The organism is Streptomyces sp. NPDC029014 (genome assembly GCF_055564695.1).
In genome coordinates, this window is sequence record NZ_JBVHVT010000056.1 from 1 (window position 1) to 57,304 (window position 57,304).

51 protein-coding genes and 6 pseudogenes (1 of these 57 cut by a window edge) are annotated in these 57,304 nt (G+C 70.7%); 26 read left to right on the forward strand and 31 right to left on the reverse strand.

Features of this window, described 5'->3' with window-relative positions:
- The 6 genes and pseudogenes from ACZ4VL_RS27110 to ACZ4VL_RS27135 form a co-directional block, all read right to left on the reverse strand.
- Positions 1–282 (reverse strand): annotated as a pseudogene (locus ACZ4VL_RS27110) (glyoxalase); the annotation flags it as partial.
- Positions 282–797, reverse strand: a complete 516-nt coding sequence (locus tag ACZ4VL_RS27115) for a helix-turn-helix transcriptional regulator (RefSeq protein ID WP_468204819.1) — start codon at positions 795–797, stop codon at positions 282–284. The pseudogene ACZ4VL_RS27110 and the gene ACZ4VL_RS27115, both read right to left, overlap by 1 nt.
- Before the next feature lie 295 nt (positions 798–1,092).
- A complete protein-coding gene (locus tag ACZ4VL_RS27120) occupies positions 1,093–1,503 on the reverse strand; it encodes a VOC family protein (protein ID WP_361101081.1) in 411 nt (136 codons plus the stop codon).
- A gap of 288 nt (positions 1,504–1,791) precedes the next feature.
- On the reverse strand, positions 1,792–2,142 hold the full coding sequence (locus ACZ4VL_RS27125) for a hypothetical protein (RefSeq protein ID WP_468204821.1): 351 nt from the start codon (positions 2,140–2,142) through the stop codon (positions 1,792–1,794).
- A 298-nt stretch (positions 2,143–2,440) separates the two neighbouring features.
- Entirely contained in the window at positions 2,441–3,520 is a 1,080-nt protein-coding gene (locus tag ACZ4VL_RS27130) for a peptidoglycan-binding protein (protein ID WP_468204823.1), read from the reverse strand.
- Positions 3,521–4,138: 618 nt separating this feature from the next.
- Positions 4,139–6,340 carry an MMPL family transporter gene (locus ACZ4VL_RS27135; protein ID WP_468204825.1) on the reverse strand — a complete coding sequence of 734 codons (2,202 nt, stop codon included), beginning with the start codon at positions 6,338–6,340 and terminating at the stop codon, positions 4,139–4,141.
- Between the two features lie 271 nt (positions 6,341–6,611).
- Between ACZ4VL_RS27135 and ACZ4VL_RS27140 the strand changes: the two genes are divergently transcribed.
- Both ACZ4VL_RS27140 and ACZ4VL_RS27145 read left to right on the forward strand, forming a co-directional pair.
- Positions 6,612–7,763 carry a sensor histidine kinase gene (locus tag ACZ4VL_RS27140; protein WP_468204827.1) on the forward strand — a complete coding sequence of 384 codons (1,152 nt, stop codon included), beginning with the start codon at positions 6,612–6,614 and terminating at the stop codon, positions 7,761–7,763.
- 17 nt (positions 7,764–7,780) lie between these two features.
- Positions 7,781–8,449, forward strand: a complete 669-nt coding sequence (locus ACZ4VL_RS27145) for a response regulator (RefSeq protein WP_468204829.1) — start codon at positions 7,781–7,783, stop codon at positions 8,447–8,449.
- 547 nt (positions 8,450–8,996) lie between these two features.
- Here the strand turns inward: ACZ4VL_RS27145 and ACZ4VL_RS27150 are convergent.
- Positions 8,997–9,152: a hypothetical protein gene (locus ACZ4VL_RS27150; RefSeq protein WP_468204831.1), complete on the reverse strand. Its 156-nt coding sequence runs from the start codon at positions 9,150–9,152 to the stop codon at positions 8,997–8,999.
- A 353-nt stretch (positions 9,153–9,505) separates the two neighbouring features.
- Between ACZ4VL_RS27150 and ACZ4VL_RS27155 the strand changes: the two genes are divergently transcribed.
- Positions 9,506–10,993 (forward strand): alpha/beta hydrolase, encoded by a 1,488-nt coding sequence (locus ACZ4VL_RS27155; RefSeq protein WP_468204914.1) that lies wholly within the window; start codon positions 9,506–9,508, stop codon positions 10,991–10,993.
- A gap of 253 nt (positions 10,994–11,246) precedes the next feature.
- Here the strand turns inward: ACZ4VL_RS27155 and ACZ4VL_RS27160 are convergent, their stop codons facing one another.
- Positions 11,247–12,014 carry a DUF6233 domain-containing protein gene (locus tag ACZ4VL_RS27160; protein ID WP_468204833.1) on the reverse strand — a complete coding sequence of 256 codons (768 nt, stop codon included), beginning with the start codon at positions 12,012–12,014 and terminating at the stop codon, positions 11,247–11,249.
- Positions 12,015–12,132: 118 nt separating this feature from the next.
- Here ACZ4VL_RS27160 and ACZ4VL_RS27165 point away from each other — a divergent pair, with 118 nt between their 5' ends.
- Complete coding sequence (locus ACZ4VL_RS27165; RefSeq protein WP_468204835.1) at positions 12,133–12,543, forward strand: RidA family protein; 411 nt, start codon at positions 12,133–12,135, stop codon at positions 12,541–12,543.
- A gap of 124 nt (positions 12,544–12,667) precedes the next feature.
- On the opposite strand, the pseudogene ACZ4VL_RS27170 reads toward ACZ4VL_RS27165, so the two are convergent.
- The 4 genes and pseudogenes from ACZ4VL_RS27170 to ACZ4VL_RS27185 all read right to left on the reverse strand — a co-directional run.
- A pseudogene (locus ACZ4VL_RS27170) lies at positions 12,668–12,773 on the reverse strand (IS21-like element helper ATPase IstB); the annotation flags it as partial.
- A 618-nt stretch (positions 12,774–13,391) separates the two neighbouring features.
- Positions 13,392–15,275 (reverse strand): serine/threonine-protein kinase, encoded by a 1,884-nt coding sequence (locus ACZ4VL_RS27175; RefSeq protein WP_468204837.1) that lies wholly within the window; start codon positions 15,273–15,275, stop codon positions 13,392–13,394.
- A gap of 283 nt (positions 15,276–15,558) precedes the next feature.
- Positions 15,559–15,719, reverse strand: a pseudogene (locus ACZ4VL_RS27180) (enoyl-CoA hydratase/isomerase family protein); the annotation flags it as partial.
- Between the two features lie 522 nt (positions 15,720–16,241).
- Positions 16,242–16,994 carry a DUF4913 domain-containing protein gene (locus ACZ4VL_RS27185; protein ID WP_468204839.1) on the reverse strand — a complete coding sequence of 251 codons (753 nt, stop codon included), beginning with the start codon at positions 16,992–16,994 and terminating at the stop codon, positions 16,242–16,244.
- 1,172 nt (positions 16,995–18,166) lie between these two features.
- Between ACZ4VL_RS27185 and ACZ4VL_RS27190 the strand changes: the two genes are divergently transcribed.
- The 8 genes from ACZ4VL_RS27190 (at position 18,167) to ACZ4VL_RS27225 (ending at position 28,094) form a co-directional block, all read left to right on the forward strand.
- Entirely contained in the window at positions 18,167–18,322 is a 156-nt protein-coding gene (locus ACZ4VL_RS27190; protein ID WP_468204841.1) for a hypothetical protein, read from the forward strand.
- A 255-nt stretch (positions 18,323–18,577) separates the two neighbouring features.
- Entirely contained in the window at positions 18,578–18,715 is a 138-nt protein-coding gene (locus ACZ4VL_RS27195) for a hypothetical protein (protein WP_468204843.1), read from the forward strand.
- A 93-nt stretch (positions 18,716–18,808) separates the two neighbouring features.
- The gene (locus ACZ4VL_RS27200; RefSeq protein ID WP_468204845.1) at positions 18,809–20,284 is read left to right on the forward strand and encodes an aKG-HExxH-type peptide beta-hydroxylase; all 1,476 of its coding nucleotides are present in this window, start codon (positions 18,809–18,811) and stop codon (positions 20,282–20,284) included.
- 106 nt (positions 20,285–20,390) lie between these two features.
- Positions 20,391–20,588 (forward strand): FDLD family class I lanthipeptide, encoded by a 198-nt coding sequence (locus ACZ4VL_RS27205; RefSeq protein WP_468204847.1) that lies wholly within the window; start codon positions 20,391–20,393, stop codon positions 20,586–20,588.
- A 190-nt stretch (positions 20,589–20,778) separates the two neighbouring features.
- Positions 20,779–21,774 (forward strand): sulfotransferase domain-containing protein, encoded by a 996-nt coding sequence (locus ACZ4VL_RS27210; protein ID WP_468204848.1) that lies wholly within the window; start codon positions 20,779–20,781, stop codon positions 21,772–21,774.
- Entirely contained in the window at positions 21,771–23,081 is a 1,311-nt protein-coding gene (locus ACZ4VL_RS27215) for a lanthionine synthetase C family protein (protein WP_468204850.1), read from the forward strand. Before ACZ4VL_RS27210 ends, ACZ4VL_RS27215 begins: the two co-directional genes overlap by 4 nt.
- 25 nt (positions 23,082–23,106) lie before the next feature.
- Positions 23,107–26,322 (forward strand): lantibiotic dehydratase, encoded by a 3,216-nt coding sequence (locus ACZ4VL_RS27220; protein WP_468204852.1) that lies wholly within the window; start codon positions 23,107–23,109, stop codon positions 26,320–26,322.
- Complete coding sequence (locus ACZ4VL_RS27225; RefSeq protein ID WP_468204854.1) at positions 26,319–28,094, forward strand: ABC transporter ATP-binding protein; 1,776 nt, start codon at positions 26,319–26,321, stop codon at positions 28,092–28,094. Before ACZ4VL_RS27220 ends, ACZ4VL_RS27225 begins: the two co-directional genes overlap by 4 nt.
- 29 nt (positions 28,095–28,123) lie before the next feature.
- Here the strand turns inward: ACZ4VL_RS27225 and ACZ4VL_RS27230 are convergent, their stop codons facing one another.
- On the reverse strand, positions 28,124–28,804 hold the full coding sequence (locus ACZ4VL_RS27230) for a LuxR C-terminal-related transcriptional regulator (protein ID WP_468204856.1): 681 nt from the start codon (positions 28,802–28,804) through the stop codon (positions 28,124–28,126).
- Positions 28,805–28,954: 150 nt separating this feature from the next.
- Here ACZ4VL_RS27230 and ACZ4VL_RS27235 point away from each other — a divergent pair, with 150 nt between their 5' ends.
- The 4 genes and pseudogenes from ACZ4VL_RS27235 (at position 28,955) to ACZ4VL_RS27250 (ending at position 33,884) form a co-directional block, all read left to right on the forward strand.
- Positions 28,955–32,275, forward strand: a complete 3,321-nt coding sequence (locus tag ACZ4VL_RS27235; RefSeq protein WP_468204858.1) for an AfsR/SARP family transcriptional regulator — start codon at positions 28,955–28,957, stop codon at positions 32,273–32,275.
- A 414-nt stretch (positions 32,276–32,689) separates the two neighbouring features.
- On the forward strand, positions 32,690–32,977 hold the full coding sequence (locus tag ACZ4VL_RS27240; RefSeq protein ID WP_468204860.1) for an immunity 49 family protein: 288 nt from the start codon (positions 32,690–32,692) through the stop codon (positions 32,975–32,977).
- Between the two features lie 27 nt (positions 32,978–33,004).
- Positions 33,005–33,181 (forward strand): annotated as a pseudogene (locus ACZ4VL_RS27245) (helix-turn-helix domain-containing protein); the annotation flags it as partial.
- Between the two features lie 448 nt (positions 33,182–33,629).
- Positions 33,630–33,884 (forward strand): hypothetical protein, encoded by a 255-nt coding sequence (locus ACZ4VL_RS27250; RefSeq protein ID WP_468204916.1) that lies wholly within the window; start codon positions 33,630–33,632, stop codon positions 33,882–33,884.
- Positions 33,885–33,941: 57 nt separating this feature from the next.
- Here the strand turns inward: ACZ4VL_RS27250 and ACZ4VL_RS27255 are convergent, their stop codons facing one another.
- The 3 genes from ACZ4VL_RS27255 to ACZ4VL_RS27265 form a co-directional block, all read right to left on the reverse strand.
- Positions 33,942–34,277 carry a hypothetical protein gene (locus tag ACZ4VL_RS27255; protein ID WP_468204862.1) on the reverse strand — a complete coding sequence of 112 codons (336 nt, stop codon included), beginning with the start codon at positions 34,275–34,277 and terminating at the stop codon, positions 33,942–33,944.
- Positions 34,278–34,294: 17 nt separating this feature from the next.
- Entirely contained in the window at positions 34,295–34,468 is a 174-nt protein-coding gene (locus ACZ4VL_RS27260) for a hypothetical protein (RefSeq protein WP_468204864.1), read from the reverse strand.
- Positions 34,469–34,551: 83 nt separating this feature from the next.
- Positions 34,552–35,283, reverse strand: coding sequence for a hypothetical protein (locus ACZ4VL_RS27265; RefSeq protein ID WP_468204866.1), 732 nt, complete (start codon positions 35,281–35,283; stop codon positions 34,552–34,554).
- 414 nt (positions 35,284–35,697) lie between these two features.
- Here ACZ4VL_RS27265 and ACZ4VL_RS27270 point away from each other — a divergent pair, with 414 nt between their 5' ends.
- From ACZ4VL_RS27270 to ACZ4VL_RS27290, 5 genes are all read left to right on the forward strand, one after another.
- On the forward strand, positions 35,698–36,276 hold the full coding sequence (locus ACZ4VL_RS27270; RefSeq protein WP_468204868.1) for a hypothetical protein: 579 nt from the start codon (positions 35,698–35,700) through the stop codon (positions 36,274–36,276).
- A gap of 505 nt (positions 36,277–36,781) precedes the next feature.
- On the forward strand, positions 36,782–37,675 hold the full coding sequence (locus tag ACZ4VL_RS27275) for a hypothetical protein (RefSeq protein WP_468204870.1): 894 nt from the start codon (positions 36,782–36,784) through the stop codon (positions 37,673–37,675).
- Between the two features lie 909 nt (positions 37,676–38,584).
- Positions 38,585–39,334 carry a hypothetical protein gene (locus ACZ4VL_RS27280; protein ID WP_468204872.1) on the forward strand — a complete coding sequence of 250 codons (750 nt, stop codon included), beginning with the start codon at positions 38,585–38,587 and terminating at the stop codon, positions 39,332–39,334.
- 75 nt (positions 39,335–39,409) lie between these two features.
- Positions 39,410–40,531, forward strand: a complete 1,122-nt coding sequence (locus ACZ4VL_RS27285) for an IS630 family transposase (protein ID WP_468204874.1) — start codon at positions 39,410–39,412, stop codon at positions 40,529–40,531.
- Positions 40,532–40,581: 50 nt separating this feature from the next.
- Entirely contained in the window at positions 40,582–40,722 is a 141-nt protein-coding gene (locus ACZ4VL_RS27290; protein ID WP_468204876.1) for a hypothetical protein, read from the forward strand.
- A gap of 335 nt (positions 40,723–41,057) precedes the next feature.
- On the opposite strand, the gene ACZ4VL_RS27295 is transcribed toward ACZ4VL_RS27290, so the two are convergent.
- The 5 genes from ACZ4VL_RS27295 to ACZ4VL_RS27315 all read right to left on the reverse strand — a co-directional run bounded on the left by ACZ4VL_RS27295 (position 41,058) and on the right by ACZ4VL_RS27315 (position 45,256).
- Positions 41,058–41,897, reverse strand: coding sequence for a serine hydrolase domain-containing protein (locus tag ACZ4VL_RS27295; protein WP_468204877.1), 840 nt, complete (start codon positions 41,895–41,897; stop codon positions 41,058–41,060).
- A gap of 13 nt (positions 41,898–41,910) precedes the next feature.
- Positions 41,911–43,242 (reverse strand): DCC1-like thiol-disulfide oxidoreductase family protein, encoded by a 1,332-nt coding sequence (locus tag ACZ4VL_RS27300; RefSeq protein WP_468204879.1) that lies wholly within the window; start codon positions 43,240–43,242, stop codon positions 41,911–41,913.
- Positions 43,239–43,859, reverse strand: a complete 621-nt coding sequence (locus ACZ4VL_RS27305) for a DUF5819 family protein (protein ID WP_468204881.1) — start codon at positions 43,857–43,859, stop codon at positions 43,239–43,241. The genes ACZ4VL_RS27300 and ACZ4VL_RS27305 overlap by 4 nt, the downstream gene beginning before the upstream one ends.
- 23 nt (positions 43,860–43,882) lie before the next feature.
- Positions 43,883–44,182 carry a hypothetical protein gene (locus ACZ4VL_RS27310; RefSeq protein ID WP_468204883.1) on the reverse strand — a complete coding sequence of 100 codons (300 nt, stop codon included), beginning with the start codon at positions 44,180–44,182 and terminating at the stop codon, positions 43,883–43,885.
- A 321-nt stretch (positions 44,183–44,503) separates the two neighbouring features.
- Complete coding sequence (locus ACZ4VL_RS27315) at positions 44,504–45,256, reverse strand: hypothetical protein (RefSeq protein ID WP_468204885.1); 753 nt, start codon at positions 45,254–45,256, stop codon at positions 44,504–44,506.
- Between ACZ4VL_RS27315 and ACZ4VL_RS27320 the strand changes: the two genes are divergently transcribed.
- The 4 genes from ACZ4VL_RS27320 to ACZ4VL_RS27335 all read left to right on the forward strand — a co-directional run bounded on the left by ACZ4VL_RS27320 (position 45,242) and on the right by ACZ4VL_RS27335 (position 48,844).
- Positions 45,242–45,580, forward strand: coding sequence for a hypothetical protein (locus tag ACZ4VL_RS27320; protein ID WP_468204887.1), 339 nt, complete (start codon positions 45,242–45,244; stop codon positions 45,578–45,580). The genes ACZ4VL_RS27315 and ACZ4VL_RS27320 overlap by 15 nt on opposite strands.
- A gap of 223 nt (positions 45,581–45,803) precedes the next feature.
- The gene (locus ACZ4VL_RS27325) at positions 45,804–46,973 is read left to right on the forward strand and encodes a hypothetical protein (protein ID WP_468204889.1); all 1,170 of its coding nucleotides are present in this window, start codon (positions 45,804–45,806) and stop codon (positions 46,971–46,973) included.
- Between the two features lie 266 nt (positions 46,974–47,239).
- A complete protein-coding gene (locus tag ACZ4VL_RS27330; protein ID WP_468204891.1) occupies positions 47,240–47,590 on the forward strand; it encodes a hypothetical protein in 351 nt (116 codons plus the stop codon).
- A 357-nt stretch (positions 47,591–47,947) separates the two neighbouring features.
- Complete coding sequence (locus ACZ4VL_RS27335; RefSeq protein WP_468204893.1) at positions 47,948–48,844, forward strand: hypothetical protein; 897 nt, start codon at positions 47,948–47,950, stop codon at positions 48,842–48,844.
- A 28-nt stretch (positions 48,845–48,872) separates the two neighbouring features.
- Here the strand turns inward: ACZ4VL_RS27335 and ACZ4VL_RS27340 are convergent, their stop codons facing one another.
- Positions 48,873–50,528 (reverse strand): zinc finger domain-containing protein, encoded by a 1,656-nt coding sequence (locus ACZ4VL_RS27340; RefSeq protein ID WP_468204895.1) that lies wholly within the window; start codon positions 50,526–50,528, stop codon positions 48,873–48,875.
- 416 nt (positions 50,529–50,944) lie between these two features.
- Between ACZ4VL_RS27340 and ACZ4VL_RS27345 the strand changes: the two genes are divergently transcribed.
- The gene (locus tag ACZ4VL_RS27345; RefSeq protein WP_468204897.1) at positions 50,945–52,192 is read left to right on the forward strand and encodes a hypothetical protein; all 1,248 of its coding nucleotides are present in this window, start codon (positions 50,945–50,947) and stop codon (positions 52,190–52,192) included.
- 101 nt (positions 52,193–52,293) lie between these two features.
- Here the strand turns inward: ACZ4VL_RS27345 and dnaB are convergent, their stop codons facing one another.
- The 9 genes and pseudogenes from dnaB to ACZ4VL_RS27390 all read right to left on the reverse strand — a co-directional run.
- Positions 52,294–53,640 (reverse strand): replicative DNA helicase, encoded by a 1,347-nt coding sequence (gene dnaB / locus ACZ4VL_RS27350; RefSeq protein WP_468204899.1) that lies wholly within the window; start codon positions 53,638–53,640, stop codon positions 52,294–52,296.
- A gap of 96 nt (positions 53,641–53,736) precedes the next feature.
- On the reverse strand, positions 53,737–54,411 hold the full coding sequence (locus tag ACZ4VL_RS27355) for a DciA family protein (RefSeq protein ID WP_468204901.1): 675 nt from the start codon (positions 54,409–54,411) through the stop codon (positions 53,737–53,739).
- Positions 54,408–54,764: a hypothetical protein gene (locus tag ACZ4VL_RS27360; RefSeq protein ID WP_468204903.1), complete on the reverse strand. Its 357-nt coding sequence runs from the start codon at positions 54,762–54,764 to the stop codon at positions 54,408–54,410. The genes ACZ4VL_RS27355 and ACZ4VL_RS27360 overlap by 4 nt, the downstream gene beginning before the upstream one ends.
- Positions 54,761–55,036: a hypothetical protein gene (locus ACZ4VL_RS27365; RefSeq protein WP_468204905.1), complete on the reverse strand. Its 276-nt coding sequence runs from the start codon at positions 55,034–55,036 to the stop codon at positions 54,761–54,763. Before ACZ4VL_RS27365 ends, ACZ4VL_RS27360 begins: the two co-directional genes overlap by 4 nt.
- The gene (locus ACZ4VL_RS27370; RefSeq protein WP_468204907.1) at positions 55,033–55,203 is read right to left on the reverse strand and encodes a hypothetical protein; all 171 of its coding nucleotides are present in this window, start codon (positions 55,201–55,203) and stop codon (positions 55,033–55,035) included. The genes ACZ4VL_RS27365 and ACZ4VL_RS27370 overlap by 4 nt, the downstream gene beginning before the upstream one ends.
- A complete protein-coding gene (locus ACZ4VL_RS27375) occupies positions 55,200–55,565 on the reverse strand; it encodes a hypothetical protein (protein WP_468204909.1) in 366 nt (121 codons plus the stop codon). The genes ACZ4VL_RS27370 and ACZ4VL_RS27375 overlap by 4 nt, the downstream gene beginning before the upstream one ends.
- Before the next feature lie 261 nt (positions 55,566–55,826).
- Positions 55,827–55,934: pseudogene (locus tag ACZ4VL_RS27380) on the reverse strand (glycosyltransferase family 2 protein); the annotation flags it as partial.
- Between the two features lie 15 nt (positions 55,935–55,949).
- Positions 55,950–56,279: pseudogene (locus ACZ4VL_RS27385) on the reverse strand (zinc ribbon domain-containing protein); the annotation flags it as partial.
- Positions 56,280–56,333: 54 nt separating this feature from the next.
- Positions 56,334–57,304 carry the 3' portion of an RNA-guided endonuclease InsQ/TnpB family protein gene (locus ACZ4VL_RS27390; protein ID WP_468204911.1) on the reverse strand. It continues 139 nt past the right edge of the window, so 971 of the gene's 1,110 nt are visible here — the last part of the coding sequence; its start codon lies beyond the right edge, outside the window; the stop codon is at positions 56,334–56,336.

A 57,304-nucleotide genomic window follows, 5' to 3' on the forward strand; every position in this document is an offset into this window, starting at 1 on the left:
GCTGTAGCCCCACAGCGACTTCGCGGCGGGCTTGAGGACGGTGGCGCCGGCGTCCACGGCGGCGCGGAAGAAGCCGTCGACGGTGGCCGGGTTGGTCACCGTGAGCCCCAGGGTGAAGCCGCGGAACCCGGCGGAGTGCGCCTCGGACGCCCGCAGGCGGACGTACGTGTCCACGCCGAAGGCGGTGTAGAAGCGGCGGGCGTCCTCGGGATCGGCCACCTCGAGGGTGACGGACGCGAGGGACGTGTGGGCTGCGGTGGAAGCGTTGGTTGCCATGACCATCACGCTAGGGGTCGGGCTGCGGCCGGGGCTTCTCGATTCCTGACCGGTCTCGCGACCTGCTTCGCCACGCCCGCCGGCATCCCCTCCACCTTGACGGCCGCGCCCGGCTCGTAGGCCGTACCCCCGGCATCGACGGCCGCCGCAGCGGCCGCCTGGCGCCGGAAGGTGCCGGGCGGCATGCCGACCAGTTCGGTGAAGCGGGTGGTGAACGTGCCCAGCGACGCGCAGCCGACCGCGAAGCAGACCTCGGTGACGCTGAGGTCGCCCCGCCGCAGCAGTGCCGTCGCCCGCTCGATACGGCGCGTCATCAGGTACGCGTACGGCGACTCACCGTAGGCGGCCCGGAACTGCCGACTCAGGTGCCCGGCGGACATGTGCACATCGCGAGCGAGCGCCTCCACGTTCAGCGGCTGCGCGTACTCCCTGTCGATCCGGTCACGCACGCGGCGCAGCCGCGCGAGATCCTCCAGGCGCTGCGCCTGCACGCGGGCACGCCTCCATTCAGGCCTACACATCAGGACCCTCCCCGTTGTCGTTCGTCTTCCACTGCCCTCGACGTCGTCGGGCGTCTGGGGCGCCCACCTCGGCGGGCACCCCAGACGCCCGGCAGTTGCTCGACCGGCCCGCCGGACTCGACCTACCGCTTGAGTAACTGCCCGAAAACAGCGGGACGGAGCCCAGCTCACAGCCGGTTCAACGAGACGCTGGCGAGCAGCCGACAGGGCAGGCACGTCTGCTCTGCTGCGCCTCGGCCGGCCTTATGGGCGGTCGCCATGTCGTCCCGCAGAGCCGCACCGACACCCGCAGGGCTCAGCGCAGTTCCTGGATGCGGACCAGGTTGCCCGCGGGGTCGCGGAAGGCGCAGTCGCGGACGCCGTACGGCTGCTCGGTCGGTTCCTGGACGACCTCGGTGTCACCGGCCTGGACCTTCTCGAACGTGGCGTCGAGGTCCGGGGTGGCCAGCAGGATCCAGCCGTAGGTGCCCTTGGCCATCATCTCGGTGATCGTGCGCCGCTCGTCCTCGGTGATGCCGGGATCAGCGGCAGGCGGCGCCAGAAGGATCGACGTACCGGGCTGACCAGCCGGCCCGACCGTGATCCAGCGCATCCTGCCCTGCCCGACATCGCTGCGGACCTCGAAGCCGAGGACGTCGCGGTAGAAGGCGACCGACGCGTCCGGGTCGTCGTGCGGGAGAGCGGTCGTGTGAATGGTGATGTCCATGACGAGCAGGCTAGACGCGGCTCCGTGAGCCGCGCTTCTCGATTCCTGATCGATCCGCACACCTCCGGACCCGACTTCGACCGGGACGCGGCGCACGTCGGTGTTGGCCGCGTGGGGGGACACTCCGCCAGTACCGGCTATCCCCGATGGCCGTCCCCGTACTCAGCCGGCCCGCCGACGGGTTCGGCGCCGTGAGCGCGCCGAACCCGTCGCGGTCAGGTGCACACACCTGGACCACGCCGACTCACCGGCGGGGCGTTCGTGGCCGGCCCACCCCCTGGCGTGCGGTCAGGCGATGGCGAGGCGTACCTGCGCATCCTTCGTGCCCTTGAAGGTGAACGAGAACTGCTCCCGCACCCCCGAGCTGCACGCGGACTTCGTCGTGTACTCGCCGTTGCCGGCGTTGATCCGGACGATGGCGCACTTGCCGTCGACGCGGGTGTCCTGGAGCCAGCCGGACACCTTCACGGTGTTGCCGGAGCAGCTCAGGGTCCAGCTGGCCGACGCCCCGTCGATGACGGGGGACGCAGAGGACGGGCAGGTGGCCGCGCTCGCCGGACCGGCTGCGCCGAGGGCCAGACCCCCGGCGAGGACGGCGGCCGAGACAGCGGACGTGAGGGTTCTGCGGACAGCAGACATGGGTGCCCCCTTCGGGCGGCGTGGTGACTGGAAGCGGACCGGAGCCAGGGTCGGGACCTGTCACCCGTCGAAAGGGCGGGTTGTCCGGGACCGCCGGCCGCACAACCAGCATGGCCGGGACGGCCGAGCGGGGGGAAGAGGATCCCGGCGGCTTGCCGAGGTGCATCGATGCACCCCGCATGCAGGCCCGTGACCTGGCGCTATGGCGACCATGGCCCTGCCTGGTGCATGTGGTCCGGACGCTCCTCCAGCGAGCCGGGTGCGGCGCCGTGTCCGAGCGGTGCGCGCGCCGCCCGCCCTACCTGGAAGCGGAGGGCGTCGGGCTGGTGGCCCTCTGGTAGTCGGGCGCCTTGACGGGCGGGAGCTGTTTGACCAGCAGGGCCAGCCAGGTGTCCACGTCGACCTGGCCGGTCACGGGCAGACTGTGAGTGCGCTGGAAGAACCGCACGTCGTCGCCGGTGGCCGCGGTGAACTTGCCCGACACCGCCGTGCCGCCCTGGCCCACGTTGTTCAGGAGTTCCTGCACGGCCCGCACCTCGGACGCACCGGATTGCGGTCCCACCTCCTTCACCAGCTCGGGCCAGGTCCGCACGCCCACCTTGCCGTCGGCCGGCAGGTCGTGCCGCTGCTGGAAGTCCATGACGGCGTCCCGGGTGTCCTGCCGGAAGAACCCGTCGGCCAGCAGCTTGTAGCCGTGCGCGTTCAACAGGTGCTGCAGGGCGCGGCCACGGGTGAACTGGTCCTCCTCACCCATGCGTAGTAACGGCCACGCGTACGGTGTCCTGCCCGCGGGAGCGGCCGCGGCCGCACCGCCGGCCGCAGCGTTGTGGCCGCGGCCGGAGAGCTGCTCCTGCACGACCATTCCCAGGGCGAACGCCACAACCACGGCCGCCGCGACGAACATCGGCCGCAGCCGCCGGGAGCGGTGCCCGCCGCGAGCGGCGCGCACATCAGTGCCCTGCGGGGCAGCGTTACCGGGGCGGCCTGCATCGGGAGCGGGGGGCTCGCCGGATCCGTCGGGGGAACCCGCCGGTGCGGTGCGCTCCCCTCCACCGTCGAACACCTGTGCACGGCCGTTCCCCAGCAGTGCGGCCCGGCACAGCGTCCTCGCCGGTTCGAGGTCGGCCGTGGGGGCGTGCAACTGGGAGTGCAGGGCCTCCACCACCCTCATGGACGCGGTAGAGGGGTGTTGGGGGTTCAGGTAGCGCGAGAGGGTCGTCTGGTCGACGCCCAACTTCAGGGCCAGGGCCTGCTGCGTGGGCCGACCGCCGCCGGCCCGGCTTCCGGCCTTCTCCCACCAGCGGCGCAGCATCCGCGCCAGCTGCACCCCCGCGCTCCCACCCTGGTCCCGGCCGGCCGTCGCTCCTGCAGCACGCACGTGTCCCTCCCCGTCGTCGTGTGGAACAGCCGGGGCCTTCGCACCGCCCTGCATCGCGGCATAACCGCAGGTCAAGTCAGCGCATAAGCACAGGCGTGCATGCATCGGCCTCAGCGGCGCTGATCGTAACGACACGGTCGCGCTCTCCGGCACAGCCGTCCGCCGGCCGAGCACGCCCCCCGTCCGGCTCCAGCCGTTCCGCGGCCGTATGACGAAGCCAACTGCGGCCACGATGTGCGTTCACCCGGACGAGTGTTGTGGAGCAGCGCCCTACGAGGACGGACGCGCCCCTGCCGGGCACAGCTGGGCCTTGGACGGTCGGGTCGTGTTCCGAACGCCGTTTTCCTGGACGCCTCGGCGCTGCACGGCTCGCCTGATGCCGCCGGGGTACCACCCATCACCCGCGGTGCGGCTCGACATGGGCGTCGCTGTCGGGCCGGGGACCTCGTGGTTCGATCAGTGTCCAACCAGTTCCTGCCGTCGTTGTGGCGGGGTCAGATCGCCACGGCGACGGCGAGTGCCGGACGCCCGACCCAGCCGAACGTCCCCGGGCGCCGGTGCGCGCGGATCCCTTACGTAACCCCGCCCGCCCGGCGCCCCGCGCATGGCGCGCCGTGCTCAGGGAACCAGGACGCGTTCCGGCGCCTTCGCTCCCGGACTCGGCCGGGACGCCGCCGGCCGCGGCCTCACGGGCCACCAGACGGCCCGGCCCAGGAGCACCGCGCACGCTGGTACCAAGACGACCGACAGGACGAAGGCGGAGAGCAGGATCCCGAGCGCCGTCGCGAAACCGATCTGTTGCGTGGCCTCGATCGGGTTGACCGCGAGGCTGCCGAAGGAGGCGGCCAGCACCAGCCCGGCCGTCGCCACGGCCGGCGCGGTGTGCCGCACCGCCCTGGTCACCGCATCCCGGGCCGGACCGGGCCGTTCCATCTCCTCCCGGATCCGGTCGGTCACCAGGATGTTGTAGTCGGTGCCCAGCGCGACGACGAACAGGAACAGCACCAGTGGCAGCGTGAAGGCCACGCCCGGCCGGTCCAGCCCGTGCTGGAAGACGAGCGCCGCGGCACCCAGCGTGGCGGTGAACCCCAGGCCCACCGCGAGCATCAGGATCAGCGGGGCGAGCAGGCTGCGCAGCAGCAGGAAGAGGATGAGCGCGATCAGGGCTGCCGCGACCGGAAACACCAGGCGCAGGTCCTTCTCCACGGCCGTCGCGACGTCGGCGAGTACCGCCGCGGTGCCGCCCACGTGGACCTCGGTGCCGTTCGGCCGGTGAGCCGCGACCGCGTCGCGGACCGCGCCCGACGCCAGGTCGCGGGCCCCCTGGCCGTGCGGATCGGCGTGCGGGAACAGGTCGAGGCGCGCCGCCAGACGGTCTTGGCTCAGTACCGTCGGGGCGACCTGACCCACCCCTTCCAACCGGGCGAGCGTTCCGGCCAGCGCGTCGAGCCGGCCGGTGGTGAGCGGTGCGCCGTCCGAAGCGGTGACGTACACGCTGATCGGGTCGGAGACGCCGGCCGGCATGGCCCGGGAGATCTCGGCCGCGGTGGCAGCGGCGGCCGTCCGCTCGCCGCCTGCCCCGCCCGACCCGTAGTCCATCCGCATGCCGGCCAGGCCCGAGGCGAGGGCGCCCAGCAGCGCCACGGAGGCCAGGATCGCCGTGAGGGGCCGTTCGCCCAGCCAGGTGCCCAGCCGGGCGGCTGAGCCGCCGCGGGGCTCGCGCTGGTGGGCCCGTGACGGCCAGAACATCGTGCGGCCGGTGACGGCGAGCAGGGCCGGCATGAAGGTGAGGCTGCCGAGGAGCATCACCAGCACGGACACGGCGATGGCCGGGCCGAGCATCCGGAACTGTCCGAAGGAGGCCACCCCGAGCGTGGCGAACGCCGCGACGATGGTGAGCGCCGCCGACGTCACCGCCGTACCCACGCGCCTGGAGACCTCCGCCGCCGCGTCGCGTCCCGGCTGCTCGGGCCGCCGGCGCAACTGCTCGCGGAAGCGGAACAGCAGGAAGAGGAAGTAGTCGATGCCGATGCCCACCAGTACGACGTTGATGAGCTGCGGGGTGGACGGGTCGAGGGCGACGCCGGTCAGCATCGCGACGCCGACCACCGTGCCGGTAGCCGCGCCGCCGATGACGGACACGACCAGGAGCGGCAGCAGCGCGGCGAGCACGCTGCGGAACACCAGGACGTGCAGCAGCACGATCACGCCGAGCATCGCGACGGCGATGACCCGGGCCCGCGTCTCCTGGGCCTCGACGTCGTCGACGGTGGAGGCGAGGCCGCCCGTGTAACCGGTCCGGAATCCGGCCGCGGCGAACCCGGCCCGAGCCTGCTCGCGGAAGGCCCGGTAGGTGTCCTGGAGCCCGGGGTCCTGGGGGTTGCCCTTCATTTCCACGGACAGCAGCCCGAAGGCGCGGTCCGGGGCGGTCACGGCCGGGGCGACCTTCGGGGTCTGAGAATGGTCCTGGGCGAACGGCGTCTCCTCCTCGGGCTCGGGCATGGCCACCCGGTGGGTGCCCAACTTCGCGGCCTCCTCGGCGATGCGCCGTTCGTCGGCCTCGCTCAGCTGCCCGCCGTCCCTCCGGGCCACCAGCACGGTGAGCGTGTTCGCGTCCGGCTTCACCCCGAACCTCTCCTCGGCGACCTTCAGGGCTGCCGCCGAGTCGTAGGACGGGGGCAGGAACGCGCCGGTGTTGCTCTGGGTGGCGCGGAAGACGAGCGCCTGGCCGGCGATGGTCAGGGCGATGCCGAGCACGGCCCAGACGGCTATCACCTTCCACGGGTTCCTCGTCGAGAACCCGGTCAGGGCGCGGATCACGTGACTCCTCAGGTCTGCGGGGTGGACCGGGGGTTCCCGGCCGGTCTCCAGACCACCAGGTACGGGCCGTGCGATCGTCGGCGCACGGGAGGAACTCCACCCCGGGAGCAGGGTCCGGAGGCCGGCCCCGACCAGGACCCCGGTCCTGGTCTGCCACCGGCCTGCGGGAGGGCGGCACCAGCCGGCCCGCCTGCCAGAATGGATCGACAGGAACCGGCCCGAACCGCCCCGCACCGGTCGGAGGCCGGCCGGCGGGGAGGGACCGGCAACGATGAACAGAGGCGCCGACACGCTGCGCTGGACGCGCAACGACGCACTGGTGGCGATCGGGGCCGCCGCGGTCGACCTGTTGGGCTTCTCGCTCGGCACCCAGTCCGAAGGGATGCCCCTGCCGATCCCGGCCGCCTGCGCGCTCGTGGCGGCGGCCCTGTGCCTGCTCGCCCGCCGCCGCCACCCCGTCACCGTGCTCGCGACGGTGCTGCTCCTGGGGGTCGTGCCCAACCTGGCCATACCGGACGACTCACCGCGCTTCCCGCTCGGGCTCGCCGCCGCCCTCTATGCGGTGGTCCGGTTCGGCCGCCCCGCCGTCGCCGCGGCTTCCGTCGTCCTGACCGTGCCGCTGGCCTCGCTGGGGCAGGGCGGGACGCTGGTCCCGGCAGGCTGGTCCGTCGTCGCCAACGCGGCTGCCGCGACCCTGGTCGCCGCCGCGGCCGTGGTCGTCAACCGCTGGCAGCGGGAGGTCGAGGCCAACCACGCCTTCCGGGCCGAGCGCGCGGTCGCCGAGGAACGACGCCGGATCGCCCGGGAACTCCACGACATCGTCGCCCACCACATCACCGCCATGCAGCTGATGGCGGGTGGCGCGCGCGCCAACCTGGCGCACGACACCGAGGCGGCTCGCGAGGCCCTCGTCGCCCTGGAGGACTCGGGCCGCGTCGCCCTGCGTGAGATGCGCCAACTCCTCGACGTACTACGGGCCGGAGAAGAAGCGGACGAAGGCCCGCCGGCTCCCCAGCCGGGCACCGCGGACCTGGAGCGGATCGTCACCGAGTCACGGCTGGCCGGAACCGAGACGGACTTCACCGTCGAGGGCACGGTCCGCCCGCTGCCGCCCAGCGTCGGCCTCACCCTCTTCCGCATCGTGCAGGAGGCACTGACCAACACCCGCAAGCACGCGGGGCAGGCGCGGGCCCAGGTGCGGCTGACGTACCGCCCGGACGAGGTCCGCGTGGAGGTGAGCGACGACGGGGCCGGTCCACCGCCGTCGGCCGCCCGGCCCGCACCGGGAACCGGGTACGGTCTGATCGGAATGCACGAACGCGTAGCCCTCCAGGGCGGAACCCTGGAGGCGGCCGCACGCGACGGCGGCGGATTCCGGGTGGCGGCCCGCCTTCCGATACCGGCGGGCCGGGGCGGCGAGTGAGAGGGACGACGACACCGATGATTCGTGTGCTCATAGCGGACGACCAGCCCCTGGTACGGCGGGGTCTCGCCCTGATCCTCGGCCCCGACCCGGAGTTCGAGGTGGTCGGCGAGGCCGAGGACGGCGCCCGCGCCGTCGCCCTCGCCCAGGACCTGCGACCCGACGTGGTCGTCATGGACATCCGGATGCCCGTCCTCGACGGCGTCCAGGCCACCGCGGAGCTGGCGCGCACCCTCCCCGAGGTCCGCGTTCTGGCGCTCAGCACCTTCGACATGGACGAGTACGTGGTCGCCGCCCTGCGCGCGGGAGCCCACGGCTTCCTCCCGAAGGACGTCTCACCGGAAGAACTCGGCGCCGCGGTCCGCACCGTGCACGGCGGCGAGGCGGTCGTCGCACCCCGGCTGCTCACCCGGCTGCTCTCCGCCTACGTGCGGACCCCCGTGCCCGCCCGCCCGGTCGCGGCCGCGGTCCCACTCCACATGACCCCGCGCGAGCGGGAGATCTGGCAGCTCCTGGCCACCGGCCTCGACAACGCGGAGATCGCCGCGGACCTGGACATCAGCGTCTCCACGGTCAAGAACCACATCACCGGCATCTTCGGCAAGCTGGGCGTCCGCGACCGCGCCCAGGCGGTGATTGCGGCCTACGAATCGGGCCTGGTGGAGGCGGGTTGCGGCAGCGGTTGACTCAGCCGCTACGACCAGGACGGGAAACTGCGCGCGGTCGGGGCCTGGCTCAGGCTCTTACGGGCGTTGTGGGGGGGCGTGACAGGGGGGTTCCGGCCGGGGCGCCCGGGCCGATCAGCCAGCCGTCGGTACGGGGGGCTGCCCCTGCCCGGCCGGCCACCGTGTATCCCGCCCGCCCCTTCCGGTCCCGAGCCCTTCGCCGCGGCGGGCCTCGCCCACGGCGTCCGCGACGTGACACGCACCGATGAAGTACCTGCTCTGCCTCCCGGGGGTGCAGTCGGGCACCGGCCCGCTCCTGCTTGTCGGCGGCTGCCGAGCGTGCGCGGAGAGCTCCCTTCCTCGGCCTTGGCGAGCCTGATCCCCTCTCCTGCAGATCGCCTTCCTCGGCGACCGCGTGGCAGGCAGCACTGACAGCGGCCGCGGTGCGGGCCGTCGGCGCCGCCTGCCGGTAGGCGGCCAGCTCCGCCTCCGACCGTTCCAGCACTGCGCTCATCCGGTATCAGGGGCACTTGGGCCTGGATGCCCTCCCCGAGACGGCGTGCCGGGATCAGGCCCACCGGCACGCCACGGAGCCGAGCAGCAGCGCGATGGTGTCGGCGGGCACGCACAGGTGCAGCCCGCGCGTGTACGTGACCGGCCGCGCCAACGGCCGTGGGGGCCGGCGGAATCGGGTGGGACGGCTGGAGTCGGGGCACCTGCTCATCCTGTCAGTGGGACGAGCGCGGCGGCCCCCCCCCATATGGGGGAGAGCGATCCCACTGATGGGGGAGGCCGCGGGACCTTCTCCACTGCCAAGGTGGCTTCGTCATCAGCATCGACGGCCATGACCTCACGAAGGACCGCGGTGGCATCCGGGTGGAGGACCGGCTCACCGTGACCGTGCGGCCCGGCGGGCCCGGGACACGACCCCGGCACCGAGTCCCGGCACAGGCCAGGGCCCCGATGGTGACCGGCCGCGCAAGCTCGTGCGCATTCGCGCGCACGGCCCACCGCAGAGACCACGCGACCACGCGGATGCCGCGGCCGGCCGTCAACACCTCTACCTCGGAGACAATGATGAAGCACAGACTCGCCGTGGTACTGGGCGTCCTTTCGCTCAGCGCGACGACATGCCTCGCCGTCGCCGGTCCAGCGTCAGCGACAGCGACAACACTCTCCTGGCATCCGTGTGCCCAGCCCGACGGCCCCGCCGACCAGCAGTGCGCTGATCTGTCCGTCCCCGTGGACTACCGGAAGCCGGACGGCGCCCGCCTCACCCTGCGCGTCACCCGCCTGGTCAGCGACCGCCCGGCCGCCCGGCGCGGCACCCTGCTGGTCGTCCCGGGCGGCCCGGGCGGATCCGGCGTTGAAGCGCTCGCCCAGACAGGACCGGCGCTGCGCAAGGCCTTGGACGGCGCCTACGACCTGGTCAGCTTCGACCCGCGCGGGGTGGGTGGCTCCACGGCAGTCGGCTGCGGGCTGAGTGCGGACGACCGGGACGTGATGAACCTCCGCAGTTGGCCTGGTCCCGGCGGCGATATCAGCGACAGCGTCGCCCGCGCCCGTCGCATCGCCGATGCCTGCGCCCGCAACGGCGGTGCCGTGGTACGCAGTTACTCCACGGCGAACGAGGTGCGCGACATCGAGCGCTTCCGCCAGGCCCTCGGTACCTCGAAGCTGTCGATGTACGGGGTCTCGTACGGCACGTACGTAACCGCCGCCTACGCGCAGGGGTACCCCGAGCACACCGAACGGGTGGTGCTCGACAGCACCGATGATCCCGACCCGGCGCGAGTGGAACGCGCTTGGCTCGCCAACACGGCGGCCGGTACCGACGAGCGGTTCCCCGACTTCGCCCGCTGGGCCGCCGACCCCGCCCGCGACCGCGACGGGCTACGGCTGGCCCAACGCGTCAGTGAGGTGAGGCCGTTGGTGCTGTCCCTCGCCGACCGACTGGACCGCACGCCCCGCGCGACCACCACGCCGCACAAGCCGCTCACCGGCAACATCCTGCGCCAGGCCGTCCAGCAGGCGCTCACCTACAGCGACGCCGACTTCCCCTGGCTGGCCCAACTGATCAAGGCGGCCGAAGACCCCCACGCCACACTCGCCCTGCCCCCCGGATACGCCACGCCGATGCCGGACCGCGACGCCGCCGTGTTCACGGCGACGCAATGCAACGACGTGAGCTGGCCCCACGACGTTCGCGGCTACGCCCACGCCGTGGCCACCGACCGCATCCGGCACCCGCTCACCGCAGGACAGCCGGTGAACATCACCCCCTGCGCCTTCTGGCACACCGAGCCGACCGACAAGCCGGTCCGCATCACCTCGGACGGGCCGTCCAACATTCTGATGCTCCAGAACCTCCGGGACCCGGTCACGCCCTACTTCGGCGCCCTGCGCATGCGGGCGGCCCTCGGCGACCGAGCCCGCCTGGTCACCGTCGACCGCGGCGGCCATGGCTCCTACCACGCCGACGGCAAGGCCTGCGGTGACCGGGCGGTGACGGGGTTCCTCCTGACCGGGCATCGCCCGCCGGCCGATCTACGGTGCACGGCGTAGCTGCGACCCGGGGCCAGAAGCGCTCCGGCGACATCGCATGGCACACCTCGCAGAAGGAGGCCCTGGGCAGCCCTTATGACCCGTGCCCGATCGTAGACGATCAGGCGTGACGCGCCGCGGCCCATCGTCAGGCTGCCGCTTGCCACACTGCAGTGGGACCGCCGCGGTGGGGCCGCCGCCGGAGACGGAGAGGCGGGTCCTTCGTCCGTTCCCAGGTCGCGGTCGCTTCCGATTACCGGGCCGCGGCGCGGGATCACGCCGTGCTGCGCACGCCGTACCTGTCGGGGGTGCGGGTGAGCGAGCTGGTGCGTCTGGACCCGTGCATCCGGGGCTGGGGCCGTCGGGAAGCTGCATGTGCGGTTCGGGAAGTCGGCGAACCCGTCGGGGCTGCGGCCGCGGTGGCCGCCGCTGCTGGAGGCCTGGACCGGTGATGACCCCGACCGGGCCCTCTCGGCCCGCTTGCAATGCCGGGCACCGACCGTGCTGATCCTCCTCGGAGCCGATCAGGCCCTGCGCATCGCCGCCTCCCCACGCCTTCGGCGAGTGCCTGCTGCGCTTGGCCGGAGGGGACGGGGGCGGTGCGCTTGCCGGTGGCCCAGCAGTCGCCGGTATGGAGCTGGACCGGTGGCCCTCGGCGGCCGCGCACGCTTGTTCTGCCCCGCTCAGTTCCGCCTCGGAGATGCAGAAACCCCCGCCCGGTAGTCAGCGCCTGGGGCCTGTGCGACGCGGACGCGGTCCTGGACGCCGAGCCCCAGCCGCCGGGGCTGACGGACGGGCGGCGCGCGAGGGACGCCTGCTCGTTCACGGGGTTCCTATGACGTGGCCGGCGGTAGGTGTCGGTTGAACCACAGCCGGCTGAGCAGCGGCGGTAGCTCGACCACGGTGTCCGAGGACGTGGTGTAGCCGCGGTCGGCGACCTGCCGTGCGAGGGCCTCGGCGCCTTCCCGGTCTCGCTTCGTTGATCACTAGCAACAGCGTTTCTCCACGGGTTCCGGAGTCGGTTGGTGATCACCCGGTCCACGGGTGTCGACCAGAAACGACGGCATTGCCGAGGGGTGCGAGAAAAGGGGAGGCGGGTGCCAACGGGTCGTTGACAGGATGTCCGCGCTCAACTTCCGATGGGAAAGGACCCGACGACCGTGGCTCATGCCATCACGCTGATCCGCTCCGCCTCCCTGTCCGACATCGCCGAGTACGCCTATGCAGCCACGGCGCCCGCCGACTCCCGCCTGATCTTCCTCGCAGGGGCGTGTCCCCTCAACGACGACGGCTCGACGGCAGCGATCGGGGACTACGCGGGTCAGGCATTGAAAGCAGTCGAGAACATGCAGGCTGCTCTTACCGCCTCCGGCGCGTCACTCCAGGACGTCATCAGTACCAGGGTTCTCGTCGCATCGGCCCGGCGGGAGGATTTGGTGGCCGCCTGGGAGGTAGTCCGGGACTCGTTCGCTGACCATGACGTCCCCAGCACCTTGATGGGCGTCACCGTGCTCGGCTATAAGGACCAGCTCGTCGAGATCGAGGCCGTAGCCGCCGTGCTCGACTCTTGAGGCCCATTGCCACACCGCGGCGACCGAGCTGGCTGGAACGGAAGTACCTGACGGGAGCACCACGAACGCGCGACCGCCAGCCGCCGGTCAGGGCGGCTGACGGTCGCGGCAGGAAGCGGCGGACTCAGCTGGCCTTGGCGTGCTCCTCGGCTCGTGCTCGGGTGCTGGCGAGGCGGTAGGAGTCGGTGCCGGTCTCGATGATGGTGCCCATGGGTGAGGCGGTCGACGACGGTGAAAATGCCCAGCCACGTCTGGAGCGCGTACGCCGGAAAGTGCTACGGGGCATCCGTTGCGCGAGCTGGCCCGGAAGCGTGGCAGCGCCGGGCTGGCGCCCGCCCGGTGGGCGGCGGCCGGCTTGGGCCAAGGCGGTGTGATGGCGTCCAGGAGTGCGGGAGGATCGCCGGGTGACTGCCGAGACCACCGTGGCGGTACCCGACGCCCCGGCTTTACCGGGCGCCGTCGATCACCCCGAGCCCTGTCCTGCGGGGTGTATACCCCGAGCATGGCGGCGGCACGCTCGCCTCTAGCCGGCCGCTTCTGGTACACGGAGCCGGCGTGCTGGAGAGCAGGGTCGAGAAGGGCGACAGACGGCCTGGGGCGCCGGGGGCTGCGAGCGTTGGGTGCTGGGCCGCACGGACGTGGCCTGCGTCGGCGGCGTGCCGGAGGAGGCGGCACGCCGCCTCCGTGTCACCCGCCTCCTGGCGTCGGGCAGCCACTTCGCGCATGGTCTCGGGCGATCCGTCTGCCAGCGCGCGGGCCAGGGCGTCGATACGCGATCACGCACGTGGGCCTGGACACCTGCGGGGCTTCGAGCGCGCCCCTAGCCCGGGAGGGAATCGACCATGCTGTCAGCGCAGGCCGAACCCCCATGAGCGGCCCGAGCCGGAAGCACGCCGCTGCTCCCGCATGCCCTTGCGGAACTGCTTGCGGGCCTCCGTCACCTCCCGGGTCAGCCAGTGGCTGCCGCCAAAGGCGGTTTCCACCCGGTGCAGCAGCGGCTGGATCATGGCCAGGGCCTGCTCCGGGTCACCCGCCTGTCCGATGCTGCGGGCCACCCGGTACGCCACCTCCGCGTCGCCCCGCTCGGCCAGCTCGTCCAGGTTCGAGTACATCTGGCGGTACAAGGCGGCGGCTGTGTGGAAATCGCCTGTCAGCCAGGCGTTGTGGACCACCCGGTAGCGCAGGTCGTCCGACTCGCCCCGGCCGTAGTCCGCCAGCAGCAGCTCCGGCACGAGGGGCGCCAGCAGTGCGTACTGCCGGGCCGCTTCCTCGGGAGTGCGCCGCGCCCACGTCTCGTCCAGAACTCCGGAACCGCGGTACGAGGCGCAGGCCAGGTAGTAGCGAGCCGCCAGGGTGACGGAGTTGGAGGCGCCGAGCACCCGGGTGGCCTGCTCGATGATCTCAAGGAGCTCGCCCTCGTACCGGAGGCCATCGCCGGGGCCGTATGCCGCAGCCTCGCCGACGCACACGGCGCGTGCGGTGATGGTCTCCCGGTGGTCCACTCCGAAGACCCGCATCATGCGCGGCAGGATCCGTTCCAGCTCGTCCGGCATCTCGCGGCGGACGGCCCACGCCCACAGGGTCGTGGCCTCCACGGTCAGCCAGTCGTCAGGGCCGAGCTCTGCGGTGAGGTCCTGGGCAAGCACGCGCAGCCGGTCGCCGTAATCGGCCGGACTGTCGTGACGGGTCGCCACGAGCTGCTCGACACGCCGGTCCAGCAGGAGGCGGATCGGGTCGCCTGCCGGGTCGGCCGGGGTGCGCACGTCGAGTGCGGCCTCGTGGACCGTCGGAAGGTGGGCGGGGCGCGGCGGGATCGGTCCGGGAGCGTTCACGACGGTCGCGGGCGGGATGCCGGCAGCAGCCCCGGCCGGGGCGGCGGCGGCCTGCGCGTGCGCGATGTCCCTCAGGCGGCGGACCACCTCCTCCGCGTTGGCGGGACGCTGCCGGGGGTCCTTGGCGAGCAGGTCCAGGACCAGCCGGTCGAGCGCGGCGGGAATCCCGGGACGCAGGCCGCTCGGGGCGGGCGGCGGGACCTGCAGGTGCTGGGCCAGCAGCTCGTGCAGCTCACCGCCGGTGAACGGCAGCCGTCCGGTGAGCAGTTCGGCCAGGACGCAGCCCAAGGCGTAGAGGTCGGCCCGCCCGTCCACCGGCGCCCCGTCCGCACCGCCGGTCCAGCGCTCCGGAGCCATGTAGGGGAACGAGCCGATGATCATGCCGGTGGCCGTCAGGTTCGTGAGGGCTGGCGCCGGTCCGCCCTGTGCCTTGGCGATGCCGAAGTCGAGGACCTTCACGACCCCGCTCTCGGTGACCATCACGTTGGCGGGTTTGACGTCCCGGTGCACGATGCCCGCCCGGTGTGCGGCGCCGAGCGCGTCGGCGATGTGCACGGCCCACTCCAGGACGTCCGCGACCTCGGGGAGGCCGGTCCTCAGGACGGTGGCGAGGGTGTCTCCCTGGACCAGCTCCATGACCAGGAAGACCATGTCCTGGCCCTCCCGCAGGCCGCGGCCCACGTCGTGGACGGTGGCGATGTTCGGGTGCGAGAGGTTTCCTGCGAGGTTCGCCTCCCGCTCCAGCCGGCGGACGTCATCGGCGGTACCCGGGTATCCGATCTTGACGGCGACCCACCGGCCGACCCGGTTGTCCCAGGCCCGCCACACCTCCCCGAAGCCTCCGCGGCCGAGCAGTTCCTCCAGCTCATAACGGTCTTCGATCCGTTCCCGTACCTGCACCCCGACGCCTCCTGTTCCGCGGCCCCGTCATTATGCGGGAGGGGTCACGGTCGAACGGAGGCGGCCTGACACTCCTTCAGCGACCGTGCTCACCGTCGTCGGCCGGGCCGGAACACGGCAGCTCCCGGGCCGCTACGGCGCGACGCGCGTCGCGCCCTCGGCCGGGGTGAGGAAGGCCGTCACGGTGGCCTCGTCCACCTCCTGGAGGGTGGCCGGGGGACCAGTGGGGGTTCCGGTCCTTGTCGATGACATGGGCGCGGATGCCCTCGACCGTGCGCCGGCGCAGCCCGGCGAGCAGCTCAGGCAGCCGGGCCGCCGGTACGAAGTGGTCGGCGAGCCCGCACAGCAGCGCGTCCGCGGCGCCCACCGCGGCCCCGGTGAAGGCCATGTGGGTGCCGAGCTCGCCGGGGCCCGGCCGAGCAGCCGGGTGCCGCCGACGTCGGGTGGGCGCGGCGTACGCCTGGCTGTCGCGGCAATGGACGCCTGTACCCCCTTCTCGGTACGGCCCCAAAGCGCTCTTCCTCAGCTGCGATCCGGCAGGGGCCGCACCAGCCGAGCGTCGTCGATGAGGACGAAGACCCTCAGGCCGCTGCTGGGGCCCTCGCCGTGGACGTGGTCCTGCAGCTGCGCCCAAGCCGGTCCGACTGGGCCAGTTACCTCACACAGAGGATCGGCCATGCCCTCGAGGCGGCCGTCGCCAGGTTGGTCAGTCTTGCCGGATATCCCGTGCCGGCTGTGAGGTCCGGTTGGAGAGTCGGTTGACCGGCCCATCCAGAGGTGCGTCTCAGCGCCGTCGCCGATACATACCGGATCCCGTGCCGGCCGACGATCTGACGGAGCGGGCCATCTCGCGAGGAGGAGCCGTACCAGAACGGGGAAGGCTCCGATCGGCTGGTGCTGCCCGTGCCGTTCACCGCGGATGAGCTCCGGTCCGGGCACCATCCGCCGGCGGATCTCCGACTCAGGTCACAGGGCAGGGTTGTCGCAAGGGTCGTTCGGGAGCGGTTCGAACGGTGTCCGTGTGTGTCCCTCGGGCGAGCAGGCGGCGAAGGGGCCCTGCTTGGGGTCCATCAGAACGCGCAGGTGCGGATCGGCGTGCTGGATCCACCAGGTGGTCATGCCGAGGGTCGGTTCGAGGCGCAGCTGCTCCCACGCGAGCCAGAGTGCGGACAGCCGGGCCCCCGCCTCGGGGTGTTCCCACCAGCGCGGGCACCATGTGGCGGACGTACCGTCCAAGGGGCGGCGGATGGTGGGGGCGAGGAAGTCGGTGACGAAGGCGAAGACGTCGGTGAAGTACAACGGGACCTCGGTGCCCGGGGGGTGGTTCTCCACCGGGGGTACGGGGAATTGCGGGCGCGCCTCGCGCTGCGGCTTGGGCGGGGGGTACGCCTTCAGCAGCGCGTCCAGGGCGTTGTCGCGGTACCGGAGCTCCTGCAGTATCCAGCCCTGGAGCTGCTCCTGCAGTTCGGCGACCTCGGCGTAGGCGTCCGCCTCGAGGCAGTCGACGAGCCGCTTCCTCCAGTTGTCCAACTGCCGGGCGTGGTGGTCTTCCTCGTGCGAGGACCGGGCGCCGGCCAGGAAGAAGGTCATGGTCATGTGGTCGCGCTTCCATGCCGTGTCACCCGCTGCCTCGGCTGTGACCTGCGCTGCCACCCGCTGTGCGTGCTCGGCTGCCGAGCCGTCCATGCAGCCGGTGTGCTCGTTCGGTTCTTCGTTCATGTGGCGACGATAACCTATTATCGTCTCCTCGACGATAATAGGCTGCCTCGTTGCACGCGACGCCTTCAGAGCACTCAACTGACCACCCGCCAGCGCATGAGGCCGCAGGCCGGCTCCTTGCCCGATCCCATAGCGGCGGCCCGGACGCTCGCCGGACCATCCGGACCGGACCCCGACGCCGGGTCCATCGACGCCGCGCGCGGCGAGGAGGTCTTCCTCAGCCACCTGACGGCCGTCCGCGACGGGCGCAGGATCGAGGACGTCCTGGCCGAGCACGACGGCCACGAACTTGCGGTCGGCGTGGCGCACCGCTGCGGCACGGGTCGCGGCGAAGGCCGCGTGAGACGCGGAGCGGACGAGGAGCGGCGCCCCGGGCGAAGGCTCGGGGCGCCGCTTCTCGTCGTGCGCGGGCGGGACCGACGCGGCGTCCACCCTGACCGAAGCCGACATCGCCGCCGAGCGGAAGACGGTGCTCAAGACCTGGCAGCGGAACGAAGGCCTGCGGCTGCGCGAGCGCGTCCCACTTGTGCACGAGGGCGGACGCCTGCGCATCTACGACGAGGAACAGGTCCGTGCGTTCCTCGCCGGGTCGCCTTGGCCTCCTGCCTCCGGACATGACGTCCTGGAGACAGTCGGCGCGGACGAAGGCCTGTGGCTCCCGCCGGTGCCGCCGGGGGAGACGCATCCGGACGACCTCCTTACCGACCAGGAGGCAGCGGACGTGCTGGAGACGCGGGCCTCCACCGTCCGGGACTGTGCAGCGGACGGGTACCTGGCCGGCGTCCGTCGGCACGGCCGGACCTGGTATCGCCGAGCTGACCTCGAAGCCGGGCTCAGCGCGGGCGACCAGCGCCACCAGCCTCACCTCACCGGAGCCGGCCGTCCGCAGGGCGCGAAAGACCGGACGCCCCAGCGGCGACCGGATCCCCGGGTCGCCGAGATCGCCACCGGACTCGCCGCCGCGACCCAGGAGGCTCACGACAGGGGCCTGCCTCGCGGCGCTCACCCTGACCGCGGGCGGTCCCCCACAACAGAACGGCAGTGGCGGTGCCACGGCGTCGGCCACGCCGACTGCCGCATCGCAGGCTCCGGGCATCACACGAGGAGGCGTCGACACGGTCGGCGGACAGCCCGCCGTCACACTGACGTATCCGCACCAGGACGGCGCAGCCGTGACGGAGTGCGCGGCCGCCCAAGGCCGCCCGTACCTCCTGCGGTGGACCAGAACCGGCCCTGATCGAGCGGACGTCACGTACTACGACTTCGAGGCGACCAACCCGCTCCGGCCCCCCGCGCCCGGCGAGGTCGTGGCCATCGAGGGATTCTGAGGCGGCCGGCGACGACCGGCGCCCAGTCGGTCTGACGGGCCGGGGCCCGCCGGGCCCGGGTGGGAGCCGCGGTGGCGGCCACGGGGTACCCCGATGTCGCCCACGGCAGTGCGACGACGGTGGACGGATGCTTCGCGGATGCGGGTTGCGGGGGACCGGGACAAGTACGGGACAGGAGCCTCATGAAGGTCGGGACCGGACCCGAGCATCCTGGCGAAGTCCGCTCCATGGGGGAGCCGATGAGAGGAGAGGCTGATGCCGCAGATCGAGATCGAATTCCCGGCCGTCGCGCAGAGCTGGCTGGCTGCCGAGCGTGTCCCGAGGATCGGGCGTGACTCGGCCGAGGAGCGGGCATGGGTGCCCGCCTACTGGGCGACTCCCACCGCCGCCTGAGCGTAACGCCGGCCCGGGGGGTGCCAGTTCCGGGCGCCCCCCGGGCCTTTTTCGGTTTGTCTTCTTTCTATTCCGTACCGGACGGTGCCTTCAATGCCGCGCATAGCATCACGTGACTCCTCCAACGAAACAGTTGCCCGTGCGGACGGGCTGCTGGTAGCTGACGGCCTGTTCGGCGACTCCGAGGCCATCGCAGAACGAAACGTCGCCCGCTTCACCCTCGGCCTCCGGCTGCTGGAGCTGTCGGAAACCCGGCATCCGGGGGTGCTGCGGCGGCTCTCCCTGGCGAGCCGTGAGCAGCTGCTCCTGCTGCTCGGCGACCCCGTCCTGCGCAACGCCTTCGAGGACGACATGGCCAAGCTGGAGAACGGTCGTGCCGATGTCCTCGGACTGGCTGGGCTGGCGGCCCGCCTTCCGCTCGACCAGGACGGCTTGGGACCTTGCGAGCGGATGGCCACCCCGCACGTCCGGCCGTGGCCGGAGCACGGGCCCGCCTGGCTGTGGACCGAGATGAGTCCGGCCGACCGAGTGCCCGGTGAGCTGTCGACTCGGCTGCGTCAGCTGTACGACGGCAGCATCGAGGGCGGGCCGACCTCGGACCCGGTCTTCCCGACCCCGGCGATGTGCCGGCAGCTGACTCGGGGAGCCGACCTGCTGACGCGGTTGCTTCCGCAGGTCGGGCCCAGCGTGCTGCGGCACGTGTCCGTCGTGGGATTCACGCGAGGGGAGTCGGCCGACGGCCCGCTGCAGTCCCTCTCGGGCGGCGACCCCCTTCCGTCGGCCATCCTGATGGCGCCGGAACGCCTCAACGACCCGTGGACGGCTGCTGAGACCCTGCTGCACGAGGGCGTCCACCTCAAACTCTTCGACGCGCTGCGCTCAGGCGCGCTCCTTCGGGATGCCGACCTGTCCGTGCCGATCCCCTGGAGGCAGACGCCCTGGCGGGTCGTGCGGGTACTCGTGGCACTCCACTTCTACGTCCACATGCTCCTGTTCCAGGAAGCGGCCCGGCGCGCCGACGACACGCTCCGCGCCGAGTTCGGCGATCCGCCGTCGGGCGAGGTCGTCGACGAGGTCAGCCCCGGCACGGAGGCAGCCAGGAACGGCACCTACGGATCGAGCCTGGAACGCGCCCGCTACCTGGCCGGATACGTCCTCGGCCTGCCGCAGTGGCGCCTGACCTCCGACGGCCGGCGGTTCATGCAGTGGCTCCTGGAGGTGCTGGACCTGCTGCACGGGACCCCCGAGGCCACACCGCCCGCACACGCGGAGGGAACGGCCTCGGCGCAGCCTGCTGCCGTGGCGGACGGAAGGGCGGTGCGCCGCAGTGCGCGCGCGATGGCGAGGCCGCTGCCCGAGCGGGGCGAACTGCTCGTGGCGAACACGGACACCGCCGCGATGCACTGGCTCAACGCGCGGTCGTGGCTGATCTATTCGCTGTGCGACGGGCGAGACATCGGCTCGGTGCGGGGTGAATACGGGCGGCGCACGGGCTTGGATTCCGAGTCGGCGCACAGCCATGTCAACTCCTGTCTTTCCGAACTGACGGCCGCCGGACTCGTCGAGTGAGAAAACCCGGGACACGGTCGGGACATTCGCATCATGAATCCGGGACAGGTGGCGGCAGATGATTTCCCTCGTTCCGATCCACTCCAGTCATCTCAAGGGAGAAGACATGTCGGTTTCTCTGGAAGCGCCGGTCGTGCAGGAATTCGATCTCGACGAGTTCGATCTCGATGTGCGTATCGCGGTGAGCTCGGACGTCGCGTCCGTCGAGGGCGGGTTCAGCAACTGGTACTCCTGCAAGGGATCGTGCGGGTCGTACTGCTGCGGCAGCGGCGCCAGCAAGAGCTGCACCGTCTGCCCCAAGTGATCTCGATCTCGATGTGCGCGGCGGTGCGGGTTCCGATCGGCCGCGCACATCGAGGTCGGACTCGACGACCGGTACTTCAGTAAGAGACGGTGCGGCTCGCACTGCTGCGAGAACCTCGCCGGCAGGAGCCGTCCCGTCTGCTGAGACTGATCCAGGGCGGCCTGCCCATCTCGGCAGGCCGCCGTCTCATGTGAAAGGGCGGCCAGAATTGTCAAGCGAGCGGGTATTCGTCATATCTCCGCGGAAATCCGGGACCCACCTGGTGCAGGAATTGCTCGTGCACCTCGGCTATCGCGTCTATGGCGAATCGGTACCGCCGGCCGCGGGACGGCCGGCGTTCAGCATCCGTGAGCGGATCGAGATGGCGGAGAGGTTCCTCGACCCCGCCGAATTCGCCGCACTCGACCACGAGCGGGACCGGGACGCCTTCATCCGCACGACGGACAAGGTCTGGCTGCAGCTGGCCTGGGCCTGGCAGACGCGACTGGCGGTGGCGCCGTTGGCCCATGTCGAGGCGATCGCACCCGAGGCACGCTTCGGCCCCACGATGCGCGAGGAGATCTGGACCACCCCCTTCTCCTCCACGCCGGCCGGCGTGAGCTGGATCTTCCACTCGGTCGATGTCTGGCGGATGGACAACTCGTTCCTGGCCGAGTGGGTGAACACCGGATCGCCCAAGGTGATCCTGAACTACCGCGACCCGAGGGACGTCCTGGTCTCCCTCGTGGACTTCTTCTCCCGGGACAACGGCCTGAAGTTCCTGCGGTACCCGGAGTCGGCCGTCTTCGGGCCGGTCCTGGAGTCGATCGAGGACTACGGGAGGAAACTGGACTACGCGCTGTCCGACCCGCAGCTGCCGCTGCTGTCCGACTTCGAGTCCGCCATCAGCTTCCTGCACCACCCCAACGTCTGCCACGTCTCCTTCGAGGAGCTGGTCGGCCCGCAGGGCGGCGGCACCCGCGAAGGACAGCTGGCCGCGATCCGGCGGGTGACCGACTGGCTGGACCACGACGGCGATCCCGAGTCCATGGCCGACCGCCTCTTCAACCCGCGGTCCTTCACCCTCAACAAGGGCCGCACGGGGCGCTGGCAGGAAGTCTTCTCCCCGGCCCACGTCGAGCGGTTCGAGAACCGGTTCGGCCACCTCCTCGACAGCTTCGGCTACGCGCGCCGGGGCGGACTGTGATCACCGGCCCCCTCGCGGAGCGGGCACGGCGCACCGCAGCCCTGATCACCTCGCGCCTCACCGACCCCGGATACGTCCAAGACCGGGCAGCCGCATCGGTCGCCGACCCCAACAATCCGAGCCGGCGCCAGGCAAGCTCACTGCTGGCCGGCGACGCAGGGCTCGCACTGCTCCTGCGCCTTGCTTCGGACACGGACCCGGAACAGGGTGAGAAGCAGCGTCGGGCCGCACACGGGATGCTGATCCGAGCGGTGCAGAGCACCCACGCTCACCCGCTGTCCGGGCACGGCATCGTCGCCGGGTCGGCCGGCTTGGCCCTGGCACTGTCGGAGTTCGCTGCCGGCGACCGCCGCTACCAGCGCCCCCTCGACGCCCTGCACGCCCGCCTCGCCGACCAGCTGAAAGCGATCGGCACCCCTCACCAGGGCTCCCGAGCGAGCATCGTCGCGTACGACGTGCTCGAGGGAGCATCGGGCACCCTCGGCTACCTGCTGTCCGTGCCCCGGCCGGATGCAGAACTGCGCGCGGGCGTCCACGGGCTCATCGACGGGCTGGTCCGCCTCTGCACCCCCGCAGCCGCTGGGACGGAGCCCCGCTGGGTCATCCCGCCCGAGGACTACGTGCTGCCCACGGACCTGGAGGAATACCCGTACGGGTACGTCAACCTGGGCCTCGCCCACGGCATCCCCGGCCCGCTCGCCGCGCTCTCGCTGGCCTGGAAAGCCGGCTACCGACGTGCAGGCATGCACGAGGCGATGAGCAACGCGATCGCTCTGCTGTCGTCGGCCGCCATCGAGGACGAGTTCGGGGTCGACTGGCCGAGCGGGGTACCCATGGCCCCCGACGGCCGGCGTGCCCGGCCCCGGCACCCCACACGGACAGCCTGGTGCTACGGCGCCCCCGGCATCGCCGCCGCCCTGCTCACCGCAGCCGAAGCCCTGGAGAACGCCAAGCTGCGGGCCTACGCGGTCACCGCGTTCGAAGCGGCGCTGCGCCGCTCCGGGAACGACGCACCCGCCCTGCCGCCCACCCTCTGCCACGGCCTGGCAGGACTCCTCGCCATCTGCGAGGTCTTCGTCCGCACGACGGACAGCACCCAGGCCCGGATCTCGCTGCCCGCACTGACGGAGCAGCTGCTCGCGCACTGTTCCGCAGACCTGCCCTTCGGTGTGCAGAACCTCGAGCCGCCCGACCTGCGGATCGACAACCCGGACTTCCTGTGCGGAGCGGCCGGCGTCGCCGCATCCCTGTGGACCGTGTCCGCGCCCGTCTCACGGCGGTGGCAACGCTCCCTGCTCATCACCTGACCAGCCTGCGCAAGAAAGAAACGCCATGAGCCTGTACACCCCCGCCGGCTTCTTCCTGGTCCGCTCGCCGGCCTTGCCGCTCGACCCGTACGTCGAAGCACTGGACGCCCAGGGCCGGGGTGCACGCGAGCGCCTGTGGACGCTGGGAGCACACCCCCTGGTGCGCCGGGCCGTACGGGTGGCCAGCCACAGCCTCGCCGAGGAGCTGGACAGGAGCGAACGGGGAAGCGACCTCCGAAACGCCGACCGGATGCATTCCTCGCTGCTGCGCTACCTGTCGAGAATGAGCTCCCGGGCTACGCCGTACGGCCTGTTCGCGCACGTGGGGGCGGGGGAGTTCGGCGATACCAGCACCCTGGCGCGGGCAGGCGATCACCCGGCGGCCACCAGCACACGCGCGGACACGGGCTGGCTCATGGCACTCATCACGGCAATGGAGGGGGACCCGGTCCTGCGGGACGAGCTGACGGTCGGAGTCAACCCGCTGCTCCAGCGCACCGGCGGCCGCGTTGCGCTGCCCGTGGCCCAGACATCGGGCCCCGCGGGCCAACGGTCGAGCAGCAGCATCCGGGCCACCCGCGCCGTCGACGCCGTCCTGGCCCTGGCCGCCACCCGTCCGCGCTGGACGGAGCTGACCACCGCCCTGGCCGGCGCGTTCCCGACAGCGCCGGCGGACAGGATCGCGGCACTGCTGGACCGGCTGTGGGAACTGGGCATGCTGACGAGCGACCTCCGCCCCTCCCTGACCCACCCCTGTCCCGAACAGGCGGTCCTCGACCGCATCGAAGGCCTCGGCGCTGCCGGCCGCTACCGACGGGCCCTGCGCCGCACCCGCGCGCTCGCGGCAGCAGCGGACCAGGCCACGCCCGAAGAGGGCAGCCGCCTGCTGGCCCACCTCCACGAGCACCAGCGCGTGGTGGTACCGGACCACACCGAGAGCCCGTTCCACGTCGACGCACGGCTTGACCTGACGGGCACCACCCTCCACTCCCAGGTGGCCGCCGCCGCGGCCGACGCCGCCGAAGTGCTGCTCAGGCTGGGCCAGCACCCGCCCCGGCTGCACCATCTCATCACGTACCACGAGGAGTTCCTCGAACGCTATGGCATAGGCGCCGAGGTCCCCGTCCTGGAGCTGCTCCATCCCGAGACCGGCCTCGATGCGCCCGAGTCGTACAGGTTCCCGCCCCGTGAACTGCCCCTGACCCCCTCCCCGAGGAGGGACCGGCGGGAGCAGGAGACGGCGCTCGCCGCCCTAGCCGCTGCCGCGCTCGCCCAAGGGAAGCGCCACATGGAGATCACGGATGCCTTCCTCACGGCATGGCAGCCGCGCGACGAGGGCGGCTCAGGCCCCGACGCCCGCCCGTCGCTGGACATCATGGGCCAGATCGTCGCCGAGTCGCCGGAACACCTGGACAGCGGACAGTGGACGTTCGTGCTGAGCCCGGGCGCCATGCGTGACGGCGGATGCTACGGAGGCCGGTTCTTCGACCTGCTCGGTGAGAACGTCCAAAAGCAGCTCAAGGAATACGCCGCCGCGGAGGAAGCGCTCTGCACCGCCGAAGACGGGACCAGCGCCGTCTTCGCCGAGCTCAACTACGCCCAGCTGGACGGGCGGCGTGGAAACGTGGCCGTCCACCCGCCCGTCCGCCGCTACGAGATATGCGTCAACGCCGCACCCACCGGACAGGGCGTCGAACAGATCGACCTCTCCGACATCCTCGTCGGCGCCACCGGGGACCGCTTCTACCTCAGATCGGCCCGCCTCGGCCGGCAAGTGCGAGTGACACAGAGCCACCTCGCGAACTGGGGCAGCGCACCCAACGTGTGCCGGTTCCTGCTGGAGGCCTCCCAGGACGGATGGGCCCTGCTTGCGGACTTCAGCTGGGGGCCCCTGGACGGAGCACCCTTCCTCCCCGGCGTGACCAGGGGCCGGGTCGTCCTCAAACCCGCCCGCTGGCGCTTCGGCCCGGACGTTCCCGGCTTCCCCGAAGCCTGCGCCGAGTCCGCAGCCGACGACCACGACACCTTCCTCACAGCCTTCCGGGAATGGCGGCAGACCTGGCAGGTCCCCCGCTGGGCCCACCTGACCCTGTTCGACCACCGGATCCTCCTGGACCTGGACAACCCACTGTGCGTGGACGAGGTCCGGCGCGCACTGCGCACCGCCTACGGACCCGGCGGCCTCGGCGCCCTGGTGCTGGAGGAATGCGCGGCCCACCCCGCCCAGCCGTCCTGGCTCCGCGACGCACAGGGCCGTTCGTACGCGAACGAGATCGTCGTGCCGTTGCTGGCCAGGAAGACGGCAGTGGAGCAGCCGGTTCCGGCGGTCTCCCCGACAACGATCGCAGCCGGCCGCGCCATGGCCGCGGACCCCGCCCGTGCCAAGCGCCAGACCGCCGGCGGCGACTGGGTCCACGTCAAGCTGTATGCGGCCGCGGCCCGACACGAGGACATCCTTGCCGACAGCCTCCCTGCACTCGTCCGGAGCCTGCGCGAGGAGGGACTGATCGACCGGTGGTTCTTCATCCGCTACGGAGACCCGCACCCGCACCTGCGCGTGCGCATTCGGCGGGCAGCCGGGGCGGAGGCTGCGGCGCCGCTGGTCCGGCTCGTCGACTGGGCGAGGACTCTGGTGGACGCGGGCACGGCCGCGGACCTCTCCGTCGTCTCCTACGACCGAGAGACCGAACGGTACGGTGGCCCGCTCGCGATGGACGCCGTGGAGGCGGTCTTCGAAGCCGGCAGTGACATGGCGACCGCACTGCTGGACCTGCTCCGCAGCCGTCCGGAGACGGACGGCGACGTGGTCTCCGCCTACGCGCTCGACGCGCTCCACCGCCAGTGGGGCCACACCGCGGAAGACGGCCGCCTGCTCGCGGCCAAGGAGATCCCGCCGAACACCCGCGAGAAGTTCCGTACCGTCCGCCGCACACTGTGCGACCTCATCGCGCCCTGGGACGAACGCCCCGACCCGCTCGCACGCCAGTGGGCGGACGCGCTGGATGCGGCAGTCGCCGTGCAGGCGGACGCGGTGGCCCGCGCGGGGCGACTCGTCCGCAGCCTCGCCGACGCGGGCCGGCTGATCGGAACGGAGCAGGAGATCCTCGGGAGTCTCGCCCACATGCAGTCGATCCGGATACTGGGCCTCGACCGGGACCGCGAACGCCGCTGCGAGCACTTGAGGGCGCTTGCACTCCGCGCAGTCCAGGGGCGTCCCGTCCCGGGCGGTGGTCGGCGGTGAACCGGCTCTGGGTGCGGGCGCTGCGGCTGCTGTGGGAGATCAGCCCCCGCCACGTGCTGTCGGTGTCATTGATCTCCGTGCTCTCGGCGCTCGTTCCCGCCGTCCAGGTGTACTTCACCGCGCGGATGGTGCAGGCCGTGGTCGACGCTGCGGGCCGCGGAGCGAGCGGGCCCGCCGCCGCGCCGGCCCTCACCGCGGCCGCCTGCCTGGCCGGTGTGACCGTCGTGAGCCACTTCCTGGCGGTCCTCGAAGACCACCAGCAGGCCCTGCTGCGCAGCCGGCTGCCGGAGGCGGTCGGGCTGGCGGTCATGGAGAAATCGGCCCGGCTGTCCCTGAGCCAGTTCGAGGACCCGGACACGTACGACCGCCTGCAGCGTGCCACACGGGAGTCCGCATTCCGCCCCTTCCAGGTGCTCATGCAGCTCATCGCGGCGGGTTCCGCGGCACTCTCCTTCCTGTCGGTCGGAGCAGTACTGCTGGGCACGAGCGTGCCGGTGGCCCTGGCCGTCTGCCTCGCCCCGGTGCCCGCCGCGCTGGTGAACCTGTACTTCAGCCGGCGTTCCCATGCCGTGGAACACGCCAGGTCGGAAGGACGGCGAAGGCTCAGCTACCTGGAGCACCTGCTCACCAACGACCAGACCTACAAGGAGACCAGGCTGTTCGGCCTGGTGCCGCTGCTGCTCGGCCGGGCGAGGTCCCTGACGGAAGGGTTCTACGACAGCGACCGGCGTATCGAGAGCCGCCGCGCCGTGTTCAGTGGGCTGTTCGGCCTGCTCAGCGCAGGTACCACGGTGGTGGCGATCCTGCTGGCCGTCCGGTCGGCGCTCGGCAGCGGCCAGGTGGGAGCCCTCGCCGGATACATCGCAGGGGTCACGCTGATACAGGGGGCGGTGCGGAGCCTGTTCGGGAGCGGAGTGCAGCTGTATGAGAACTGCCTCTTCCTGGACCACCTGTTCGACTTCCTGGACATGGCGGAGGAACCCTCCGAGCCGCACGGACTGCCCGTGCCGGCCGTGCTGCGCCAGGGCATCGAGTTCCAGAACGTGTCCTTCCGATACCCGGGGGAGCAGCAGCCGGTCCTCGACGGCGTGTCCTTCACCGTGCCGGCGGGAGCGTGCGTCGCACTCGTCGGAAAGAACGGCGCGGGCAAGTCGACCCTGCTCAAGCTCCTCACCCGGTTCTACGAGCCGACCGCAGGGCGCATACTCCTCGACGGCCGGCCCCTGACGGACTACGCACGCGGCGACCTCAGGAACGCCATCGGGGTGATATTCCAGGACTACCAGCAGTACGAGGCGCCGGTCCGGGAGAACATCGGTTTCGGCAAGGTCTCGGCACTCGACGACGACCACCGACTGTGGGAGGCCGCTGCGACCGCCGGCGTCCGCGAGACCCTGACCGCTTTCCCGCGCGGACTCGACGCCCAGCTCGGCCGCTGGTTTCCCGGCGGTCACCAGCTCTCCGGCGGCCAGTGGCAGAAAGTGGCCCTGGCACGCGCGGTGGTGCGCAACGCTCCGATCATGATTCTCGACGAGCCCACCGCCGCCATCGACGCAGCCGCGGAAGCGGAAGTGTTCGACGTTCTGCGCAAGGTCCACACCCGAGCTGCCTCGCTTCTGGTGGCCCACCGCTTCTCCGCCGTCCGCGCCGCCGACCACATCGTCGTCCTCGACGGCGGCCGGGTTCTGGAGCAGGGCTCGCACGAGGAACTCATGCACGCCGACGGCCTGTACGCCGCCCTCTTCGACCTCCAGGCGGCCGGTTACCGCTGACCCGCCCAGCCCCCGAACGACGGGACGGATCACCGATCCGTCACGCCCATGCCCGCCTCCCGCCCGTACACCACAGCCTGCGCCCGGCCACTGACACCGATCTTCGAGAAGACAGCGGAAACGTGATTGCGCACCGTCTTCTCGGCCAGCGTCAGGGCACGGGCGATCCGGCGGTTGTCGTATCCCCGGGCCACGAGATCCAAGATCTCCCGCTCGCGCCGGGTCAGCATGGGCAGCAGATCCTGCTCCGGGCTTCGGCGGGGAGCCTGCAGCAGACCCGTGACGAGCCGGGCCGCGCAGTCACCGGCGACCATGAACCCGTTGCCCACCATGTGCACCGCGCCGATCATCTCCTTGGTCCCCGCCGACTTGGACACATACCCCCGGACCCCCGCCATGAGAGCGGACCGCAGCAGCCCCTCGTCGTCGCCGCGCCCGGTCATGCCCAGGATCCCGGTCGCGCCGGCCTCGCGGACCAGCGTCCGGCACAGCTCCAAGGAGGCCGAGCCGGGCAGGTCCATGTCCATCAGGACCACGTCGGGAGCCGAGCTCAGGACCAGGGGCACCACATGGCCGCCCTCCCCGACGTCTGCGACGACATCGATGCCCCCAGCGCCGTCGAGTGTGGACCGAATGCCCGCCCGCAACAGTGGATGCCGCTCCACCAGCGCGACTCGAAGCGCCATCCGATCAGAGGGAGACGTGGTCATGGATGCAACTCCGTTGTAGTACGGGCACTGTGGCGCCAGCATGCGAAGAGGGCACTAGCGGATCACTAGCGCCGCACGAGCGAGGTACGTGCAGGTCAGTCCCGTACGCTTCCCCCTGCGCCCGGTCGGGCGCAGGGGGAGGGGTGCACGTTGTTCCACTATCGGATCCTGGGGCCGCTGGACGTCCGGCGTGCAGGTGAACCCATAGCGATCACCGCTCCGAGAGAACGGGATCTGCTGTGCCTGCTCCTCCTGAACGCCGACCGCCCGGTGCCGACCGAAGAGCTCATCGACGGAATCTGGGGCGCCGCGCCTCCCGCGACTGCCCGCACCACCCTGCAGAACTACGTCAAACGGCTGCGCCAAGCCCTGCACGGCAGCCGCTCCGGCCAGGAGGTACTGGCGACCGGGCCCGGCGGGTACCTGCTCCGGCTGGACCCCGGCGTGCTCGACCTGCGGGAATTCGAAAGGATGACCCGCGCAGCCGCGGAGGCCTCGGAACGCGGAGACGACGCAACGGCGTCGGCCCGGTTCCGGGCGGCGCTGGCCCTGTGGCAGGGGGAAGCCCTGGCAGGCAGCCGTGCGGACCGCCTGACCCGGATCGAGGCGCCACGGCTGAACGAAGCCCGGATGGTCGCCTTCGAGAACCGGGTCCAAGCGGACCTGCGACTGGGCCGCCATGCGGAAGTGATCACGGACGTCCGCTCCGCGATCGTCGACCATCCGCTGCGCGAGCGGCTGCACGGCCAGCTGATGCTCGCCCTGTACCGCTCAGGGCGCAGGGGTGACGCCTTGACCGCCTACCGGCAGGCGCGCACCCAGCTGGTCCACGACCTGGGACTGGAACCGGGCCCCGAGCTGGTTGCGCTGCACCGGCGGATCCTGGCCGGCGACCCGGCCCTCCTCGAACCCCGCGCCCCGGAGACCGAGGCGAAGGGGCAGGCGCCAAGGGGCCCCGCCGGCGCGGCGTCGGGCCAGGCGCCGCCCGCACAACTGCCGTCATCCACGGCGGCGTTCGCCGGGCGGAGGGAAGCGCTGCAGCGGCTCGACGGGATGCTGCCCGCCGGCCCCCTGGCCTCGGGGGGAGTCAGGATCGGGCTGATCACAGGGCAGGGCGGGGCGGGGAAGACGGCGCTCGCCGTCCACTGGGGACACCGCCGTCGCGACGCGTTCCCCGACGGCCAGCTCTACGTGGACCTCCGCGGCTACGACGTGAGTCGGCCACTGCGCCCCGTCGACGCCCTCGGCGGCTTCCTCCAAGCCCTCGGCGTACCGGCACAGCACATCCCCGTGGAGGCGGACCGGGCCGCTGCCCTCTACCGCTCCCTGTGCGCGGGAAAGCGGATGCTCGTGGTCTTGGACAACGCGCGCTGCGCCAGCCAGGTCCGCCCGCTCTTCCCCGGCGGCTCGGAGTGCCTGGTGCTCGTCACCAGCCGCGATTCGCTGGCCGGCCTCGTCGCGCGGGAAGGCGCGAGTCCGCTGCCGCTACGGGTGCTGGAGCCCGCAGAGGCCGAGGAGGTGCTGCTCAACATCATCGGCGAGCAGCGGGTCGCTGCCGAGCCCGAGGCCGCTGCCGTCCTCACTGCCGCATGCGCCTACCTGCCCCTCGCTGTCGCCATCGCGGGGGCCGACCTGGCCGTCCACCCTGACCGTTCCCTCGCCGACCAGGCGGCCCGCCTGACCCGGGACCGACTGGGGGCGCTCGAGGTACCGGACGACGAGGACACCGCTGTGCGTGCCGCGCTGGGCATGTCCTTCGCCGCCCTCTCGCCGGCCGCCGCCCGTATGTTCTGCCTCTTCGGGCTGGCCCCCGGTGGCGATCTGCCGCTGCGGGCCGCAGCGGCGCTGGCCGACGTGGAACCCTCGTCCGCCGCCGAGCTGCTGGGAGAACTGGTAAGGACCCACCTGCTGGAAGAACACGCACCCGGCCGGTTCACCTTTCACGACCTGCTGCGCGCCTACGCCGCCGAGCGGGTCCGGGAACAGGAAGGGCGGCAGGGGGAGGCGGCCGCCCTGGAGCGGCTGTACTCCTGGTACCTCGGGAGCACCGACAACGCGGTCCAACTGCTGCAGCCCGAGACCCTGCGCCTGCCGGTGGAGACGGCCGGCGCAGGTCTCCTCTTCGCCGACGCCGGTGAAGCCCTCGAGTGGATGGATGCGGAACGGCCGAACGCGGTGGCTCTGGTGCAGCGGGCAGCGGAGCACGGTCCGCGCAGGTTCGCATGGACCCTCGCCGATGCCCTGCGCCCCTACATGATGCGGCGGGCCTATGCGGTCGACTGGCTCGCGGTCGGCACTGCGGGCCTCGCCGCGGCGGAGGCGGACGGGAACCTGGCGGGCCAGGCGGCTGCACACCGGAGCTTGTCGAGCGCATACCTCAACCACAGCGCCTACGACATGTCCATGGCCCACGACCACCAGGCCCTCGACCTCTATCGCAGGACCGGATCACTGCAGGGGCAGAGCTCCGCCCACAACAGTCTGTGCCTCGCCACCTGGTACGTGGGCGATCTGGGCGCTGCCCTGGCCCACGGCGAGCGATGCATAGAGCTCGGGCGAGGCGCGGGCTTCCGCGCGGGTGAGGCGATCGCGACCGGAAACGTCGGGGCGATCCTCCACGAAATGGGCCGACTGGCAGAGGCCGAGCAGCGACTGACCCGCGCGCTGAACCTCTACGGGGAACTCGGGTTCCCGACGGCCGTAGCGATCGCCGGACGCAACCTCGGAGCCGTCCTCCACGAGAGCGGTCAGGGGCAGCGCGCTCGGGAGGCCCTCGAACGAGCTGCCACGATGCAGCGAAAGCTGGGCAACGATGTCGATCTTGCCTACACCCTCTTCTGGCTCGCCCTGACCATGATCCAGTCAGGCGACCGATCGGGGGCCCTGGACCACATCGACCAAGGGTTCGAGATCGCGACCGGAGAAGCACGCGCAGAGTCGTACCTGCACGTCGGGCGAGCGATGCTCTCGCAGAGCATCGGCAACCACAGCGTCGCCCTGAACCACTACGAAACGGCACGCGACCTGGCCCGCCGCTGCAACGCCCGCACCCCCGAACTCAGGGCCCTGCTGGGCCTGGCCGACAGCAATCTGAAGCTGGGGCGCCACACGGAGGCGGCCGAACTCGCCGAGGCGGCACGGGAGCCGGCGAACCGTAGCGGATACGGGCTCTTCGAGACCAGGGCGCTGATCCTGCTGGCTGAGGCATGCCTGAACCAGGGTGAGTTCGAAGGCGCCACCCAACGGGCCGAGCAGGCAGTCGCAATGCTCACCGAGCCCGGCCACCGGGCCCACCGAGCCGATGCCCTTGTCCTCCTCGGGCGCGCCCGGCTGGGGGCGGGCGACGAGAAGGAGGCCCTCCGATCCTGGACGGATGCCCTGACCCTGTACGACGCCCTCGGCGACGGGCGGGCCGCCGGAGGAGTCCGGTCCCTGATGGGCCGTAGGCAGACCGGTGTGGCATACCCGTAGACGGGGCCGGGGCAGAGCCCGGGCACAGGTGCGGGGAAGGAGTGCGTCTGCGGCCACCCCATGGCCCTGCCGTCACCCCGGGCCGCACCCCGGCCCGCGGACCCTCCGCCGGCCCCCCTGCCCCGCTGTGGGCTTGTTCCGCTTTGACGGACACCCCTGGTGCGGTGGCCGGTCCGCGAGAGCGGCCTCGTACGCACGTGGCGAAGGCCGAGAGCGGTCGCGTCGCCCCCGCATACGGCCGGCTGTTCGACGCCGGCCTGGCCGACGCGGGAAGGCGTTGCGGTGAACGAGACGAAGAACCTGACGCTGGCGGGCAGGCCGGCGTAGCCGGCGAGCAGCTCGCGGGCGCCGGGGGTGTCCAGGACGACGTCCTGGATGCGTGGGTTGAGGCCGTCGAGGTCGAGGATGTCGCGAGTGGCGGCGGGGTCGCGGAGCCGATCGCGGACGTCTTCGATCCGGTCGGCGGCGGGCGGGAGGGGGAGCGACCAGTTCAACCGCTCCCTCGTCAACGCCCTCGCGCTGCACAAGCAGTTCTGGATCGCCGACGCAGGCCTCGCCCGCGACGCCTGCGGACTCGTCGCGGTTGGCCCGCTCGCGATGGCCTGCCTCGCCTATGACGCAGGCTTCCCGATCGACGTGAAGTCCGAGTACCTGCCCAAGCAACTGCTCAAGCGCACGTGGGTGGGCGAGTTCACCACCTGATGAGTAGTGATGAGGATCGCACATGACCGTGAGCGCGGACCGCTGGTCCACGGCTGGGCGGTCCAGCGGTGGACGCTGGCGCGGGTCAAGGCGTTGATCGGCCGGCTGATCAACGTGAGCTACTCGGTGGAGGGCACTTGGCAGCTGCTGAAGCGGCACGGCTGGTCCTGGCAGCAGTCGGCCCGCTGGGCGATCGAGCGCGATGCCAGGAGCCGGCCATGCCAAGCCGAGGCCTCTTCCGCCGCCGCAGCTGACCGCGACGCACGCCGGGCAAGTCGAAGGGGAGCCTGGGCAAGCCACCACGAGCACCGGCTTGCCCACCCCGCCGGAGTGGGCCGGGCGGCGTCATCGGTCACGGTCGGCTCCGGCTTCCCGGCGAGGCCGCGGCTGGACGATGACCGATTGCCGGCCCGGCGCGGGTTGACGAACCGGTCACGGCGCCGACGCTCTGTTTGGCCGATCGCGGGGGACGGTTCGGTCACGCTCGGTCCGCTGAGGGGTCACGGGCAGGCTCGGCAAGCCCTCGGCATGGAGGGCTTGCCCAGCGTCCGGGGCCGCAGGACGGGACGCCTTGCAAGGCCGTGGCCTCACCGTCCGGGACGCGGCGGCCCGGAGCCGGCCGACGCCCCCTCGTCGGCCGTAGACCGGATCCATGGCACAAAACAAGAAGACGGCGGACCTGATGGCCACCGCCCGCAGCGAGACCATACGGGCCCTCGACCGCGCCGACCTTGTCGTCCTCAATACCGACCTGCGGTCGCTGGCCATGATGCCCCGGTCCCCGACAGCCTGGCCGACCGAGCGCGCCCGGCGCGACCGAAGGCACACGGGCCTGGACAACCTCGCCTGCTTCGCCCGTGCCACCCTGGGAGCCACCCCCTTCGACCCCGGCACTGCGCGTTTGTAATGGACGGTCTCCCCAGACTCGACTGCGGCCTTCAGGCGAGCCCGTGTGCAGCGGCTGTTACTCGCCCTCCGTGATGTGCTGGGCGAATGCATCCATGTACACGCGGTGTTCCACGTGGATCATGGATTCCGGGATTTCTCCCAGCGGTGATAGATCGACACCCTCGAGCTTCCCGCATCCGTCGAGATCGCTCAGCGCGTGCAGTAGCGCCTCCAGCGCCACCCTGGACTCTTCGCGCGGGGCCAGCATGGCGATCAGGTCCCCTACCACTCTGGCCTGCGTGCCGGAGAGCAGGTTCACGAAGTCCTGAACGCGATTACTCGCTTCCGTGCGCATCGCTTCGTCGAGACTCAGAAGGTCCCGAAGGAAGTCGACGTAGTACTCACTTTCCATATGCCCTGCTTTCCAGATCAGTGCGGATGCGGGACTTCCTTCTCGATGCAGAGCCGCAGGACGCCCGCCAACTGGTGGGCGTCTTCGATGTGCTGGAGGAGCTGGTCGCGGCCCTCCTGCGCCCACTGGTCGGTGATCGCTTCCAGCCGGACCAGAATCAACGCACACTCGGCAGGCGAAAGTGCTCGCATGTAGTCCTCGTGGCTCGGCCCTCGGCCGCAGGTCTGGCCGGCACGCTCGTGTCCATGGTGTTGTCCGCCATTCGGTCCAGGAATCAGGACTTGTGTCGGGGCCCGCGGACGGTCATTTCGGCTGTTGAGAGCCGGGCTCGTCGCTGGGCGGCGGCGGCCTGGGCCCGGCGGCTGCTGTGTACGGACACGCCGTGGTCGGCCGGGTCACTGGCCAGCAGGAGCGCGGTGAGGCGTTGGATCTTGTGGTCCAGGGCAACGGCGACGCGCTGGCGTTGGCGGTTGCGGATCGCGGCGACGGTGTGAGTGGTGGTCTGCAGCTGGGCGGCCAGGAAGCTCGTCGGCCAGCCGCGCTCGGCCAGGTCCTGCAGCAAGGCTGCGGCTCGGTCCGACGTAACCAGTCCCGGGAGCAGCTGACCGCGTCGGAGGGCGGTGTTCAGCGGGATGCCGAGGATGGCGTCTGCGGTGGTGCGGTGAATGTTGGCAGGTTGTAGTACGTCGGGGCGCAGCAGGCGCCGCACGAGGGTGACGGCGATGCCTGAGATTTCGGCGATGTCTCCTGCAGACAGGCCGGTCTCTTGTAGCTGTCGGGCCCGGGCGGTGGCAGCATCGGAGGGGATGCGGGCGGGGCGGCCGGCCTTGAGCTCGTGGGTGCGCCGGGCGCGTGCCCGGCGGGCCGCGGCCTTGCACTGCGGACGCGTGCAGCCGTAGTCGGCGCAGCTGGGGCTGCCGTGCCTGACCCGCGACCGGAGCGGCTGCTTACGGTCCCCGCCTAGGGCGAGGACCGGCACGGAAGTTGGCAGTGTTGGTGAGTTCATTGCGGGTTGATTCTGCCCGCTCGATATGACATGTCCGCCGAAGACGTGCGTCCCGCTGCCGGGGGCGGGGTGTGTCAGGCCAGCCGGTGCAGCGTCGGTGCGGCTGAGCACTGGCCATCCGATACAGGAAGTGATCACCCGGCTGCTGGGATCCGCAGGCTGAGCAGATACGGGTGGGCCGGCCAGAAATGCCGGTGCTGCGTCCGGACCAGCCTCGGACCGCACACGGAGGTGCCCGTGTTCTCCTGAGCAGAGCCGCTCTCTGCCGGCAGGGCAGCCATGTTGCGGTTGCACCCAGTGCGCTAACACGCGGGCCTTGTTCGCGGCGGAGAGGCTGGGAGGTAGACGAACCGGTACACACTAGAGCGGTGAGTAGTGCGGATCCGGAGCACCACCGTCACGGGTGCGGCCGCGTTGGGTATCGCCCTGTACAACTTGATCGCATTGCAGGCCGAGCCGCAGACGGAGGTGACGCTGCCGCATGTTGTGCGGATCGCCCAGGGGAGCGAAGTGTGGCTATATCTGCAGCCCACCATGGCAACGCGCCACCGCACGGAGACCGTGGACGTCATCGACAGTGCCCGTCTGCAGCTACGCCGCACCGAAGCAGCCCACTCCGAACCGGTACCGGCTTTCTACTGGGACGAGGTCGGCTCGTTCAGCTACAACTACGACGCCAACGACCTCACCTACCAGCGCATGGCCGATCCCACCCCCCTGCTTGGCACCCAGGACAAACCCCAGCAGCCTCTGATGCTGTTCGTCGCCGAGCGCTGGACATTTCGGCCAGGCACGTACGAGGGAGACCTCACCCTGCAGCGATCCGGGGGGCGAGGCGCCACCAGCCGCAACCTGTGCATCCGCATCACCGCCGACGTGGTGGACGAGTTCCAAAAGGGTGGGCAAAGAAGGTACTTCGAGTTCCGCAACGACCGGCCCCGGACGTCTGGCCAAGCGCTCGCCTCCTCCTGCTACGAGCGCCCAGCCCAGTGACGCGCCAACGCCTGGCGGTCAAAGCGGGGCCCGCTCAGCACCTCGGTGCTCATGCGATGAGTAGAACCGTCCGGCCCGACAGGAACAGGCGGCCGTCGCGCCGCGGTAGCGCCCGGCGTGTATTCGGGGCGAGTCCGGGGAGCGAGCTGTAGGGGCGGTCCTCGGGCCGGAGCTAGTCCGTTATCGATCAAGTCGACGCCGTTCATCAGCGGGGGCTGCGTGCGCTGACTGGCAACGGTCACCGAACAGTTGGGAGCGCTACGACATCGGCCCCCTTCGTCATCACCTTTCGGACGCCTTCGGTCGTATGAGGAGCCGGGGCTGGTCGATGAACCCGGCCTTCTCGTGGGGCCGGCGGCCAGTAAAAGGCCGAAAACCGGCGAGTCCTACGAGGTGCTTGTGGGGAGATAGCAGCGGTCGGACACGGAGAGTAGGCAGGAGGTTACGTGAAGTGGAAACAGGCATTCGATGAAGCGATGGGGAGCTGAAAGACCTCCGTGGGCCGGTGACACAGCTCGGCGATCCGACGGTCGGTCTGGCAGCGCTGCGCGGGGACATCCTTCAGGGCCGTCTGAAGATCCAGGAAGCAGTCCAGACTGGTGTCACCGGCTTGCGCGAGGAGAACAGGGAAGTGCGCCGGCGTCAGGACCGGATGATCGGCGACCTGAACGAGACCCGCGGCGAACTGCGCCAACTGCTCGACCTCGCAGAGACCCTGCGCGCCCTCCTCCAGACCGGGCTGGACGGACCTGAGCACACCGAGTCGGAGTCGGGGCAGCGGCCATACGAGCAGCCGGACCGTGCCACTCGCCAAGGAGCGGACGGACAAAGCCCCGGTGCTGGCGGACACGAAGTCGTCGCCGTGCCAGCAAAGACTGCACTGCAACACGCGTGGAAGGCGCTGGCGGGGGCCTTGATTGTGACGGCCTTCCCGGTGATGGCAACGGCTCGGCTGGTGCCGTCCGAGGGGCAGTTCTTCCTCGAGGCTCTCGCCGGGCTGCTGGTTCTGTGCTCCGCCGGCTCCATGGGGGCCGGATGGGAGGCGGCACGCCGGAGTGCTGCCCAGACGCGGGCGGTACGGAGCGGGCTCGGGCTGCCCGTCGAGCGAAAGCTGTGGAGCCCATGGGCCCTGGTGGGCTTGTGGAGCGCCGTCGGGATCCCCTTCACTGGCGTCGAAGTGGTCATCATCGGCCGGTACGTCGAGACACACTCCGCCCCTGCTGCCGACGGCACCTGGGCCGAGGCGAGCACGATCGCCTGGCTTACGGTCCTGACCATCGCCGCCTTCGTCGTCACCGGCTTGCTACACGGCCTCGTCCAGCACCGGCGCCGCACCCGGGAACGGCGGCGCGTACGTAACGCCGAGCAGCAGTACCTCATCACCAATCCCGCGGACTGATAGCTCCCGCCCCCTACTGTGTGGGCGAGTTCACCTGCCTTCGCCCCTGCGCCGCATACGGTGGCCTCGCCGCCCGCCCGCACGCCGCCCGGCACAGCGGAATCAGCGGCGCACAGAAAAAGACATGGGATGGAGGAAGGCGGGGATGACGCACGCCGTGGTGAGTGAGCTGGACGAACGGGTGCCGGGGCACCGTTGGACGGTGCGTCTGGACGCCGCCGGCCGGGGCAGCACGGCGGTACGCATCTCGTGCAGCCGGCCCGCATGTGCCGAGCAGCGTCTGCCGTCCGCGGCCGCTGGCCGCGCGGCCGCCGTCGCCCACATCAAGGCCCATCTGCGCGTCGCCCCCACCCCGCGGGCCAAGGCGTACTGCGCCTGCCGGGCCGAGGGCTGCCGCGCCCATCTGCCCGACACTGGCCGGACGCGTACCGAACCCTGGCGGTGCGGCGGCCCCGTCGTCCTGGCCGTGGTCACCGACCGGGAAAGCCGATGGTGGCAGGTCATGGAGTGCTGCTCCCGATGCGCGGCTGCCACCCCCGGAGCGAAGACCGCGGCCACCCCCCAGGAACCCACCACCCCGGACCAGCCGGCTCCGACCACGGCAACGGCCCCGGCAGGGGGCGTGGGTACGGGTGTGCCGCAGTTCTCCGGCCGCCAGGCCGCCGCCGGACCGGTTCCGGCTGCCCGCACCACCCCGGCGCGGCGCCGCCCGCCACAGGCGAAGATCGCCCAGCGGGTCGTCCCCCACGACCTGCGGCCCGTCGTCCTGCGGGATGAACTCATCGAACTCGGCAACCTCTTCCGCGCCTATCAGCAGCGTGACGAGCCCGACCTGGCGTTGCTCGCCGACCTCCAGGAACGGAAGGCCGCGCCTTCACCTCCTGGGCCGACGTCACCTGCGAGGGGGCCTTGCGGTGGGAGGCCCGGCGCGCCGAGCAGGCCGCCGCCACCGCCCGCCTCCAGTACCAGCAGCGCACCGGCGGCATCACCGGAGGCGACGGGCCGGCCGTGGCCCGGCTGCTGACCGCCCCGGCGCAGTGGGAGCACACGCGCTCTGTCCTCGCGTACGTGGCCGACCACACCCCGCTGCCGGGACCGGAAGCGCGGCTGCTGGTGCTGATGCTGACCCTGCGCACCGCGCACACCGGCACCGGCAACGTCGTCGGCCAGGACCTCACCGTGCTGGGCCTGACCGACCCGGAGGACCTGGTCGAGACGCTGACCGGCTGCGGCTGGCTGGAGCTTCCGGGCACCGCCGGCGACCTGCTCGCCTCCCGGCCGGAGAACCCCACCTCGATCACCGTCCCCTCCCTGGCACCCCGCGAGGACGGGGCGAGCCCGTTCACGTTCGGCAAGAACATGCGGCCCAAGCTCTCCGGCTGGGCCCAGAAGGTCATCTCGGACAAGAAACTCCGCAAGGCCAAAGCCACCGCCGGCACCCGGCTACTCGCCCTGACACTGGCCACCCAGACCAGCGCATCAGGCCCTGAACGCCCTCGCCGCCAGGGTCCCGGTCGCTTCCGGCGAACTGAAGCACCTGGTCGACCAACTGACCACAGCGGACTGGCTCACCGACGCCGCCCGCACCGACACCCACCTCACCGGGCATCTGACCGAACGCGTCCTCCCGCTCAGCTGCCCCCTGACCTAGTGCTGTGACCGCATAGGTTCGCCGGGTTGGCGGTCGTGGCGGTTGGATGTGCGGTGACATCCATTCCGACGACTGGAGGCGCGGTGGCCGAGCCTGTCCGTGTGCGCAGACTGACCGACCAAGAGGGCCAGCGGCTGCAGCAGATCGTGCGCCGGGGCAGCACGAGTTCGGTACGCTACCGGCGCGCGATGATGCTCCTGGCCTCGGCCGGAGGGAACCGCGTGCCGGTGATCGCCCAACTGGTTCAAGCCGACGAGGACACCGTCCGGGACGTCATCCACCGGTTCAACGAGATCGGCCTGGCCTGCCTGGACCCTCGATGGGCGGGAGGCCGTCCCCGCCTGCTCAAGCCTGACGACGTGGCCTTCGTCATCCAGACGGCCACCACCCGCCCGACCGCACTCGACCAGCCCTTCACCCGCTGGTCACTGCGCAAACTCATCGCCTACCTGCGGAAAGTCCACGGCAGGATCATCCGCATTGGCCGCGAGACATTACGCAGCCTGCTCGCCCGCCGCAACATCACCTTCCAACGCACCAAGACCTGGAAGGAGTCCCCGGACCCCGACCGCGACGCCAAACTGGACCGGATCGATGAGGTCCTGGACCGCTTCCCCGACCGGGTCTTCGCCTTCGACGAGTTCGGCCCGCTGGGGATCAGACCCACCGCAGGCTCCTGCTGGGCCGAGCAGGGCAAACCCAACCGGCTCCCAGCGACCTACCGCCGCACCCACGGCGTCACCTACTTCCACGGCTGCTACTCCGTCGGCGACGACTGGCTGTGGGGCGTCAACCGTCGCCGCAAGGGCACCGCCAACAGCCTGGCCGCGCTGAAATCGATCCGCGCCGCCCGACCCGACGGCGCCCTGATCTACATCATCCTGGACAACCTCTCCGCCCACACCGGCACGGACATCCGCCGCTGGGCGGCGAAGAACAAGGTCGAACTGTGCTTCACCCCGACCTACGCCTCCTGGACCAACCCCATCGAGGCCCACTTCGGGCCGCTGCGGCAGTTCACCCTGGCCAACTCCCACCACCACAGCCACCCCGCGCAGACCCGGGCCATGCACCGCTACCTGCGCTGGCGCAACGCCAACGCCCGCCACCCCAAAGTGCTCGCCGCACAACGCAGAGAGCGTGCCCGCATCCGCAGCGAGAAAGGCATCCGCTGGGGCGGACGCCCCCTCGCACCCGCAGCCTGACCAACCCGGCGAACCTATGCGGTCACAGCACTAGCTAGCACCGCTCGTGCGTGAGCAAGGACGAGATCGCCGCCTGGATCGCCGCCCTCGCCCGTCTGCCCAGGCTCTCCCGCCCGGTACAGGAGAACGGGACCGTCGCGGCCGAGCGGTTCTTCACCGAAGGGACCACGTCGAGGAGGGCGCCCGCCTGATCGGTGAGGCGGAAACCGAGGTGTGGCTCCTGGGGACGACGCTGGGCATGCACATTCCGTTCCTGAAGGAGGCGATCGAGCCCAACTCTGTATGTCGCGCAGGGACGGGCGGTCGGCGGACTCCTGATCGCGACCGGGGAGGGCCCGCTGTGGCTGTCCGCGCCGCGTTCTCCCGCCGGGCGCTGGAATCCGGTCCGGACGACGGCTTCGTCATCCACGATCACGACTTTGATCACCGGGCACTCTGTTCCCAGACGCCAGAAGGCAGTGTCACCCGGCGGCTCGGGCGGACGACGCCAAAGATCATAAAGGCGTCGCCCGCGCACCCGAAGGGGTTACCGAGCCGAGCTCAGGGAGGCCGCCAGGGCCTCACCGCCCATGCGGTCCGTGGTGGCGGGGGAGCCGCCGAGCCTGTGGAGGAGCGTCCAACGGCCGTCCGGGAGCGCTGCCGCGAAGACCGAGGCTCCTTCGGTGGCGCCGTTGTGCCACGTCACGGCACCGGTCCTTCTCCAGGTGGGGGCCGGCGGTCCGAGGAGTTTGTCCACCAGCAGCCCAGTCAGGAGTTGGGCGGTGGCCCTGGGTGTGGCCCACAGGCCGCCTGCGGGCAGGATGGCACCGTCCATGGTCCACGGCTTCCGTGGGCGGTTCAGCAGGCTGGTCATCCCGAGCAGGCGTTGCTCCGCCGGGGGATGGGCGGACATCTCGTGAATGCCGAGGGGATCGAGGACGTAGGTCTGCACGACCCTCTCGTATGGAATCCCGGCAGCGACGGACAGGGCAGCACCGAGGACTGCGTAGCCGAGGTTGGAGTACTCCTCGGAAGCACCGGGCGGAGCCGTATCTATGTCGCCTAGACCGGCTAACAGTGCATCCAGGGCTGCTTGGTCGAAGCGGCTGTACGGGTTCTTGCGCGGCAAGCCCGGCGGCTGACGGGGCAGCCCGGAGGTGTGGTTGGCCAGATGTAGCAGGGTGATGCCGCTGCCTGGTGGTGTGTCAAGCCAGCGTTCGATGGGATCGTCCACGTTGAGGACGCCGACCTTGGCCATGCGCATGAGTGCGCTGCCAGTTACGACTTTGGTCAGCGATCCGATCTGCACATAGGCGGTGGCGCTGTGGCCGTGGGTGACACGGGGCTCGATCCCATTGCCGAGGAGGCAGCTGGGCGTCCGGAACACGGAGGCCTCCCTTTCAGATGCGGGTGCTGGGGCTGCGCACGGCGCAGGCGTTCGAACTGCCTGGCATGCGATGCCTATTGTGGGCTACCCAGCGGTAGCCGATGGCCGCGCAGGCCCTGAGACCGGGCGTGCGCAGCACGGCAGATGCCATCCGATACTTGGCGACGGGCGACTCCCTCACGAATTCCGCCAATGCCTGAGCGCCGCTGGCCAGGACCCGCCCGTCCATGAGGAGCAACACCTCGCGGTCCAGCCGCGCCAGATGCGGGGCGGTGATCTCGGCGGGAAGCGATTGCCAGGGCACGGCACGTAGGGCCGGTCGGGCGTGGGTGGTGATTCGGTCCACGGCTGCCTGGCAGAATCCGCAATCCCCGTCGAAGGCCAAGACGGCCTCGGATGGGACGGGCTTCCTGGGGCGCAAGGCGACGCGGGTTCGGTCCAGCGCGGTTTCCAGCGCCCCGCTCAGGAAGACAAGGTCGCACGCGATCATGGTGAGGGCGAAGCCGGTCAGGCCCATGATGGCGCCGATGGACACGTGGAAGCCGATGGACGCGATGGCTGCCCAGGGCCGCAGCCGCGGCACGAGTATGCCCAGCGGGAAGTACACCAGGAACAGCGTGGTGGAGTACGTTCCGATGAAGACGAGATAGTCGTTGCCGAACACCAGGTCGGACACGCCGGGGAGGCGGAACTCGTCCACCCTCAGGATGTAGAACAGTGCCGTCCCGTCCTGCCACATGCGCCCCTGCACCTTGTAAAGCCCGCTGACGACATAGACCAGGCACATCTGGACGCCAATGGCGAGCACACCGAGATTGTGCAGCGGTGTGGACAGCGACCGCAGGAGTGAGGGAACTCGCTGGGCCAGTGCTCGGGCGAGACCAACGGAGAAGGAGAACCGGTCGTAGCAACGTGTCAGCAGCAGCATGGGGATGACGAGATAGGCGAGGTTGTCTCCGCCGTCGAGCAGCACGGGCTGCCGCTGGTAGATGGACCAGAGGAGGACCCAGTGCACGGCAAGGCCGAGCCGGCCGCCGACGCCGCACGTCACTGCCAGCGCGGCCAGGATTCCCGCATGGAAGACGATCTCGAACCACAGCGTGGAGTCGCTCAGCGTGTAGAGGCTGAAGGTGCCGTTCTGGTAGACCTTGGCGGTGAACTCTGCCCAGGGGTACACGCCACTCGGACCGAAGAGGAACAGCCGGTCACCGTATTGGCTCGCGTAATACATGAAACCGACGAAGCCGAGAAGCATTCGGGTTCCGCTCACGCCCAGCACACTGAAAGGTCGGCTGCCGGCTGTGTCCAGCCGATCAATCAGCCGAATCCTACGGGTCTCGGTCACCGGAGATCCCCAGCCTTCAGCCACTCCATGTCGTGTGCGTCGACCTTGCCTTCTGCAGCACGGTTGTGACGCTCCGACCAGGGCGGCAGCTGATGGATGTACATACGGACCTGTACCTGCTCAGGAGGGGCGCCGTCGCCGCACACGTTGGCGGGCAGCTGCGTCAGCGAGTAGCGGGAAACAAAGCGCAGCGCTTCGTCCTTCGAGGTCTTCTCGTGCGGAAGAAGGGGTAGCTCGGTCTTCTTCTTCGTCCGCTCCGATTCACGCAGCCGGGCCATGACGGGGTCCGAACCACTGAGCTGCTGCACGTTCCCGGTCACCAGCCGTGACATGTGGGAGGGGAAAAACCTGCTGCTCTGTGCTGCTGTGATGTATTTCGCCGTCACGTCGTGGAAGGAGGTGACCGACCCATCCCGGCATTTCGCGCGGGCCAGGATTCCGCGGTTCTCCGACAGAGGGTCGGGGGCGAAGAGCATCCAGTTCTGGGCGGAGTACGGCTCCAGATAGGCGGCAACCTTGTTGAAGTACCGGATCTTCATCGGGTTGAGCGGCATCTGTGAGAAGGCTGCGACTGCGAAGTGAAGGCCCAGGAGGGCGGCACCAGCGAGCAGCGCCACCCTCCTGGTCAAGCGGTGATCTCTCACTTGTCGAAGACCGTCTCGACAGCCGTGCCCTCGGGGATGTTGGCCGGGCTGACACTGCCGAGCATGTCGGTGAAGCTGCCGGCGGCGTCGGCCACCGACGAGCAGGCAGCCTTGGCGTGCACCCAGGCCTTGCCAGCCCAGGCCCTGAACGCCATCGGTGTGTCGCCCGGACCCTCGGCGGAAGCGACCGTGGCGGGAACCTCCTGACTGGGCGCGGCCTGTGCCGACCCCTGGGTGGCGATGAGTAAGGCTGCACCGCCGAGGGCCACGCCGACGCCGGCAAGTACCTTCTTCATTCTGTTCACTTTCCTCTCGTGTGGGTTTCTGCCCGAGACACTCAGGTTCGGCGCCTCGGTGGCTCAAATAAATCGGGACTTGACCGAATCACCTGACCTTGTGACGCGTTCGTCGCAGGACTCACATTGGACCCAGGCGATAAACGATCACTAAACGAGTCCCCGATGCCCCAGTGACGGTCAGTGTGGGCAGCTGTAATCAAGCCAGCATTGATATGAAACAGCCACCTGAGGTTGTGTGAGGTGTAACAACGCATCATGGTGGCGTATTTACGTCCCCTGATGCTGGCGTGAATGCGCGACTACCATGGCGGCATGTCATTAGGCGTATCGATTCGTTTGGCTCAGGCGGGAGATGAGCGCGAGTTGCTGGCTCTGCACCGCGCAGTGTGGTCCCTGGTAAGTGAGGCAGCTCCTATCCGCGCAGCCGATGGAGCCGTCTTCGACGAACGGGCCCGCAGAGAGCTTCCTCATCGCAGAGCGCTGCCCCCAGATCGGAGAAGCGCCGGCGGCCGGGAGCTCCAAGGCTTGCTCGGTGACCAGCGCGCCGATCGCGGCACCCAGGCCTATTGGTTCGCGCCCGTCGCGCTGCACCGTCCGGACCGGCCGCGGCATCTTCTGCTTCGCCTTCTGGCCGCTGCCGTTCTTCCGGGCCGCCTCCCTCGCGGCCCGCAGCGCGACCCGGGCCAGGTCGACGCCCGACATCTCGCCGCCGCTCATGCCTTGGGCGACAAACGCCCGGGTGAACAGGCGCTGTGCCGAGTGCTCGCCGTACCTATCGATGTGGTCGAAGACCAGCCGGTAATCGGCGGCAGCCCGGTTGCGCCAGTCCAGGACCTGCTCCCGGGTGAGGTCCTCGAAGACGAGCTCCTGATCGTCGGCGACGGCCCGGCTCCGGGGCCGGGGCGACGGCGGCCGGGCGGGGCGCGGGCAGCACGACCGACGCCACCGGCGCGGCCGGGAGGTAGGCGACCGGCCGCGCGGCCGCGGCTTCAGCGCGGGCCTGAGCGGCGGCGGCCTGCTGTTCGCGGACCTGAGCCCACCGGTGCTCCCAGAGCCATGCTGGGCGGTCACGTCCTGCGCGGGAAGGTCATCGCGGAGCTGAGCTTCGGGTTCTGGCGCATCCTGATGGCCCGCCAGTACAAGACCAAGCTGTGGCCCGACCTCGCGGGTGCCTTCCCCCACGCCCCCAATCGTGCCCTGACCACAGTGGAAGACCCAGTCAAGCGGCTGCACAAGTTCCGCAACCGCATCGCCCACCACGAGGGAATCTGGAACCTGCCCCTCGAAGCACGCCGCGACGACATCCAGACCGTGCTCGGCTTCATAGCGCCGGCTGCCGCGGCCTGGGTCGCCGACGCCTCACGCATCGACGGCGTCCTCGCCCGCCGCCCCTGACACGGCGCTCCCCTCCTCTCACGCGGTCTCCACCAACGCCGTCGCCTGCGGGACCGCGTCAGCCGTCCCGGCCTTCCGTGCCGCGCGCTCGTCACGGATCAGCGGAGGAAGGCGAGACGACTTCATGGATCACGCCCACTCAGGCCCCGGGCGCGCCGTACCGTCGTTCCACGGATGGCGACCGGGCAGTCACGCCGGGTCAGGTGTGGGAGGGGATCCGAGGATGGTCAATGCGCGTACGTACCCGCTGTGGCGGGAGCTCGCGATGCGCGAAGACCTCCCCAAGGAAGCCCTCAAGACGGTGATCGAGGCTCTGTGCGCGCCGGTGACAACGCCGGACGGCTTCGACTCGCAGGCCGACCGGTGGCGGGAGGAAGCCCTCAAGGCCGCACTGCCCGCGCTGCTGGCCCGGACCTCTGCCAAGCGGCTGCGCGGCCGGCTTCTGGTGCACGCCGACGAGAAGACGCTGGCCGCCCTGGCCGCCTCGGGCACGGTGACCGCCGCCGACGTGCCCGCCATCCTGCGACACCGTCGGGCCTGGGCCGGGCTGATCTCCGCCCTGGCACGGCAGCCCGGCCAGGTCGAGGCGGCGATCGCCCTCCTGCCCCGTCTCCCCGACCATGAGGTGGAGCAGGTCGTCCGGAACTGGGATCCCGACCGCTACACCCGCACCAAGGGCGCCGCGCCGGCCCCGCCCGTGCCGAAGGCACTGTTCGACGCCGTCCTGGAAGCCTGCCTCACCCCGCTCGCCGCGTACCTGCTCCACCCGGAGCCCGAAGAGGGCTGGGAGGCCGTGTCCGATTTCTCGAAGGACTGGTCGCTGGAGCTGGGAGACCGGGCCGGCTGGGCGATGCTGGCCCGGTGCCCGCAGCGGTGGGCGCAGCTCACCGCGCACCCCGTGCTCGGGGCGGCCGTCCAGCACCTGCTGCTGGACCAGGCCGAGACGCAGGCCCTCGAGGACGCCCGGCTCCGCGCCGCCGACCCCGACAGCGAGGAACTCCCCGCCGCCCCGGCTCCCGCTCTCAGCGAGGAACTGCTGCTCGCCTGCCTTCCGGCGCTGTGCCTGCCCGAGCTGGCCGACCTGCCCAACCCGCAGGTGACCGCCCGCGGACCCTGCACCACCTCGCCAACCGCGTCCACAACAACCCGCGCCTGGCAGCCCTGGCCGCCGACCAGCTGCACGCGGCCGCCGACGCCCTCGTCACCCGCGGCCAGCCGCTCACCTGGGCCGACAAGCAGGACCGCGACCACGACTTCGACGGCCGCGTCCTGCGCCTCGCCGAGGACCTGGCCCTCCTCAGCGCCAACCCCGACCACCTCGCCGGGTCCTGCGCCCAGCTCGCCCGGCTCGATCAGCCGGCCGTCGTCTCCCCCACGCCGAGCCGGCCCCTGATCCGCATCCTCGACAACGTCGACCCCGACCACGACCGCCCGGCCCGGCTCCTGGAACGCCACTCCGAGCACCGCCGCGTCCAGGCTCTGACCGCCCTCGCTGCCAACCCGCACACTCCGCACGCCGCCGTCACCGACGTCCTGGACGGGCTGCACCCTGCGGAGCTGGCCTGGATCGCCGAGCGGGCCGACGGCCCTGACTGGTTCCTGGGCGCGGCGGCGGCCGTCCCGGTCGCCGCGGACAAAGACGACGGTGTGCTGCGGCTGGTGAGCGACGACGAACTCGGCAAGCACGGCGACCCCGCGGCCGTCCTGCAGTCCTGGCTCGACTTCCCAGCCGCCGGCGAGATCCTCTCCCGCTCCGAGATCTACCGGGCCGTCATCAAGTCCCGTCACCACACCGCCGAGCACCTGCTCCAGATCCCGGCCGACGAGATCCTCTCCCGCAACGAACCCGAGATCGCGCTGAAGACCCTGCTCGACCGCTGCGGCCGAAGCGCGGACCGGTGGGCGGCACTGGCCGCCGCCATGACCTTCGAGTACGACGAAGAGAAGATCACCTTCGGAGAGCTCCTCGACTCCCTGGACTCCGTACCCGCCAGCACGCAAAAGTCCTGACGGACCGCTTCGGTGCAGGGCGACTCACCTGCCGCCGCCCTGCACCGGATGCGGTGGACCCGCGGCATCGGCATCCGCGTCGCGCCCCGCTGTCGATGCTCCAGCGTCTCCCCTAGGACCGGTGGGAGTGGCGGTCGATCAGCTGCCACGGCGACCAGGTGCAGCGGTTCGCCGCGTGACCTCCGGTTGTTGCGCTACGGTGCCTTCGGCTGGAGGCGCACCGCCACCCGCCGCAGGCCGACGCCCACGCCGTCGTACCGCGATCGGCCAAGGTCCTTCGGGGCCCGCGTCGCCCCGACACTGTTCCTCTTCGTCGACGGGCAGCGTGGGCATGCCCGTCGAGTCCGGAGAAGACCGATGCCGCGTCACCAGAACACCGCCGCCCAGCGCGCCCGGCAGGCCCAGCGCGAGACCGGGGGCAAGTACACCGCCGAGCTCCGCAAGGCCACGCAGGCCGAAGGCCGGCCCGGGCCGTTCACCCTGGGGGAGCTGCTCACCGCGTGCGGGACCTCGCCCGACTGGACCGGCGAGCACCCGGTCGTCCACCCTGAGTGGGCCCCGGAGATGTTCGACTTCGCCCCGCTGGGCGGGCCGGTGCCGTACTCGACCGTCCTGCTGCTCCTCGGCCTGCTGGCGCCCGCCAGCAGGTCCACCGAGATGGAACTGGAGTCCCGCAACGGCTTCCACTCCCTCATCGTGGCCTGCGGCGGCCGCCGCTTCGAGATGGTCCTCACCCAGGACGACTACGTCACCGAACGGTGCCGCGTCCCGGGCTGCGAGTCCGGACCGGTCTCCGCGTACACGATCCCCTACTGCGCCCACCGGCACCTCGCCGAGCGTCCCGAGGACGAGCTCGTCGAGATGGCCCGGGCGTGGGGAAACGCCCAGCGCGAGGAGTACAGCGCCGGAGACCCCGCCGCCGTGCCGCTGAGCAAGGAGGGCGACCAGCTGATCGAGGCCGCCGTAGCCCAGAGCGCCTTCTTCCCGGTCAAGACCGCTCTGATCGAAGCGGCCTACGAGAAGCCCGAGATGGTCGACGTCGTGTACTTCGGCGAGCAGGCCGTGAAGGTGCAGTACGCGATGGACACCGAGCACTTCCGGCTGGAGCGGGCGGCCCAGGCAGCCCACCGCCGCCTCCAGAAGCTCGTCGGCGGGCGCTGTGCCTGTGGTGCGGTGCTCCAGATCGGCGCGGGCCCGAAGGTGCCGCCGCAGTTCTGCTCGGCCGCGTGCGCGGCCACCGCAGGACGGCAGTAGCTGCACGTCGGGCTCGGCCGGACCCCCTTCAGAGACGGGGCTCTTGCTGCTCGGTATGTTTCCTGGCCTGTTTGGAGCGCGCGGAGTGGGGTTCGCCAGGCGTGAGGCACCAGGCGCCGGCTTCCTGGCCGCAGTGGGGGCAGGGCACGTCGTACGCCCGCCACACGGTCTGGGCTGCAGTGTGCTGTTTCTGCTCTTTGAGTCCGTCGATGACGGGATTGAGCCGACGGGCGTGCGGTGCTTGCCGTATGCGTCCAGCACGCGGCCCGCTATCGATCGCGCAATGCTGGCCGCGCTCCGCCCCGCACTGGGGGCGCGGCCTGGTTTTCCAGTTCGCCCGGTTTACCTGCTGGTGTGGCGGCATGCGTTCTTGCGGGCTGAGCGGTGTGACCGGCCGGGGCGGGAAGGGCAGGTACCGCAGGCGCGTACTCCACAAAGTGAGCTGAGCCTGCCGGTGCTCCCCGAGCTTGCCAGTCCCGGTGGCTGTCTGGAACAGCGCCTGGACCTTGGACTTCAGGTGCCACGGGTCCTCGTTCGCAGGGAGACTGCTGATCTCCTCGAGGAGGGTGTCCAGGAGTGCGAGCTTGGCTGCGTCGGCGGCGGCCAGGTAGGCGGAGGCTTCGCGGACCGTGTGTCCCTCCTCCCTGCTCCTGCCGTCCCGGGTGCCCGCCTTGATCTCCGCCAGGACCGCCTTGACGCTCCCGGTCTTCTGAGCGGCCACGGCCTGACTCAGACGGGCGAACAGCTTCCGACGGGCCTCCGTCTCCTTCTCCACCCAGGCCAGGGCGCTGCGCCGGGTGGCGTCCAGCTGGCGCTGAAGCTGCGGGCTCACCCCGGCCAACTCGGTAATCTCGCGGCACACCTCTTCCGCCAGGTCGGTGGACACGGTCCGGCGGGCGTACAGCAGCCTGCGCATCAGCTCATGCGCCTGCACGTCCTGCGCCGACTCTTCCTGCTTCTTGCCCGGAGTCCACCGGGTGGGAGGGGGCGCGCTCCGGGCGTGGACGATCCGCTCGACCGCCGGGGTGGACAGGCCCCGGTCGGTGATGCCCCGGTCGGTGATCTCGCATTCGTCCAGGGCGAACCACTCGGTGGGCCGGGCGAATGCCTCGGTGCCGATCCGGACCCGGCGGGCGGTGCCTTCGCTGTCCAGGCGGATGCGGTGCACGTACCAGCGGTCAATCAGGGTGTCGGAGTCCACCGGGACGGACACCCCGAGTACCGGTTCGTGCTCTGCGTCCCAGTCCGGTGCCACCTCCTGGTCCAGGTGCACGCGGAGTTTCCTGTGTGGGAGCTGGATGTCGACGATCGACCCGATCGGCACCCCGTCCGGCTGGACGAAATCGAAGCTGGCCTGCGTACCGCGAGCGCGCAGCCAGGCGTCGGCCGCCGCCTTCACGTACAGGTGGTCGGCGCTCGCCACGCCGCGGGCGCTGCGGCCGCACAGGTGAGGGTGCCCGTCGGGACCGGGGTAGTGCGCGAAGTGGCAGACCCGGTCGCTGTACAGCTTGGTGGTCAGCTGCAGGCCGCAGCCTCCGAGCAGCAGCACGCACCAGAACGTGTCGTGCTCGTGCTGTCGGCGGTAGGCGTCCAGCTCGATCGCTTCCAGTGGCAGCGTCAGCGGCTCCTCCGAGTCCGCGCTACCCAGAACCGCCGTCTGAATCTGCCGCCTGTCGCTCCGCACGAACCCCCACCTTTCGTCCTAACTCAGCGTGTCACCGCACTCGCTGGGCCCGCAGCTGATCGCCCTCTTGCAGTGCAGCTGTAGGTTCTCAACTTCAGTTTCAGGCGCCGACCCTGTGACCTGGATATTTCCCTTGAGTCTCACGATGTGTCGGCAGGCGGCTGTCTCAGATCGGCGTCATTTCCTCAGGCTGTCCAGCAGGCTGCAACGCGGCCCGGGGCGTCACGAACCTGCATCGGCAACCATCCGTTCCACCCACTTACACACCTTCGTTGCACACGAACGTCCCGAGCGTCGTCGCCGACAAGCGCCTGCGGGACTACGGACGGGTTGATCAGCCCATAATTGGAGTCAGTGCCGAGCGACCCGGCGCATCGCACCCGCCCCGGGTGCACTCACCGCGATCGGAGAGCATCGTGAAGAACAGCGCGTTGTGGCGAGTGGTTGACAACGAGAGTGGTACCCAGTCCATCGTCAGCTCGCCCTCCGAGGCGATCGCGTTCGTCAACAGCCGGTTCGACACCGATGACGACGAGCCGTTCAGCATCACCGAGGTCGGTCCTCTCCTTCCGAAGCCGCTCGGGGTCATCACTGCATGGGCCGCCGAGAAGGACGGCGAGCGAACCGACGGGCGTACTGCCCCGATCACCATCAGGCCGGTTGTGACGGACAACGCCAGCGAGTGCGATGACGTCGTGCTCTGGGGCGACGTGTACGTCTCCTGGGACCACGACATGTACACCGTCGAGGAGCCGGACAGCTCCGAGTACAGCGAGGCTTACAGCGCAGCCGAGTTGAGCGAGATCCTCGACGAGTACGCCGACGACTACGAGTACGCGCCTGAAGGGCCTGAAGGGCCCGACAGCCACAGGTGGCCGAAACCGGAAGAGCTGATCACCTACGGCGCCCAGGAGTGCGCCAAGCGGTTCGGGCACCTCGACGACGACGCCCTGCTGTGGCTCGCTGCCACCCGCGTCACGCTCGCCGTGTGGCGCAATACACCCGTCGAGAACTGGCATGCCGGGAAGAGTCCGCTGCACGACGGCACAATGATGCGGATCAACACGGCAACCACCCGACTCGTGCGCTCGATGCTGTCGTTCGACCATGTCGACTGGATCGGTCTCGGTCTCGCGATCGTCAACCCGTCCCGAGTTCTACCGACCGGGCAGTCTGTGCTCGAGCTCGGGCTGGCCTGCCACAACCCTGACGACCCGGCACACGAGGGTGATCCGCGTGTAGAACTCGCGGAGATGGCACAGGCCGCGATCTCATGGGGGCGAAGATACTGCCTTAGCGAGAAGGAGTTCGGCCTGCGAACCCTGATCGAATCCTTCTGCGCGACCGACAACGGCTGGTTCGGAGCACCGAGTTGGGGGCATATCGTCGATCGGTTCCTTACGGCTGTCGACGACCCGGAGAATGTGCACTGGCGCATGAACCGGGACAAGCCCTGGTTCGACGAGTGGTTCACCAACCGGCCGGCCGAGATTGCGGACACCACGGAATTTCGTCGGCTGCTCCTTGCCGGGCCCGACCTGCTGTCCGAGGAGGCCGCCGAATGGTGCGTGGATGGCGCCATCGGCTACGTCTGTCAGGACGACCACGCAAACGGCTGCCCGCGGTGCGGTATCCCGTTGGCAACGGAGTCCTCAAACGAGTGACGGCAGTGGCCAGCGATTCTCAATCCCGTGTCAGTTCGGCCAGTCACATGACATCGCGACTGAGAAAATGACACGGGATCTGAGAACCTACAGCAGCAGGGTCAGTGCTGTGCCATGTCGACGAAGCGCCCGTAGTGGCCTTGGAAGGCCGTCGTGATCGTCGCGGTGGGCCCGTACCTGTGCTTCGCGACGATCAGGTCGGCTTCGCCGGCGCGGGGTGAGTCCTTCTCGTAGGCGTCCTCACGGTGCAGGAGGATGACGAGGTCGGCGTTGTCCTCCAGGGCGCCGGAGTCGCGCAGGTCGCTGATCTGCGGCAGCTTGTCGGCACGCTGTTCGGGGGTGCGGTTGAGGGTGGAGACGGCCACTACGGGGACCTCGAGCTCCTTGGCAAGGTGCTTGAGGCCGCGGGCGATCTCGGAGACCTCTTCGTAGCGGGAGCCGAGGGGCCTGGTGCCGTAGTGGAGTTGTTGGACGTCGTCGACGGCGATGAGCTTCAGGTCGTGCAGGCGGTGCAGGCGCCGGCAGCGGGCGCGGAGTTCGGTGAAGCTGGTGCAGGGGTCGTCTTGTAGGTAGAGCGGCGCTTCGGAGATGTCCGGCATGCGTTTGGCCAGGCGGACCCAGTCGTCGTCGACCATGGTGCCGGAGCGCATGTGGTGCAGGGGTACGCGGGCTTCGGCGGCCAGCAAGCGCATGGTGATGTCGATGCGGCGGGATTCCAGGGCGAACAGCGCCGCGGGGAGGTTGTGCTTGATGGCCGCGCAGCGCAGCAGGTCCAGGGCGAGGGTGGAGGTGCCCATGGCGGTGCGGCCGGCGATGACGATGAGCTGCCCGGGGTAGAGGCCGCCGGTGAGGGTGTCGAGGTCTTCGAAGCCGGTGGAGATGCCGGCGATCTGGCCGGGATGGCTGCCGATGGTCTCGATCTCGTCCAGGGCGCCTTCGAGGATGTCGGCCAGTGGGTGGGACGGGGCGGTGAAGGACCGGGTGCGGCTGGTGGCGGCGTGGATCTCCGCCTGAGCCGTGTTGATGATGTGGTCCACCGTTTCGGCCGTGGCCCCGGCGGTGAGGTCGTCGATGTGGGCGGTGGCGACCTGCAGGCGGCGCAGCACGGCCATGGCTTGGACGGTGTCGGCAGCCTTCACCCAGGTGCCGGAGGGTGCCGGGTCGTGGGCCAGGGTGTGCAGGTAGACGTTGCCGCCAGCCTTCGTCAGCTGATCGTCCTTGGCGAGTTCGGCGCCGACCGTGACCGGGTCGGGTGTCTCGCCGCGGGCGTAGACCGCGATGACGGCGTTGTAGATCAGCTCGTGCGCGGGGCGGTAGAAGTCGTCGCCCAGGAGCACGTCGACGATGTCGGCGACGGCGTCCACTGTGCGCAGCATCGCGCGCAGCACGGCCTTCTCGGCCGTTGGGTCGTGAGGCGGCTGCGCCGCCTGGGCGTCGTCGTCGGCCACGGGTCTCCTTCGTACGTCTTGCACGAGGTCCAGGAGCATCCTCGTGTCCGGCACCGCAGGCCAGCGTAGCGACCATCTGGGTGGTGGTCGGCCGGATCAGGACGGCGCACCCCGGGCTGCGCGGGCCCGCGCCCGCATGAGTTCGCTCTGGGCGTCGGCCGGCTGTGTGTCGCTGGGGGTGAACAGGTGGCCGGGTTCGCGGGGGGCTTGTGCGGCCTGCCGTCGCCGGGCGGCGATGACCAGCTGCTCGTCGTCCTGGAGGGCCGGTTCCAGGTGCCGGAACGCCCGCGGTGGCAAGGGTGGGACCGGCGGGTTGGCGGGCGCGGGCGGCAAGATGGCGATCTTCCGCACGGCCTGTCGTCCCAGCGCCTTGTTGACAGCGCTCATGATCTGCGGGGAGCGGAAGCGTCCCAGGGTCCCGTACGCCGGGGTAGCGCCGCGCAGGCTCAGCACGCCGGAGACCGGGTCGAACCGGACCGCGGCCAGGCCCGTTGCTAGGTCTCCGGCGAGTGCCGGCCACTGGGTGACCACGGTGGTTTGCTCGGGTACGGGCCAGCCGAAGTGGTCGGCGACTTCGGCGACCGTCACCTTCAGTGGCACGGGCTGTCGCCCCCCGGGCCGGGGCCACAGCCGGGAGCGCCGCCGGTGGGTGCGGCCCCGGCTGTACCGGGCGCCGTGGATGGCGTTGCGCAGGGCGATCCGTGCAAGGTCCTGTTCGCCGGGCGTCTGCTCAGCCACTGTGTCCCCCTCGACCTCTTCCACGCCGGTCACTCTGCCACTCCTTGTACGCGGGCGGCACACTGCGCACGGGCCTGCCGTAGAGCGGCTGCCTCGGTCGCCGCGGCCTGGCGGCGGCGCTGGGCGCGGGCCTGCTCGATCGGGGCCAGCGCATCGTCCGCGACGGCGTCAGATTCGGGGAAGGCCCTGCGGGACAGCTCCCGCATAGCGGCGGTCTGCCGCTCCACCGCTTGCGCGATGGTCGGATCCACCCGCGACGTCGGCGCTGCCTGGCGATGCGCCTCGATCGCCCGGCGGTAGCCGTCCGGCGGGGTGCGGCGCTCCACCGACATGGTGGGTGCGGCCGGTGCCGGGTCCGTGGCCGCCACGGTGAGGCTGGCCTTCATGGCTGTGGGCGCCAGGACGTGCAGGACGCGGACGTTCGCGTCCGGAACCCGCTCGTTGGCCGCCGCGATGAGCTTCGGCGCGCGCTCCAGCGCAGTTGCGTGCCGACCGCCGGGACGTCGGGCGCGACATCCAGGCGGCCGGTGTCCACGTCGAACGCCACAGCCTGGACGTGCCCGGTTAGTTCGGGCGCGGCCGCGGCGAGGATCGTGTCGAACTGGGCAAGGATGCTGCCGCCGGCGGCCGGGGCGACCAGGCCGCGCTCGGTCATCATCCGTTTGATCGCGCTGCCGAGTCCGGCTCCCGTCCGTCGCGCCGTACGACGGTGCTGGTGTGCCGCTTCGGCTTCTTCGCCTGGGTGGTGCCGTTCTTCTTCGCCGCCTCCCGGGCCGCGACCAGGGCCTGGCGGGCGAGGTCGACGCCGCTCAGCTCGGTGCTCATACGGTCACCACCTCGATGGCGTCGTCGTCCAGCGGCCGAGCGGCGAGTTCCGGCAGCCGGTCAGTCCACGGCGCGGATCCGGCCGGCTCGGTCCGGGCGGCGGACTGCTCACGCAGCTGCTCCAGCCGCGCCGCCAGCAAGTGCTCGGCCACGCGCTCGCGGGCCGCGTCGGCGGCCTTCGTCGCTGCCGCGATGGCGTCGGCGCCGGTCGGGTTGTGCTTGAACCAGTGGCGTCCCTGTTCGGTTCGGTAGGCCCGCCGGGCCTCCGCGTCGGCTTCCTCGGTCCGGCCCAGCCTCGCCAGGGCGTTGCGCCGGTACTCGGGGAGGGCCTGCTCGGATCCCGCTGACGGCCTCCGGTACACCGCGGACCGCACCCCCGGCGTGCGTGCATCCGCACAAGCTGGGCGTGGAGCCGGGGCCGGATTACGCTGCCGAAACCGATCGCGCCGGCCGCGGAGCCGGAGGGGCTGGCGCGTAGGCGATGGCTGCGCTCCTTCCGCGTTCGGTGATGCTGATACCGGCGAAGGTGACGTCGACGGCCTGGCGGCTCCGGCTCCAATTGGAGCCACTTCGTTCGAACGAATCGAACGGGCTGCAGCGCCTTCGTCCGACACTGAGGGGCTTTAGATGACTGGGGGGCGGCCCAGCCTGGTCATTCGCCATGCCGTCCGCCACCGCATGGGCCGCCTCGGCGGGCACGGCACCCGTACCCCTTCGAAGAAGCCTGCCCACTATGCGGGAATACATCACGGATCGTCCCGGTGCGCGTGGGCCGTACTCTTCGGGACCTGCTGGAAGAGTGTGGCCTGCGTGGGTGGGGACGCCAGCGGGTTGCTCCGCTGGGGTGGCACCTGGCCGGGTGGCCGAGTGTCTTCCCGCTTCATCGCTCCGTGCCGGGCGGCCTTGCGGTCGTCTGGTCTTACCGGTGCTCGGCGGGCGTTTTGTGTCTCCCCTCTACCAGGGGCGACGGGGGCTGCGTCTGCCACGGCGGCGTGGCGGGCGATGTTCCGGGCGGCGTTGAGGTCCCGGTCGATCGTCAGTCCGCAGGCGGGGCAGGTGAACGTCCTGTCGGGGAGCGTGAGGCGTGGGTTTTGCCATCCGCAGGCCGAGCAGGTCCTGCTGGAGGGGAACTAGCGGTCGAGGACTGCGAGCCCGGATCCGTACCAGGCGGTCTTGTAGGTGAGCTGCCGGCGGAACTCGCCGGGGGCGGCGTCGAGGACGGCCCGGTTCAGGCCGGCCTTCTGCCGCACCCGTCGGCCGGGCGCCTCCTTGGTACCGCGGGCGCTCGCGGTCATACCGGCAACGTTGAGGTCCTCGACGGCGACGACCGCGAACTGGGTCGCGAGCTGCTTGGTCACCGTGTGCAGCGCACCCTCGCGGCGTACGGCGACCTCGTGATGCAGCCGGGCCACCGTCCGGCGGGCCCTGTCCCGGCGCCTGGAGCCCTTCTCCGTGCGGGACAGCGCCCGATGCGCCTTCGCCAGTCGCTGCTCGGCGCGGGCGAGGTGGCGGGGGTTGGCGATCAGGACGGTGCCCGGGTCGGTGGGGTCGAGGGGCTGGGAGAGGGCGGCGAGGGTCTTCACGCCGAGGTCCACGCCGACCGTTCCACGCTCGCGCTGCCGCCGCGACCGCCGCTCGGGGATGTGCATGGTGACTTTGCACAGCACGGAGGCGTACCAGCGGTGCCCAGCGCGGGAGAGGGTCACGGACTGCACGATCGCGTGGCCCCGGTCGACGAGCCGGCCGAGGCGTTTGCCGGAGTCGTGCAGGCGGACCTCGCCGATTGTCGGCAGACGCAGCCGCCGATGGGTGGCCAGCCGGATTCCCGGCCGTTTCACGTCGTGATGGAGGCGGAAGGAGTCCCGGGCCCGGCCCTTCTTCTTGAACCGCGGGTAGCCGACCTTCCGGCCCGCCCGCACACCGCGCAGTGAGTCGAGCCAGTTCTTCCACGCCCGGTCCGCGTCCACGAACGCCGACTGGAACGCGTACGTGTTCACCTCGTGCCACCACGGACATGGCCGCTCAGGTCCGAACGCCCCCTCCGGCAGCCGCCCGTCGGTCCGGGAATCGCCCTTGACCTCGTTCAGCTGCTTCTGAATCT

Bases quoted from the DNA above. Each gene is read 5' to 3' on its own strand.
- ACZ4VL_RS27115 (WP_468204819.1), bottom strand. From the start codon at position 797: ATGTGTAGGCCTGAATGGAGGCGTGCCCGCGTGCAGGCGCAGCGCCTG.
- ACZ4VL_RS27120 (WP_361101081.1), bottom strand. From the start codon at position 1,503: ATGGACATCACCATTCACACGACCGCTCTCCCGCACGACGACCCGGAC.
- ACZ4VL_RS27125 (WP_468204821.1), bottom strand. From the start codon at position 2,142: ATGTCTGCTGTCCGCAGAACCCTCACGTCCGCTGTCTCGGCCGCCGTC.
- ACZ4VL_RS27140 (WP_468204827.1), top strand. From the start codon at position 6,612: ATGAACAGAGGCGCCGACACGCTGCGCTGGACGCGCAACGACGCACTG.
- ACZ4VL_RS27145 (WP_468204829.1), top strand. From the start codon at position 7,781: ATGATTCGTGTGCTCATAGCGGACGACCAGCCCCTGGTACGGCGGGGT.
- ACZ4VL_RS27150 (WP_468204831.1), bottom strand. From the start codon at position 9,152: ATGAGCAGGTGCCCCGACTCCAGCCGTCCCACCCGATTCCGCCGGCCC.
- ACZ4VL_RS27155 (WP_468204914.1), top strand. From the start codon at position 9,506: ATGAAGCACAGACTCGCCGTGGTACTGGGCGTCCTTTCGCTCAGCGCG.
- ACZ4VL_RS27185 (WP_468204839.1), bottom strand. From the start codon at position 16,994: ATGAACGAAGAACCGAACGAGCACACCGGCTGCATGGACGGCTCGGCA.
- ACZ4VL_RS27195 (WP_468204843.1), top strand. From the start codon at position 18,578: ATGCCGCAGATCGAGATCGAATTCCCGGCCGTCGCGCAGAGCTGGCTG.
- ACZ4VL_RS27200 (WP_468204845.1), top strand. From the start codon at position 18,809: ATGCCGCGCATAGCATCACGTGACTCCTCCAACGAAACAGTTGCCCGT.
- ACZ4VL_RS27205 (WP_468204847.1), top strand. From the start codon at position 20,391: ATGTCGGTTTCTCTGGAAGCGCCGGTCGTGCAGGAATTCGATCTCGAC.
- ACZ4VL_RS27220 (WP_468204852.1), top strand. From the start codon at position 23,107: ATGAGCCTGTACACCCCCGCCGGCTTCTTCCTGGTCCGCTCGCCGGCC.
- ACZ4VL_RS27230 (WP_468204856.1), bottom strand. From the start codon at position 28,804: ATGACCACGTCTCCCTCTGATCGGATGGCGCTTCGAGTCGCGCTGGTG.
- ACZ4VL_RS27250 (WP_468204916.1), top strand. From the start codon at position 33,630: ATGGCACAAAACAAGAAGACGGCGGACCTGATGGCCACCGCCCGCAGC.
- ACZ4VL_RS27255 (WP_468204862.1), bottom strand. From the start codon at position 34,277: ATGGAAAGTGAGTACTACGTCGACTTCCTTCGGGACCTTCTGAGTCTC.
- ACZ4VL_RS27260 (WP_468204864.1), bottom strand. From the start codon at position 34,468: ATGCGAGCACTTTCGCCTGCCGAGTGTGCGTTGATTCTGGTCCGGCTG.
- ACZ4VL_RS27265 (WP_468204866.1), bottom strand. From the start codon at position 35,283: ATGAACTCACCAACACTGCCAACTTCCGTGCCGGTCCTCGCCCTAGGC.
- ACZ4VL_RS27310 (WP_468204883.1), bottom strand. From the start codon at position 44,182: ATGAAGAAGGTACTTGCCGGCGTCGGCGTGGCCCTCGGCGGTGCAGCC.
- ACZ4VL_RS27320 (WP_468204887.1), top strand. From the start codon at position 45,242: ATGCTGGGCGGTCACGTCCTGCGCGGGAAGGTCATCGCGGAGCTGAGC.
- ACZ4VL_RS27325 (WP_468204889.1), top strand. From the start codon at position 45,804: ATGGTCAATGCGCGTACGTACCCGCTGTGGCGGGAGCTCGCGATGCGC.
- ACZ4VL_RS27335 (WP_468204893.1), top strand. From the start codon at position 47,948: ATGCCGCGTCACCAGAACACCGCCGCCCAGCGCGCCCGGCAGGCCCAG.
- ACZ4VL_RS27360 (WP_468204903.1), bottom strand. From the start codon at position 54,764: ATGAAGGCCAGCCTCACCGTGGCGGCCACGGACCCGGCACCGGCCGCA.
- ACZ4VL_RS27365 (WP_468204905.1), bottom strand. From the start codon at position 55,036: ATGATGACCGAGCGCGGCCTGGTCGCCCCGGCCGCCGGCGGCAGCATC.
- ACZ4VL_RS27370 (WP_468204907.1), bottom strand. From the start codon at position 55,203: ATGAGCACCGAGCTGAGCGGCGTCGACCTCGCCCGCCAGGCCCTGGTC.